54 protein-coding genes and 2 tRNA genes (1 of these 56 running past the window's edge) are annotated in these 55367 nt (G+C 68.2%); 36 read left to right on the top strand and 20 right to left on the bottom strand.

From position 1 onward, the window contains the following. From F1654_RS04635 to F1654_RS04580, 12 genes are all read left to right on the top strand, one after another. On the top strand, positions 1-516 hold the 3' portion of the coding sequence (locus tag F1654_RS04635) for a head-tail connector protein (protein ID WP_150022302.1). It extends 81 nt beyond the left edge of the window; the window shows 516 of its 597 coding nt (coding positions 82-597); its start codon lies beyond the left edge, outside the window; its stop codon occupies positions 514-516. Continuing rightward, positions 513-914, top strand: a complete 402-nt coding sequence (locus F1654_RS04630) for a DUF3168 domain-containing protein (RefSeq protein ID WP_150022301.1) — start codon at positions 513-515, stop codon at positions 912-914. Before F1654_RS04635 ends, F1654_RS04630 begins: the two co-directional genes overlap by 4 nt. 65 nt (positions 915-979) lie before the next feature. After that, positions 980-1522, top strand: coding sequence for a DUF4760 domain-containing protein (locus tag F1654_RS04625; RefSeq protein ID WP_150022300.1), 543 nt, complete (start codon positions 980-982; stop codon positions 1520-1522). Between the two features lie 80 nt (positions 1523-1602). Next, positions 1603-2019 carry a phage major tail protein, TP901-1 family gene (locus tag F1654_RS04620; RefSeq protein WP_150022299.1) on the top strand — a complete coding sequence of 139 codons (417 nt, stop codon included), beginning with the start codon at positions 1603-1605 and terminating at the stop codon, positions 2017-2019. A gap of 73 nt (positions 2020-2092) precedes the next feature. Further along, positions 2093-2635 (top strand): hypothetical protein, encoded by a 543-nt coding sequence (locus F1654_RS04615; protein ID WP_150022298.1) that lies wholly within the window; start codon positions 2093-2095, stop codon positions 2633-2635. Between the two features lie 469 nt (positions 2636-3104). Continuing rightward, positions 3105-3392, top strand: a complete 288-nt coding sequence (locus tag F1654_RS04610) for a GTA-gp10 family protein (protein ID WP_150022297.1) — start codon at positions 3105-3107, stop codon at positions 3390-3392. Between the two features lie 10 nt (positions 3393-3402). Continuing rightward, on the top strand, positions 3403-3600 hold the full coding sequence (locus tag F1654_RS04605; protein ID WP_150022296.1) for a phage tail assembly chaperone: 198 nt from the start codon (positions 3403-3405) through the stop codon (positions 3598-3600). After that, positions 3597-4127, top strand: a complete 531-nt coding sequence (locus tag F1654_RS04600; protein ID WP_150022295.1) for a phage tail tape measure C-terminal domain-containing protein — start codon at positions 3597-3599, stop codon at positions 4125-4127. The genes F1654_RS04605 and F1654_RS04600 overlap by 4 nt, the downstream gene beginning before the upstream one ends. Continuing rightward, positions 4124-4738 (top strand): DUF2460 domain-containing protein, encoded by a 615-nt coding sequence (locus F1654_RS04595; protein WP_150022294.1) that lies wholly within the window; start codon positions 4124-4126, stop codon positions 4736-4738. Before F1654_RS04600 ends, F1654_RS04595 begins: the two co-directional genes overlap by 4 nt. Positions 4739-5253: 515 nt before the next feature. Then, positions 5254-6132 (top strand): DUF2163 domain-containing protein, encoded by an 879-nt coding sequence (locus F1654_RS04590; protein ID WP_150022293.1) that lies wholly within the window; start codon positions 5254-5256, stop codon positions 6130-6132. Then, complete coding sequence (locus F1654_RS04585) at positions 6129-6545, top strand: NlpC/P60 family protein (protein WP_150022292.1); 417 nt, start codon at positions 6129-6131, stop codon at positions 6543-6545. The genes F1654_RS04590 and F1654_RS04585 overlap by 4 nt, the downstream gene beginning before the upstream one ends. A 24-nt stretch (positions 6546-6569) precedes the next feature. After that, positions 6570-10388 (top strand): baseplate multidomain protein megatron, encoded by a 3819-nt coding sequence (locus F1654_RS04580; protein ID WP_150022291.1) that lies wholly within the window; start codon positions 6570-6572, stop codon positions 10386-10388. Between the two features lie 4 nt (positions 10389-10392). On the opposite strand, the gene F1654_RS04575 is transcribed toward F1654_RS04580, so the two are convergent. Further along, the gene (locus F1654_RS04575; RefSeq protein WP_150022290.1) at positions 10393-11061 is read right to left on the bottom strand and encodes a hypothetical protein; all 669 of its coding nucleotides are present in this window, start codon (positions 11059-11061) and stop codon (positions 10393-10395) included. 144 nt (positions 11062-11205) lie between these two features. Here F1654_RS04575 and F1654_RS04570 point away from each other — a divergent pair, with 144 nt between their 5' ends. The 3 genes from F1654_RS04570 (at position 11206) to F1654_RS04560 (ending at position 12091) form a co-directional block, all read left to right on the top strand. Further along, on the top strand, positions 11206-11463 hold the full coding sequence (locus tag F1654_RS04570; RefSeq protein WP_150022289.1) for a type II toxin-antitoxin system HicB family antitoxin: 258 nt from the start codon (positions 11206-11208) through the stop codon (positions 11461-11463). A gap of 95 nt (positions 11464-11558) precedes the next feature. Continuing rightward, positions 11559-11873: a hypothetical protein gene (locus F1654_RS04565; RefSeq protein WP_150022288.1), complete on the top strand. Its 315-nt coding sequence runs from the start codon at positions 11559-11561 to the stop codon at positions 11871-11873. Next, complete coding sequence (locus F1654_RS04560) at positions 11861-12091, top strand: type II toxin-antitoxin system HicA family toxin (protein ID WP_233205126.1); 231 nt, start codon at positions 11861-11863, stop codon at positions 12089-12091. Before F1654_RS04565 ends, F1654_RS04560 begins: the two co-directional genes overlap by 13 nt. Positions 12092-12095: 4 nt before the next feature. On the opposite strand, the gene F1654_RS04555 is transcribed toward F1654_RS04560, so the two are convergent. After that, positions 12096-13523 (bottom strand): flavin monoamine oxidase family protein, encoded by a 1428-nt coding sequence (locus F1654_RS04555; RefSeq protein WP_150022287.1) that lies wholly within the window; start codon positions 13521-13523, stop codon positions 12096-12098. A gap of 138 nt (positions 13524-13661) precedes the next feature. Between F1654_RS04555 and F1654_RS04550 the strand changes: the two genes are divergently transcribed. Genes F1654_RS04550 through F1654_RS04540 form a run of 3 tightly spaced genes read left to right on the top strand, consistent with a single transcriptional unit; the run spans position 13662 to position 16551 of the window. Further along, complete coding sequence (locus F1654_RS04550; protein ID WP_150022286.1) at positions 13662-14753, top strand: TRAP transporter substrate-binding protein; 1092 nt, start codon at positions 13662-13664, stop codon at positions 14751-14753. Next, complete coding sequence (locus F1654_RS04545) at positions 14750-15289, top strand: TRAP transporter small permease (protein ID WP_150022285.1); 540 nt, start codon at positions 14750-14752, stop codon at positions 15287-15289. The genes F1654_RS04550 and F1654_RS04545 overlap by 4 nt, the downstream gene beginning before the upstream one ends. After that, positions 15289-16551, top strand: coding sequence for a TRAP transporter large permease (locus F1654_RS04540; RefSeq protein WP_150022284.1), 1263 nt, complete (start codon positions 15289-15291; stop codon positions 16549-16551). The genes F1654_RS04545 and F1654_RS04540 overlap by 1 nt, the downstream gene beginning before the upstream one ends. On the opposite strand, the gene F1654_RS04535 is transcribed toward F1654_RS04540, so the two are convergent. Further along, positions 16548-18041, bottom strand: a complete 1494-nt coding sequence (locus F1654_RS04535) for an ArnT family glycosyltransferase (protein WP_233205125.1) — start codon at positions 18039-18041, stop codon at positions 16548-16550. The genes F1654_RS04540 and F1654_RS04535 overlap by 4 nt on opposite strands. 442 nt (positions 18042-18483) lie before the next feature. On the opposite strand from F1654_RS04535, the gene F1654_RS04530 reads away from it, so the two are divergent. The 3 genes from F1654_RS04530 (at position 18484) to F1654_RS04520 (ending at position 24137) form a co-directional block, all read left to right on the top strand. Further along, a complete protein-coding gene (locus F1654_RS04530) occupies positions 18484-21756 on the top strand; it encodes a TonB-dependent receptor (RefSeq protein ID WP_150022282.1) in 3273 nt (1090 codons plus the stop codon). A gap of 126 nt (positions 21757-21882) precedes the next feature. Further along, the gene (locus tag F1654_RS04525; protein ID WP_150022281.1) at positions 21883-22908 is read left to right on the top strand and encodes an agmatine deiminase family protein; all 1026 of its coding nucleotides are present in this window, start codon (positions 21883-21885) and stop codon (positions 22906-22908) included. Then, positions 22905-24137 carry a serine hydrolase domain-containing protein gene (locus tag F1654_RS04520; protein WP_150022280.1) on the top strand — a complete coding sequence of 411 codons (1233 nt, stop codon included), beginning with the start codon at positions 22905-22907 and terminating at the stop codon, positions 24135-24137. Before F1654_RS04525 ends, F1654_RS04520 begins: the two co-directional genes overlap by 4 nt. A gap of 73 nt (positions 24138-24210) precedes the next feature. Here F1654_RS04520 and F1654_RS04515 read toward each other — a convergent pair whose 3' ends face one another. From F1654_RS04515 to F1654_RS04480, 8 genes are all read right to left on the bottom strand, one after another. Further along, on the bottom strand, positions 24211-24705 hold the full coding sequence (locus F1654_RS04515; protein WP_150022279.1) for a F0F1 ATP synthase subunit B family protein: 495 nt from the start codon (positions 24703-24705) through the stop codon (positions 24211-24213). A gap of 3 nt (positions 24706-24708) precedes the next feature. Next, a complete protein-coding gene (locus F1654_RS04510) occupies positions 24709-25248 on the bottom strand; it encodes a F0F1 ATP synthase subunit B family protein (protein ID WP_150022278.1) in 540 nt (179 codons plus the stop codon). A gap of 88 nt (positions 25249-25336) precedes the next feature. Then, positions 25337-25564, bottom strand: a complete 228-nt coding sequence (locus F1654_RS04505; protein ID WP_150022277.1) for a F0F1 ATP synthase subunit C — start codon at positions 25562-25564, stop codon at positions 25337-25339. A gap of 50 nt (positions 25565-25614) precedes the next feature. After that, positions 25615-26394, bottom strand: a complete 780-nt coding sequence (locus F1654_RS04500; RefSeq protein WP_150022276.1) for a F0F1 ATP synthase subunit A — start codon at positions 26392-26394, stop codon at positions 25615-25617. Between the two features lie 66 nt (positions 26395-26460). After that, positions 26461-26772 carry an AtpZ/AtpI family protein gene (locus F1654_RS04495; protein WP_150022275.1) on the bottom strand — a complete coding sequence of 104 codons (312 nt, stop codon included), beginning with the start codon at positions 26770-26772 and terminating at the stop codon, positions 26461-26463. Between the two features lie 121 nt (positions 26773-26893). Then, positions 26894-30331, bottom strand: a complete 3438-nt coding sequence (locus F1654_RS04490) for a chromosome segregation SMC family protein (protein WP_150022274.1) — start codon at positions 30329-30331, stop codon at positions 26894-26896. A 48-nt stretch (positions 30332-30379) separates the two neighbouring features. After that, entirely contained in the window at positions 30380-31165 is a 786-nt protein-coding gene (locus tag F1654_RS04485; protein ID WP_150022273.1) for a thioredoxin domain-containing protein, read from the bottom strand. Beyond that, positions 31165-31755 carry a DUF721 domain-containing protein gene (locus F1654_RS04480; RefSeq protein ID WP_150022272.1) on the bottom strand — a complete coding sequence of 197 codons (591 nt, stop codon included), beginning with the start codon at positions 31753-31755 and terminating at the stop codon, positions 31165-31167. The genes F1654_RS04485 and F1654_RS04480 overlap by 1 nt, the downstream gene beginning before the upstream one ends. A 92-nt stretch (positions 31756-31847) precedes the next feature. On the opposite strand from F1654_RS04480, the gene mutY reads away from it, so the two are divergent. Continuing rightward, positions 31848-32939 carry an A/G-specific adenine glycosylase gene (gene mutY / locus F1654_RS04475; RefSeq protein ID WP_150022271.1) on the top strand — a complete coding sequence of 364 codons (1092 nt, stop codon included), beginning with the start codon at positions 31848-31850 and terminating at the stop codon, positions 32937-32939. Between the two features lie 7 nt (positions 32940-32946). Here mutY and F1654_RS04470 read toward each other — a convergent pair whose 3' ends face one another. From F1654_RS04470 to F1654_RS04460, 3 genes are all read right to left on the bottom strand, one after another. Further along, a complete protein-coding gene (locus tag F1654_RS04470; RefSeq protein WP_150022561.1) occupies positions 32947-33978 on the bottom strand; it encodes a site-specific DNA-methyltransferase in 1032 nt (343 codons plus the stop codon). A 133-nt stretch (positions 33979-34111) separates the two neighbouring features. Continuing rightward, positions 34112-34741, bottom strand: coding sequence for a ribonuclease HII (locus F1654_RS04465; RefSeq protein WP_150022270.1), 630 nt, complete (start codon positions 34739-34741; stop codon positions 34112-34114). Positions 34742-34780: 39 nt separating this feature from the next. After that, on the bottom strand, positions 34781-35791 hold the full coding sequence (locus tag F1654_RS04460; protein WP_150022269.1) for a glycerophosphodiester phosphodiesterase family protein: 1011 nt from the start codon (positions 35789-35791) through the stop codon (positions 34781-34783). 137 nt (positions 35792-35928) lie between these two features. Between F1654_RS04460 and F1654_RS04455 the strand changes: the two genes are divergently transcribed. Further along, positions 35929-36324 carry a VOC family protein gene (locus F1654_RS04455; RefSeq protein WP_150022268.1) on the top strand — a complete coding sequence of 132 codons (396 nt, stop codon included), beginning with the start codon at positions 35929-35931 and terminating at the stop codon, positions 36322-36324. 17 nt (positions 36325-36341) lie between these two features. Here the strand turns inward: F1654_RS04455 and F1654_RS04450 are convergent, their stop codons facing one another. After that, on the bottom strand, positions 36342-37451 hold the full coding sequence (locus F1654_RS04450) for a PA0069 family radical SAM protein (protein ID WP_150022267.1): 1110 nt from the start codon (positions 37449-37451) through the stop codon (positions 36342-36344). A gap of 87 nt (positions 37452-37538) precedes the next feature. Between F1654_RS04450 and F1654_RS04445 the strand changes: the two genes are divergently transcribed. Together F1654_RS04445 and F1654_RS04440 are read left to right on the top strand one after the other, a co-directional pair. After that, on the top strand, positions 37539-38243 hold the full coding sequence (locus F1654_RS04445) for a TIGR04283 family arsenosugar biosynthesis glycosyltransferase (RefSeq protein ID WP_150022266.1): 705 nt from the start codon (positions 37539-37541) through the stop codon (positions 38241-38243). Next, a complete protein-coding gene (locus F1654_RS04440) occupies positions 38240-38839 on the top strand; it encodes a TIGR04282 family arsenosugar biosynthesis glycosyltransferase (protein WP_150022265.1) in 600 nt (199 codons plus the stop codon). Before F1654_RS04445 ends, F1654_RS04440 begins: the two co-directional genes overlap by 4 nt. Here F1654_RS04440 and F1654_RS04435 read toward each other — a convergent pair. Further along, the gene (locus F1654_RS04435) at positions 38808-39632 is read right to left on the bottom strand and encodes a uracil-DNA glycosylase (protein ID WP_150022264.1); all 825 of its coding nucleotides are present in this window, start codon (positions 39630-39632) and stop codon (positions 38808-38810) included. The genes F1654_RS04440 and F1654_RS04435 overlap by 32 nt on opposite strands. A gap of 168 nt (positions 39633-39800) precedes the next feature. Here F1654_RS04435 and F1654_RS04430 point away from each other — a divergent pair, with 168 nt between their 5' ends. Genes F1654_RS04430 through F1654_RS04415 form a run of 4 tightly spaced genes read left to right on the top strand, consistent with a single transcriptional unit; the run spans position 39801 to position 45062 of the window. Continuing rightward, positions 39801-41447, top strand: coding sequence for an electron transfer flavoprotein-ubiquinone oxidoreductase (locus tag F1654_RS04430; protein WP_150022560.1), 1647 nt, complete (start codon positions 39801-39803; stop codon positions 41445-41447). A 32-nt stretch (positions 41448-41479) separates the two neighbouring features. Further along, complete coding sequence (locus tag F1654_RS04425) at positions 41480-43159, top strand: tetratricopeptide repeat protein (protein ID WP_150022263.1); 1680 nt, start codon at positions 41480-41482, stop codon at positions 43157-43159. Further along, positions 43156-44046: a 4-(cytidine 5'-diphospho)-2-C-methyl-D-erythritol kinase gene (locus F1654_RS04420; protein WP_150022262.1), complete on the top strand. Its 891-nt coding sequence runs from the start codon at positions 43156-43158 to the stop codon at positions 44044-44046. Before F1654_RS04425 ends, F1654_RS04420 begins: the two co-directional genes overlap by 4 nt. Beyond that, positions 44043-45062, top strand: a complete 1020-nt coding sequence (locus F1654_RS04415; protein ID WP_150022261.1) for an MraY family glycosyltransferase — start codon at positions 44043-44045, stop codon at positions 45060-45062. Before F1654_RS04420 ends, F1654_RS04415 begins: the two co-directional genes overlap by 4 nt. Here F1654_RS04415 and F1654_RS04410 read toward each other — a convergent pair. Further along, complete coding sequence (locus tag F1654_RS04410; protein ID WP_199200448.1) at positions 45059-45706, bottom strand: peptidylprolyl isomerase; 648 nt, start codon at positions 45704-45706, stop codon at positions 45059-45061. The two genes, F1654_RS04415 and F1654_RS04410, sit on opposite strands and share 4 nt — an antisense overlap. Before the next feature lie 266 nt (positions 45707-45972). Between F1654_RS04410 and F1654_RS04405 the strand changes: the two genes are divergently transcribed. The 6 genes from F1654_RS04405 to F1654_RS04380 all read left to right on the top strand — a co-directional run bounded on the left by F1654_RS04405 (position 45973) and on the right by F1654_RS04380 (position 51565). Then, complete coding sequence (locus F1654_RS04405; RefSeq protein WP_150022259.1) at positions 45973-47139, top strand: bifunctional chorismate mutase/prephenate dehydratase; 1167 nt, start codon at positions 45973-45975, stop codon at positions 47137-47139. A gap of 13 nt (positions 47140-47152) precedes the next feature. Continuing rightward, a tRNA-Val gene (locus F1654_RS04400) sits at positions 47153-47228 on the top strand. A gap of 113 nt (positions 47229-47341) precedes the next feature. After that, positions 47342-47418 (top strand) — tRNA-Asp (locus tag F1654_RS04395). Between the two features lie 473 nt (positions 47419-47891). Further along, the gene (cysD, locus tag F1654_RS04390; RefSeq protein WP_150022258.1) at positions 47892-48866 is read left to right on the top strand and encodes a sulfate adenylyltransferase subunit CysD; all 975 of its coding nucleotides are present in this window, start codon (positions 47892-47894) and stop codon (positions 48864-48866) included. Positions 48867-48868: 2 nt separating this feature from the next. After that, entirely contained in the window at positions 48869-50773 is a 1905-nt protein-coding gene (gene cysN, locus F1654_RS04385) for a sulfate adenylyltransferase subunit CysN (RefSeq protein ID WP_269844599.1), read from the top strand. 183 nt (positions 50774-50956) lie between these two features. Continuing rightward, entirely contained in the window at positions 50957-51565 is a 609-nt protein-coding gene (locus tag F1654_RS04380) for a urate hydroxylase PuuD (protein WP_150022257.1), read from the top strand. A gap of 76 nt (positions 51566-51641) precedes the next feature. Here F1654_RS04380 and F1654_RS04375 read toward each other — a convergent pair whose 3' ends face one another. Continuing rightward, a complete protein-coding gene (locus F1654_RS04375) occupies positions 51642-52979 on the bottom strand; it encodes a serine hydrolase domain-containing protein (protein ID WP_150022256.1) in 1338 nt (445 codons plus the stop codon). Between the two features lie 83 nt (positions 52980-53062). Continuing rightward, a complete protein-coding gene (locus tag F1654_RS04370; RefSeq protein WP_150022255.1) occupies positions 53063-53662 on the bottom strand; it encodes a superoxide dismutase in 600 nt (199 codons plus the stop codon). Between the two features lie 81 nt (positions 53663-53743). On the opposite strand from F1654_RS04370, the gene F1654_RS04365 reads away from it, so the two are divergent. Then, positions 53744-54595 (top strand): squalene/phytoene synthase family protein, encoded by an 852-nt coding sequence (locus F1654_RS04365; protein ID WP_233205124.1) that lies wholly within the window; start codon positions 53744-53746, stop codon positions 54593-54595. 22 nt (positions 54596-54617) lie between these two features. Here F1654_RS04365 and aqpZ read toward each other — a convergent pair whose 3' ends face one another. Beyond that, entirely contained in the window at positions 54618-55322 is a 705-nt protein-coding gene (gene aqpZ, locus F1654_RS04360) for an aquaporin Z (protein WP_150022253.1), read from the bottom strand. Between the last annotated feature and the right edge of the window lie 45 nt (positions 55323-55367).

Here is a 55367-nt window from a genome sequence, read left to right as displayed (position 1 = left end):
GAGGACGAGGACGAACTGATCGCCGCCCTGCTGGACGCGGCCTGCGCGCGCGTCGAGCATCTCACCGGGCGGGTGCTGATCGCGCGCAGCTTTCGCGAGACGCTGGACGCCTGGCCCGCCTCGCGCGTGTCCTTTCTGTCGGGCGCGGTGCGTGTGGCCGCCGGGCCGCTGATCAGCGTGGAGGCGGTGCGCATCTATGACGCGCAGGGCGCCGCGAAAGCGTGGAGCCCGGATGAATACCGGGTGGAGACCGGGACCGATCCGGGCCGCATCATCCCGCTGGCGCCTTACGCCCTGCCGCGCCCGGGACGGCGCGCAGGCGGGATCGAGATCGATTTCACCGCCGGTTACGGCGCCGAGCCGGACGATGTGCCCGCCCCCTTGCGCGAGGCGGTGCTGCGCCTGGTTTCGGAGAGTTATGGCGGGCGCCACGCGCCCGAAGCCCGGCGCGGCGAGGCGGGCCTGCCCGAGGGCGTGGCCCATCTCATCCGCCCCTATCGGAGCATCAGGCTATGAGTGCGGAAACCGCCTTTGCCGAAGCGGTGCTGGCGCGCCTCAAGGCTGATTCAAGCGTGAGCGCGGTTCTGGGCGGGCGGGTGCATGCCATCGCCCCGGGCGGGACGGCCTATCCCTTCGCCCAGCTGGGCCGCGCCGCCAGCACGCCGGCGGGCGGGGCGGGCGCGGACCTGATCGATCACCGCCTCACCGTGCAGATCTACGCCCGGCGCGATGATGCAGACCGCCTCGCCGGCGCCCTGGCCGCCATCCGCGCCGCGCTCCACAATGCGCCCCTGGCGCTCGACCCGCCCCATCGCTGCGTCCTGTGCCAGGTCGTCTATACCGACCGCTTCGCCACCAGTGACGCCCGCATCGTGCAGGGGCTCGTGCGCCTGCGGGCGCTGTTGGAGGGGTAGGGGGTATTGATCGTTTGTGCATTTTGAGGTGGGATAATTTTGCACTTTAAGGGGGAGAAACGAACTTGGCACAAGCCGCTGGCTACGCGCCCATATTCATTGCACTTTTTTCAATGCTTACAGCTATAGCTGGCTGGGCAGCATATTTTCATGCTCGACGTAGACACGTTGTTGACACCTCTATACTTATGATTTCAAAGATGAGCTCTGATCAATATGTGGCTGATATTATTGATCAGTTCCGAGAATTGAGAGGTGAGATTGAAGCGCGCGGATTAAAAGACATGACAGTAAAAGAAATTGAAGTTTTTAGATTCATAAAAGATAGTGAGGCACATAATGCAGCCAGAACACTCAAGGCGCTATTTAATTTTTATGAGTCGCTGGCGTTGGGAATAAGAAAAAAGTGGCTTTCGGAAGAAATAATTCGAGATTATTGTTCGCAATCGTATATTGCAGATTGGTTAGATTTTCAGCATACGGTTTACGATTACAGATCAAATCTTGAAGCAGAAAATTTATTTGAAGACTTCGAGCATTTGGCTTATAAATGGGCTAGTGAAAAACAGAAGCCGAAATTCAGAATGCATAGTAGATCTGGTCAGTAGGTCGTTGGCCAGTCCCACTCCAAAAGCCGCCCCTCGCCGGGCGGCTTTTTTCTTGGCTTCACATCACAGGAGAGACCCTCATGGCCGCTCAAGCGGGACGGGACATATTGCTGAAAATCGGCGATGGCGGCGCGCCGCAAGGCTTCGCCGCCGTGGCGGGCTTGCGGGCGCGGGCGATCTCGCTCAATGCGCGCGCCATTGACGCCACCCATGGCGAGAGCCCGGGGCGCTGGCGCGAGCTGTTGGGCGGGGCCGGGGTGCGCTCGGCGGCGGTGAGCGGGGCGGGCGTGTTCGTCGACAGCGCCGCCGACGAGACGGTGCGCGCGGTGTTCTTCGCCCAGGACAGGCGCGACTGGCGCCTGATCATCCCCGGCTTCGGCGCGCTGGAGGGGCCGTTCCTGGTCACCGCGCTGGAATATTCCGGGCGCCATGATGGCGAGGCGGCCTATTCGCTCTCGCTGGCCTCGGCCGGAGAGATCAGTTTTGCGCCGGACTAATCCCCTGTTCAGGGGGCGCCGTGCACGTGCGAAGGGACTAGTCTGGCGCCATCCAGGACAGGAGGATGCATCCATGAAGCTCCAGATCATGACAGCCGCTCTGGCGGCGGCGCTGGCGGCGCCGGGCCTGAGCGGCGGGGCGCAGGCGCAGGCGCCAGGCTGGACCTATGAAGAGACACAGGGCGAATCCTGCGCCTATCAGTGGAATTCGCGTTTGGGCGGACGCAATCAGCTCACCCTGATGGTCAGCCGCCGCGGCGCCCAGCGTGATAACACGCTCGTGGTGCTCGGCGCAGGCGTGGCTGAGCTCGCCTCGGGCGCTGACGTGGTGCTGGGCCTGCCCAATGGCGACGAGCGCCCGGCCCGCATGGTCAAGAATGAGGCGGCGGGGCAGGACATGGCGTTTATCCGCGTGTCGAACCGGGAGATGGGCTTGATCAGGGCGGGTTTTGACACGCCGGGCGACTTCTCGCTGATTGATCCGTCCGGCGCCGAGCCGCGCGCGGTGTGGCGCTTCACCCATCTGCCCGCCCTGCCAGCCTCCACGCGAGGGGCTTACATGTCCTGCGTCGCCGGGATTGTGGTCGCGGCGGGCAGGGCGGCGGCCCAGCCCTAGTACGGGACGGCGCGGCTGAGGTGGTTGGATGTGGGGGGGGAGACAAGGGCGCCGGCTTCTAAAAGTGTCTTTCCATACATCCCCCCTTGGCGTTTTCCCGGCGCAAGCCGGGATCCAGACCAACGGTTATCCTGGACCCCGGCTTGCGCCGGGGAAACGCAGGTTGAGAGGCTTGGGCGAGGTGATCGCCTGCGCCCCCTCACCTTACCTCTCCCCCATGTCCATGGGGGAGAGGGGGCTTCAGGCGCAGCACTTATTCCTGTGCACCTGGCATCTGGCATTTCCGAAAGGAACACAGCTTTACGCCAACCCTGCCTTCCCGGGCGACCGGAGGGAGACCCGGGACCCATCCACCACTCACTGGCCACTGTTGAGGCGGTAGGAAACCAGGGGGGATGGATCCCGGATATGGGCTTCGCCCATTCCGGGAAGGCATGAATGACGTTCACCCCCCCCCAACGGAGCCCCCATGACGAACCCGCTGACGGGCGAGACCTTGATGGTTATCGCCGGGGCGCGCGTGCGCCTGAAATTCACCCTGGCCGCCCTGGCCGAGATCGAGGCGCTGCTGGGCGCGGACGGGCTGGAGGCGCTGGGGGCGAAGATGCGCACGCTCACCGCGCGCGAGCTGGCCGGCGTGCTGGCGGCCTTGCTCAGGGCGGGCGGCGCGGATGATCCCGACACCCTGGCCGGCCAGGCCGATCCGCGCGCGGCGGCGCAAGGTGTGGCGGCGTGTTTCCTCGCCAATCTGTCGTGAAGGACCGCTGATGAGCGCGCGCTGGCGGGCCTGGCTGCAGACGGCGGTGCTGCGCCTGGGCCTTTCTCCATCCGAGTTCTGGGCGCTGAGCCTTGCCGAATGGCGCGCGCTTCTGGCCGCCCTGGCGCCGGCATCCGGCGAGGCGCTGGACCGGGCCGGGCTGGAGGCTTTGCGCGCGGCCTATCCCGATAAAAGGAGCTCTCCATGACATCCCATTCCGAGACTCGCGCCGGGGCCGCCGAAACCGCCGCTGCGCTCAATGAAGCCGCGGACGCCGGCGAGGACGCCGCGGACCGCATCAGCGAGGCCTTCGAGACCGCCGGGCGCTCCATATCCTCCAGCCTCGAAGCCGCGGCGCGCGCGGGCGAGGTGTCGTTTGCGCGCATGAGCGAGGCGATCCTGCGCGATCTGGCGCGCCTGGCCGTGCGCGAGATCGTGGCGCCGCAAGTCGAGGGCCTGGCCGCCGGTCTGGGCCGGGTGTTTGACCATGTCATCGGCCAGCGCGCCGAAGGCGGGCCGGTCTTAAGCAGCGCGCCCTATCTGGTGGGCGAGCGGGGGCCGGAAGTGTTCACGCCGTCGGCCTCGGGCCGGATCGAGCCCATGGCCGCCCCGCCCGTGCAGGTCATCATCCACGCCGCGCCGGGCGCGGACGCCGCCGACGCCGTGCGCCGGTCGGAGCGCCAGATCGCGGCCAGCGTGGCGCGCGCCGTGCTGGCGGGACGGGGGGCGCTGTGAGCGTGTTTCATGATGTGCGCTTTCCGCTCTCCATCGGGCTTCATGCGCGCGGCGGGCCGGAGCGGCGCACCGAGATCGTCACGCTGGCCAGCGGCGCCGAGGAGCGCAACAGCCCCTGGGCCCATTCGCGCCGCCGCTGGGACGCCGCGCCCGGCGTGCGCTCGCGCGATGACCTGGCCGAACTGATCGCCTTCTTCGAAGCCCGGCGCGGGCGCCTGCACGCCTTCCGCTTCACCGACCCCATGGACCACGCCTCCTGCCTGCCCTCGGCCCAGCCCTCGGCCCTGGACCAGGCGCTGGGCGAGGGCGACGGGGAGCGCACCGCCTTCGATCTCGTCAAGCGCTACGGGACGGGGGACAGCGCCTGGCTGCGGCCTATCACAAGGCCTGTGGCCGAAAGCGTCATGGCGGCGGTGGACGGCGTGGTCACGCCGGTGACTGTGTCGGGCGGCCAGATCGTGTTCGCCGAACCGCCGCCCTCCGGCGTGCCGGTCACCGCAGGTTTCCGCTTCGACTGCCCCGCCCGCTTCGACGCCGACCGGCTGGAGCTCTCAGCCGAACACTTCGCCGCCGCCGCCCCCAGCGTGCCGCTGGTGGAGGTGAGGGAGTAGGGAGCGCGCCTCTTTCCTCCCCCGCAAGCGGGGGAGGAAAGGGGATGGCGCTGGATCTTTAGGCTTTTCTCCCCTCCATCTCCCACTCCGCGTTTTCCCGGCGCAAGCCGGGATCCAGACCCACGGTTCTCCTGGGCCCCGTCTTTCGACGGGGAAACGCGAGTTGAGAGGTTCAGGCGAGGTGATCACCCGCGCCCCCTCACCTTACCTCTCCCCCATGTCCATGGGGGAGAGGGGGCATCCACGCCGCGCTTGATCCTTTGAGTTTGGGATCAGGCATTTTCCGAATAGACCGCAGCGTCAAAGCCTCCTCTCCCCTCCCTGAGGGGAGAGGGTAGGGTGAGGGGTGGGCGCGCCTGCGTCAGATGATTTTCCCCTCCATCCCCCCCATGCGTTTTCCCGGCGAAAGCCGGGATCCAGATCAACGGTTATCCTGGGCCCCGGCTTTCGCCGGGGAAACGCTAGGGGAGGAGGCTTGGGCGAGATGATCCCCCCCCACACAGAAAGTCCCTCTCATGATCCCCATACCTGAACCGCTCCGGCTGACGCTGGAGGCGGGGGTGACGACTTTGGCCTGGTGCTGGATTGCGCAGCGGCGCGATGGCGCGGTGTTCGGGTTTACCGATCATGACCGGGCGCTCACCGTCGCGGGCGTTGCCTGCCAGCCCGGCGGCGGGTTCGAGGCCGGCGAGATGCGCGCCGGCGATGGCGCGGCGCGCGGGGCGGTGTTCGGCGTGATGCGCGCGGACGGGGTCAGCCAGGCCGATCTCGATAACGGGCTGTGGGACCAGGCGCGGGTGGAAGTCTGGCGCGTGGACTGGCGCGATCCGGCGCTGAACTGGCGCACCTTCACCGGCGAGCTGGGCGCGGTGCGGCGCGGGCCTTCGGGGTTTGAGGCCGAATTGTCGGGCCTGTCGGCGCGGCTCGACCGGCTGATCGGGCGGGTGTTTGCGCGCGCCTGCGACGCCGAGCTGGGCGATGAACGCTGCGGCGTGGATCTCGACGCGCCCGGCTGGCGCGGCGCTGGAACGGTCACGCAGGCGCTGGCGCCCGGCGCGCTGCTGGCGGGCGGGCTGGAGAGCTTTGCGCCGGGCTGGTTTGCGCGCGGGGTGATCGTCTGGACCAGCGGCGCCAATACCGGCGCGCGCCAGCGCGTCACGGCCCATCGTCATGGGCCGGACGGGGCGGCGCTGGAGCTGGACCCGGTTCCGGCCGCGCCGGTGCAGGCGGGCGACGGGTTCGAGATCACCGCCGGCTGCGACAAGCGCTTCGAGACCTGCGCGGGCCAGTTTTCCAACGCGGTCAATTTCCGCGGCTGTCCCCATATGCCGGGCAATGATCTGATCCTGCGCGCTGCGGGGTCGGAAGCCGTGCGCGACGGGGGCAAGAGATGAGGGCGCGCGCGCTGGCCGAGGCGCGGCTCTGGCTCGGCACGCCCTATCGCCATCAGGCGAGCCTGCGCGGGGCGGGGTGTGATTGCCTGGGCCTGATCCGCGGGGTGTGGCGCGCGCTCCATGGCGATGAACCGCAAAGCGTGCCGCCCTATGACCCGGGCTGGGCCGGGCGGGGCGGGGAAGACACCCTGCATGATGCGGCGCGGCGCTGGCTGGTCCCGGTGGAGACGGCCCGGCCGGGCGATGTGATCGTCTTTCGCTATGCGCCCGGCGCCCCGGCCAGCCATTGCGCCATCCTCAGCGCGCCCGGCCATATGATCCACGCCATGCAGGGACGCGCGGTGTGCGAGAGCGCGCTGGTCCCCTGGTGGCGCCGGCGCGTCTGCGGCGCCTTCGCCTTTCCTGAAAACTGATCCTGACATGAAGGAGGCCCGCCCATGGGTCAGGTGATTCTGCCCGGCGCGGCGCGTCTGGCAGCCGCCTTCATCGGCGGCGCAGCCCAGCGCGCGATTACCGGCCTGTTTGCGCGGGACCGTGAAGGACCGCGCCTCTCCGAACTGTCGGTGCAGACCTCGACGGAAGGCGCCGGGATTCCCATCGTCTATGGCCGCATGCGCGTGACCGGACAGGTGATCTGGGCGGCGCGCTTTCGCGAGAGCGCCCAGACCCGCTCGTCCGGGGGCGGCAAGGGCGGGCCGAAGACCACCGAGTACCGCTACTCGCTGAGCTTTGCGGTGGGGCTGGCCGAAGGGCCGATTGGCGGGGTCGGGCGCATCTGGGCCAATGGCGAGCCGTTCGAGCGGGCCGGCGCGCTGGTGCGCATCTATACCGGCGCTGAAGACCAGGCGCCCGATCCGCTGATCACCGCCATCGAGGGCGCCGCGCCGGCCTATCGCGGCCTGGCCTATGCGGTGTTTGAAGATCTCGATCTCACACCCTATGGCGAGCGCATTCCCAATCTGTCGTTCGAGATCATCGCGGCGGCCGAGGGAGAAGCGGGCGGGCTGGAAGAGGCGGTGCGCGGCATGTGCCTGATCCCGGCGTCTGGCGAGTTCGCCTATGCCGACCGGGCTGTGGCGCGCGAGATCCGCGAGGGCCAGGACCGCCCTGAAAACCGCCATACCGCGCGCGCGGGCAGCGATCTGGAAGCCGCGCTGGACGATCTGGCCCGCGCGCTGCCCAATTGTCAGAGCGTGGCGCTGGTCACCGCCTGGTTCGGGACCGATCTGCGCTGCGCAGAGTGCGAGATCCGCCCCGGCGTGGAGACGCGCGAGAAAGTCACCCGGCCCCTGATCTGGAGCGCCGCAGGCGAGACGCGCGCCACCGCCCATCTGGTCAGCGGCTCGGGCGAGGGGCCGGCCTATGGCGGCGCCCCCGGCGACGAGACGGTGATCATGGCCATCAAGGCGCTCAAAGCTCGCGGCTATCAGGTCACGCTCTATCCCTTCATCCTGATGGACGTGGCGCCGGGCAATGGCCTGCCCGATCCCTGGGGCGGGGCGGAGCAGGGCGCCTATCCCTGGCGCGGGCGCATCACCTGCCACCCGGCGCCGGGCCAGCCCGGCTCGCCCGACCAGAGCGCCGTGGCGGCCGATCAGGTGAGCGCGTTCCATGGCGGGGCGCTGGCCAGTCATTTCAGCGTCAGCGGCGAGACCATCGCCTATTCCGGCCCGGACGCCTGGTCCTTCTCGCGCTTCATCCTGCACCATGGGTCGCTGGCCAAGGCGGCGGGCGGGGTGGAGAGCCTGATCATCGGATCGGAAATGCGCTCTCTCACCCAGGTGCGCTCCGGCCCGGCTGATTATCCCTTCGTGTCCCACCTCAAGCATCTGGCCGGTGAGGCGCGCGCCCTGCTGGGGCCGCAGGTGAAGCTCTCCTATGCCGCCGACTGGTCGGAATATTTCGGGCATGCGCCCGGCGGCGGCGACCGGCTGTTTCATCTCGATCCGCTGTGGGCGGATGAGAACATCGATTATGTGGGCATTGACTGGTACGCCCCGCTGGCCGACTGGCGCGAGGGTGCGGCCCATCTCGACGCGCTGGCGGGCGCGGCCTCCATTTATGACCGGGACTATCTGAGCGCCAATGTGGAGGGCGGGGAGGGGTATGACTGGTTCTATGCCAGCCCAGCCGACCGGGAGGCGCAGGCGCGCACCCCCATCACCGACGGCGCCCATGACGAGCCCTGGGTGTGGCGCTACAAGGATTTGCGCCGCTGGTGGGCCAACGCCCATCACGAGCGGCTGGATGGCGTGCGCAACGCGTCGCCTACGGACTGGGTCCCGGCCATGAAGCCGGTGCGTCTGGTGGAACTGGGCTGCCCGGCGGTGGACAAGGGCGCCAACCAGCCCAACGTGTTCATTGACCCCAAAAGCTCGGAGAGTTTTGCGCCCTATTTCTCCACCGGCGCGCGCGATGATCTGATCCAGCGGCGCTATATCGAGGCGCTGTACGCCTATTGGACCGCGCCGGGCGTCAATCCGCTCTCGCCGGTCTATGGCGGGCCCATGCTGGATATGGCCATGAGCCATGTATGGACCTGGGATGCGCGGCCCTTCCCTGAGTTTCCCGCCCGTAGCGATGTCTGGGCGGACGGGCCGAACTGGCGCACCGGTCACTGGCTGACCGGGCGGGCGGGCCAGTCGCCGCTGGCGCGGCTTGTCAGCGATATTGCGGCGCGCGCAGGGCTTGCAGAGCTGGATGCGTCGCGCCTGACCGGCGTGCTGGCCGGCTTCGTCATCGAGCCCCCGGTGCGCGCGCGCGATCTGATCGACCAGCTGGGCGCAGCGTTTGGTTTTGTGCTGGCCGACCGGGCGGATGGGCCGGCCTGCATCCCCGTGACGCCGGAAGGTGCGCCGCTGGCGCTGGAGGGGCTGAATCTGGCCGTGCGCGGCGATGGCGAGCGGGTGAGCTTTTCAAGAGCGCCGGAAGAGGCCCGGCCCGAAGGCGCGCGCCTGACCTTCCTGGCCGATGACGGCGATTACCGCCCGGCCTCGGTTTACGCCCACGGGCTGGATAGCGTGCGCGAAGGGCTGATCGATCTGCGTATCCCTGCGCTGGCTGACCGCACGCTGGCGGCGGGCTGGGCGCAGACACTGCTGACCCGGGCGCGGGCCGAAGCCGAGACGGCGCGCCTGGTGCTGCCGCCGTCTTTGAGCGCGCTGGAGCCGGGCGATGCGGTGACGCTTGATGCCGGGCCTGCGGGCCGGGTCTGGCGCATCGCGGTGACCGAAGGGCTCAGCGCCCGGCGCGCGGAACTGACCGGGGCGAGCCCCGGCCCGGCCCTGATCACCGGCCCCGAACCGGGCGCGGGCGAGGCGGCGGCTCTGCCCTCCCGGCCCCTCCTGCGCGCGCTGGACCTGCCGCTGGCGCCGGGCGAGGGCGCGCGCGGCGGATTATGGGCGGCGGCGTCTGCTGATCCCTGGCCGGGCGAGCTGGTGATCTATGCCGGCGCCAGCCTGGAGACGGCCAGCGAACGCGCGCGCATCACCGCGCCGGCCTTCACCGGCGTTCTGACCGCCCCGCTGGGGCCGGGCTTTGAGGGCCGGATCGACAAGGGCAATGTGATGGAACTGCGCCTGGATAACGGGGCGCTGTCCAGCGTCACGCGCGCCGCGCTTCTGTCCGGCGCCAACCGGCTGGCGGTGGAAACGGGCGAGGGCTGGGAGGTTTTGAGCTTCGAGACGGCGGAGATGACCGGGCCGCAGGACTGGCGCCTCACCGGGCTCCTGCGTGGCATGGGCGGATCGCCCCTGTCAGGGGCGGGCGAGGGCGCGCGCGTGGTGGTGCTGGACGGGGCGGGGGCGGTGGTTCCGGTCAGCGCCGGTGAGCGCGGCGAAGCGCTGATCCTCGCCGCCGTCCCGCCGGGCGCAGCGCTCAATGATCCGTCCGCGCGGGTGATCGAGGCGGGCTATCACGGCGCGGACATCCGCCCGCTCAGCCCTGTGCATGTGCGCGCGCACGTCAGGAACGGCGCGCTGGAGGCGCGCTGGGTGCGGCGCGGGCGCTTGGACGCCGACGCCTGGGGCGCGGACATCCCGCTGGGCGAGGAGAGCGAGCGCTATGCGGTGTCGCTTCTCAATGCCGATGAAACAGTCGTTTGGCAGGGCGAGACGGCTGTTCCTGCGCTGTCGCTGGAGGCGGGCGTGATCGCTTCGGTTCTGCCCGGCGGAACAGAGGGCGCGCGCCTGCGCGTGGCGCAGATCTCGGCCGTTTATGGCCCCGGACGGGCGGGGGAGATCGCTCTGGCGCCCTGACGCGTCAGTTCCAGACCCGCTCGAAATGGTAGGCGCCCGCGCCGGGAACCTTGAAGGCGTATTCGCCGTCCTCCAGCCGGCCGGATTCCGAATACGCGATCCGGCCAAAGCTGATGGAGACGCGCGCGCTGATCCCCATGGTGCGCCCGGACTGTGCGGTGATCACGCAATCGGCCTCATCCACCGCCAGCACGGTCTCGCCGCCTTCGCGCGAGACGGGCCTGAGCTGGCAGGCTTGCGGATAGCCGATCAGATCGTCTGGGGTGAGGTCTGTGAAATCCTCCCATCCCGTGCGTCCCTCAAACGCGGCCGGGTCGCGGAAAGTGTAGAAATCCATGCCGGTGAGCGGGCTTTCATCGGGCAGGATCTCGCTGTGGAACACCCACAGGCGCTGGCGGCTCACCGGCCCGTCCGGCCCGCCCTCGCGCCATTCCAGATACACCGCGTCGCCGGGAATGTGGGGCGTGTCGATTGAGACAAAGCGCGCATGCTGCAGGTCGAGCCAGTCATAGGGGTGGCCTGCCGCGGGCGGGCGCTTGAGGCTCTCGTCCGCGGCCTCGTACTGGGCCGCATTGGACCAGACGCCGGCGAGCAGGCTCGCCATGACCTGCCCCTCCCGTTCGATCTCGCCTGCATGTCCGCCTGAAAACGCCAGCACCAGCGCCGCGATCATGGCCCGTCCCTCCGTATCGCCTGTCTACAGCGTCTCAGCCTGCCTGAAGGCGTGCGCGGGGGCAAATGGGGGAGGGTGGTGCTTTCGCGATAAATCCCCTATGAGTTGAGCTCCGGGCGCATCTGGACCGGCGGGAGGCCTCTAATGGCTGATACACATTATGAAATTCGGGTCACGCCGCTCTCCCAGGAGGATGGGGGAGGGTATATGGCCATGGTCCCCGATCTCGACGGGTGCGTGTCTGACGGGGAGACCCCGCAGGAAGCGGTCGCGAACGCGATGGACGCCATTGCCCAATGGCTTCAGGCGCGCCAGGAGATGGGCCGGGCGATTCCGGCGCCCGGATCGGCCGCGCGCCAACAGTCCCATCCCCGAAAGCCCGAAAAGCTGGCAGGCGGCTGAGCCCGCGCAGGAAATTCATGGCGTTTTGGTGCGCCCGGTCTCATATTATGGGAGCCGGTCAGCCGGATTGGCCGCAGGAAGATTTCGGGAGAGTTATGACGGCGCGTTCTGTGCTTTGCGCAGCCTATGGCCGCGAAGGTGACTGGGAGGCCATCTGCCTGGACCTTGATATCGCGGTCCAGGGCGTGAGCTATGAAGAGGTCAGGCGCGCGCTCGATCACGCCATCGCGACCTATATCGAGGATGTCCGCAAGGAGCGTCCGGAGGTGCAGGACAAGCTCCTGCACCGCAAGGCGCCCCTGTTGGCGCGGCTGCGCATCGCCTTCATGCTGATGGCGGCCAGCGTGTTTCATCAGCAAGGCCAGGGCGGGCGCCATTTTGAAGCCCACAGATTGCCTTGCCCCGCCTGAAATGCACGTTCCGGCAATTCATTGCGATCCTTGAAGCCAACGGCTTCGTGCTCCATCGCCACGATGGCACCAGCCACAGGCGCTACAGGCGCGAGCATGAGGGCGTGGTCTATTTCGTCGACGTGGCGCCCCATAATCTGAATGACCAGATCAAGACCGGCACGCTCAATTCCATGATCCGTCAGTCCGGCCTGCCCAAATCCCTGTTCCGCCGCTAACCCGTCACGCCCCCGCCGCGTCCAGAATCGCGATGGCGGCGCGTTCGCCCGATTCCATGGCCGCTTCCATGCCGGTGTGGAGATCGCCGGTGTGTTCGCCGGCCAGGTGCAGGCGTCCGGCGGGCGTGAAGCGCGCCTCGGCCCAGCGGCGGGCCTCGCCCGGGCGCCAGTGCATATAGGCGCCGCCGGCCAGCGGGTTGGAGGCGGTCCAGCGCTGCACATGGGCCAGGCGCACCCGGCCCTGGCTGGCCGGGCGGATGGCGGCCAGCGTCTCGCGCGCCAGGGTCTCCAGCGCAGCGTCATCCATGTCATCGGCCGCCAGCGCGCCGCGCCCGTCCAGCCAGGCCAGCAGCATGCCGGTGGGGTCTCCGTCGGGACTGCGCTGGGCGAAAATCCGGTTGAGGGGGGAGTCGGTCCACATCTCCGGCGCCAGCCCGTCTTCCTCCCACCAGGGCGTTTGGGCTTCGAGATGGAGCTGGACGATGGGCGTATAGGCCATGTCTGCGATGGCCTCGCGGGTCGCCGGATCGAGCGGGGCGTCCACCGACAGATGGCGCAATACCGCGAAGGGCAGGGTGGAGATGATAAAATCGGCGCGCAGCTCGCGCCCGTCCTCCAGCCGCACCGCCGCGCCGCTGTCATCGGCCTGGATCGCGCGCACGCCATGGCCCAGGCGCACCTCGCGCGCCAGCCTGGCGGCCATGGTTTCGGGCACGCGCTGGGCGCCGCCGGCCACCTGCTGGGCGCCGCCCAGCGGGCGCTCCTGCTCATAGATCGCCAGCGAGCGCCAGATATTGAGCATGGAATAGCTGGCCAGATCGCGGCCATTCAGGCTGGTGTCCATCAGCCGCAGCGCCTCGTCATTGGCGCCCTGGCTGACCAGCCATTGCGCTGCGGCGATGTCATGGGCGGCCGATCCCGGATCGCGCCAGGCATAGACGTCCTCCAGCGGATTGGCGCGCATGGCCAGCTGCATGAACAGGCGTCCGGGCGGGATGGCGCGCCAGGCTTCAGGCAGGGCGTTCTGGACCGAGCCCGCCCATTGGCGCGCCTCGATGAGCGCGCCGTTGACGCTCATCACCTCGCCGAAGCGGCTGGGCGGGAAGCCGGTGAACTCGAGCCCCGCTTCTGCGGCGCGGGCGCGGAAGCGGGCATAGGTGGCGCCGACCTGCTGGCCGCCGGCCTCGGGCGCGCCGGGCAGGTGATCGAGCGTTTTCAGCCGTCCGCCGATCCGGCGCGAGGCTTCCAGCACCATCACCTCCAGCCCGGCTTCCTCCAGCATCAGGGCGGCGTGAAGGCCGGCGAGACCTGCGCCAATGATGATCACATCGGCGTCCTTGCGCCCGCGATCGCCTTGCGGGCCGCAGCCCCCGATGGCGAAGGCGCCGGCGCCGATCAGGCCGCCAAGGGCGCTGCGCCGTGTGAGATTCATCGCTATGCTCCCCGCTTGAAACCGGGCTGGCGCGCAGTATGCGCCTTGCCTTCGGCCCCGAATTTAAATGTTATACCATTTGAAGCCGGGCTGAAGCGCAAGTCAAAAGCGCGCCCGGACCCGAGGGGAGGAGCGGCGATGCGCCGAAGAGACTTTATCGCCCTGGCCGGGGCCGCCGGGACCGCGCCCTGGATCGCGGCCTGCGGCGACCGCCGTCCGGCAGGCGAGCTCTATGGCCGGGCTGTGGCCCAGGCGCCGCCGCGCACGCCCTGGGATGCGCAATGGGCCAATTTCGAGGCCAATATCGCCGCTAACCCCACCCTCAATTTCGAGTATTTCACCAAGGCCGAGCTGGGCAGCGAGGAGCGCATGCTCCACGATCTGCGCCGGGGGCGGGCCCATATCGGCGGGATGAGCCTGCAGGGCCTGTCCTCCTCCATCCCCGAGCTGACCATCGCCATGGCGCCCTATCTGTTCGACAGCCAGGCCGAGGTGGACTTCGTCTATGACGAATACCTGTTCGACATCACCGACGAGCTGGCGCGGGCGCAGAATCTGCGCCTGCTGCAATGGGTGGAGGTGGGCTGGACCCATATCTTCGCCAACCGCCCCCTGACCCATCCCGGCATGGCGGCGGGCCTGCGCATGCGCACCAGCCCCAATGCGGCGGCGCGCTTCTTCTGCGAGGCGGCGGGCATGGATGCGATCCCGCTGGGCATCGCCGATGTGATCCCGGCGCTGCAGACCGGCCTGGTCCAGGGCGGGCTGTCCAGCGCGGTGTTCCACTTCTTCTCCACGCTGGATCTGGCCGAGCATTTCACCCTCACGCGCCATTCCTACGACACCGGCGCCATCATCCTGAACAAGCCCTGGTATGAGCGTGCGTCCGCCAGCCAGCGCGACACCATCGACAACGCCTGGGGCAGCGCGGCTTCGGCGCGCGCCGGGGTGCGGGTGCTCGACGATCTGGTGGTGGGCTGGATGCGCGCAGGCGAGCAGCGCGGACCGGATGGCCAGCTGGTGCGCGAAATCCGCACCACGGACGGCGCGCCGGTGACGATCCATGATCTCAGCGATAGCGAGCGGGCCGCATGGCGCGCGGTGACCGGAAATGTGCTGGACCGGCTGGTGCGCTCCATTGGCGGGCGCGCGCGCGAGTTCGCCGACCGGATCATGGACGGCAAGGCCGAATTTGCGCGCCTTCAGGCCGATAATGCGGGGGCGTCATGAGAGGCTTGCTCGCCTTCATCGGCCAGGCCGAGCGCTGGGCGACGATTGGCGCTTTTGCGCTGATGGCGCTGGCCCTGCTGGCCGATGTGATCGCGCGCCGGGTTTTCATGACCGGGCTTGTCGGCGCCACCGAGATCGCCGTGATCGGCATGGTGGCGGTGGCCATGTTCGGCATTGGCGTGGCCACCGATGCGGGCGCCCATCTGCGCCCGCGCCTGTTTGACGCCCTGATCCCCAAATCAGCCGAAGCTGTCATGGACCGGCTGGTCAGCGCGGTGACGGCGGTGTTCTTCGCCCTGTTCGCCGGACTCGCCGTGTGGATGGTGGGCGAGAGCGCCCTGCTGGGCGATAGGACAGAAATCCTGCGCCTGCCGGTCTGGGCTCTGCAGGTGATGATCGCGCTGGCTTTCATCAGCAATTTCATCCGCTTCGCCGCCTATGCCGCCGACCCGTCCCTGAAACCGTCCGAAGATATTGAAGAGATCAAGGAGGCGGCCGCCGGCGCCGCCGATCTGCCTGACCAGGAGCCGCGCTGATGGAAATGTGGCTGCTTGTCGGGCTGATCGTCCTGTTGATGGTGCTGCGCCAGCCGGTTCTGGTGCTGCTGGGCTGCGCGGCGCTGTTCGTCTATTCGGTATTCAATGACGGGCGGCCCGAATACGCCGTCTATGACATCTGGTTCGCGGTCAATCAGGAAGTCCTGCTGGCCATTCCGCTGTTCGTGCTGGCCGGGGCGGTGATGTCCAAGGGCAGTATCGCCGAACGCATCATTGATCTGATGCGCGAGGTGACCCGGCCTGTGCCCGGCGGGCTGGCGCTGGCCGCCGTTCTGTCGTGCGCGGGTTTTGCGGCCATTTCCGGCTCGGCGGCGGTGACGCTGCTGGCGGTGGGCGGCATCATGTACAAGGCGCTGACCGAGGCGGGCTATTCGAAAAGCTTCTCCATCGGCATGCTGTGTTCGGGCGGCGTGCTGGGCATCATCATCCCGCCCTCCATCCCGCTCATCCTCTACGGCTATATCACCCAGACCTCGATCGCCAAGCTGTTCCTGGCCGGCATCGGCCCGGCGCTGGTGATGATCGCGGTGTTTGCGGTCTACGCCTTTGTGCTGAACGTGCGCCGGCGCGAGGGCGGCTGGCGCATCACAGGCTTTGTGCGCGCGCTTGGCCGCGCCGCCTTCGCCATTCCCATCCCTGTGGTGATCCTGGGCGGCATCTATGGCGGCATTTTCACCGTCACCGAGGCCGCCGCCGTGGCGGTGATCCTGGCGGTGGCGGTGGAGGTGGTCCTGCACCGCGACCTGTCGCTGGCGGACCTGAAAGCCGTGACGGTGGAATCGGGCAAGCTGCTGGGCTCGCTCTATCCGGTGCTGGCCTTCGCCTTCTCGCTCAATGTCTTCCTCACCGCCGAGGGCGTGCCCCAGGCGCTGGTGGCCGAGCTCAACGAGATGATCTCCGGGCGCACCGAGTTCCTGTTGCTGGCCAATATCCTGCTGCTGGGCGTCGGCATGGTGATTGATGTGGGCTCGGCCACGCTGGTGCTGGCGCCGCTGCTGCAGCCGCTGGCCGAGGCGCAGGGCGTGGACCCGGTGCATTTCGGCATCATCATGATCGTCAATCTGGGCATCGGCTATCTGACCCCGCCGCTGGGGCTGAACCTGATCGTGGCCATGGCCGCCTTCAAGGAGAGTTTCTGGACGGTGACCAAGGCGGTGCTGCCCTTTATCGTCCTGATGCTGGGCGCGCTGATGGTGATCGCCTTCGTGCCGGAAATCGCGCTCTATTTTGTCAACGGCTAGGGCCCTGCCGTCTGTTCCGCCAGCGCCCGGGCGCGGGCCTCGAAGGCGGCGTCGCGCGGGACCGGATCATAGCCTTGCGCCAGAAACAGCTGGTAGCGGCGCTCGCGCGTGGGGCCCAGGGCGATGACGATCTCCCCGGCCGGTTCGAAGCGGGCGAAATCCTCTTCGATGAGGGGCGCCTCGTGGGGGCGCTGGGACACCACCAGCACCTCGCCCTCAAAGCCCGGCGCCAGCGGCCAGAGCGTGTCGGCGTAATTATGCGGGCCGGCGAAACGCCGCCACATGAACAGCTCCGCCGGGATATGCCCGCCATAGCGCTGCATCTGGTGGAAATCATTGCGATTGTCGAACACCAGGGTGGGGGCGCCATGCTCGCGCGCGGCAGCCGCCACGGCGTCGGCGGTGGCGGGCCATTCGCGCACCCGGTGGAAGGCGCTCTCTGCGCCCAGCGCGTCGGCCAGCTGCGGGGCGGTGGCCAGCGTCACGAACAACGCCCCTGCACTGGCATGCAATATGGCCGATCCCGCCAGAACCCAGCGCCGCCAGACCGGCCCGCGCAAAAGGAACGCCACGGTGAGAATCAGCCCGGCGGCATAGGCCGCCGCGGCCCAGTTGGCGTGGGCGCGGCTGATAAAGGCCTGGCCGGTCACCACAAGAAGAGGCGGCAAGGTGAAGGCGGTGAGCAGGAGCGCGGTGCTGGCCGCGTTCCAGTCCGGCGTCCAGCTGCGCAGGGCGGCGATGGCGGCGATGATCAGCATCACCATCATGAGCGGCCCGAACACGGCGAACTGATCTGCGGCGAAGCTCAGGGCCTCGCCCGGATTGAACAGGTCTGCGCCCCAGTTGGCGTTGTCTACCGTATGGCCCAGCGTGGCGAAATCATTGACCGCGTTCCAGGCCAGATTGCCGCCGGCGGGCAAGGCGAAGACGATCAGCGCCAGGCCCCCGCGCGCGCTGACCAGCGCCCGGCGCAGGGGCGCGTCCACCAGCACGGCCAGGCCTGCGCCAGCGAACACGTAAATGGCGGCGTATTTGGCCAGGAAGGCGAAGGCGAGGGCGAGGCCGAGCGCGGCCGCCCAGATCCATCCGCCCCCCTCGCGCAGACGCACCAGCGTATAAAGAGACGCGGAAATCCCGGTCATCAGCGCCGCATCGGTGCTCATGATCGCGCTCGACAGCCAGACGGCCGGCATCACCAGCCACATCACCGCCGCCGCCACGCCTGCGCGCGGCCCATAGAGACGCGCCGCGGTCAGCCCCAGAAAGCCTGCGGTCAGCGTATTGAGCACCGGCGCCAGCAGGCGCACCGCCCAGTCCGAATCACCGAATACGGCCGTGCTCAGCGCGATCAGCCAGGCGATCATGGGCGGTTTGGAATAATAGCCCCAGTCCAGCTCGCGCGACCACAGCCAGTATTGCGTCTCGTCGGCGTAGAGGCTGCCGGGATCGAAGAACAGCACGCTGATGCGCACCGCCAGCAGCACAAGCATGACACCCCCCGCCAGAAAGAGGGCTGGGCGGGTCTGGTCAGGCAGACAGGACAGCGGATCGGGCATGCGCATGGATGCTTCATGAGCGGGCCGGGCGCGCTTGTCAAAGCACAGCTCAGCCCGGGCGCGGACAGGCGTTGTCAAAAAGACACGCCCGGCCGGTCATGTGATGCAAGGCCCAGGGGGTGGCGCGCGCGATGCCCACAGGCTTTCCTGACCGGTCATGCTGCGGCGCAACAACCGATTCCCCTGTGGGCCAAAAGGGATAGGGCGTCTGCAAGGCGGGACATCCATCCGTATGCCAATCAACAGGCGCCGGGCGCTGTTATAAAAGCTTCACAATTTTGTCGTTGATCCGTTAGCGCCACCTTATAGAGCCCCCCGTGAAGCGTCGGCGTAGTGTCGGCGTCAGGACCCGGTCGATTAGGGGGACCAAATCAAAATGGCGATTATGAAGAAGCTCACTCTCGGAGCCTCGGCTGTCGCGCTGGCGGCCATGGCGCCGATGGCGGCGGTTCATGCCCAGCAGACCTCTTCGGAGCTGCGCGGCGCTGTCGTGGACGTGAACGGCCAGCCTGTGGCCGGCGCGCGCGTCACCATCATCCACACGCCCACCGGCTCGGCGAACGTCGCCACCACCGGCTCTTCGGGCGCGTTCCTTCAGACCGGCCTGCGCGTCGGCGGCCCGTACAATGTGCTGATCAGCGCGCCGGGCTTTGAAGGCGACGCCATCGAGGGCCTGAACCTGGCCCCGGGCGCGGGCGCTCCCGTGCGCATCGTGCTGGCCCCTGCCGCCGCTGACGTCATCACCGTGACCGGCCAGGCCATCAGCCGCGTCGACCTGAACGCGGGCGTCGGCTCCAACTTCACCGCCCGCGACGTGGCCAACCAGCCCTCCCTGTCGCGCGACGTGATCTCCACCCTGAACCGCGATCCCCTGGCCATCTCCGGCGGCCCGAACAACCTGTCGGTCGCGGGCGTCAACCCGCGCTTCAACGGCGTGACCATTGACGGTGCGCGCCAGCAGGACAATTTCGGCCTGGGCTCCAACACCTTCGCCACGGCCCGTTCGCCGATCAATATCGACATCATCGAGTCGGTCTCGCTGGTGGCTTCTGACTACTCGGTCACCTCGTCGGGCTTCACCGGCGGCCTGGTCAACGTGACCACCCGCGGCGGCACCAACGAGTTCGACGGCGCGGCGTTCTACTACTATCGCGACCAGGACTGGGTCGGCTCGACCACGTTCGGCGGTGAAGGCAGCTTCAGCCCGGGTGAATTCGAGGAAAAAGAATACGGCATCTCCGTCCGCGGCCCGATCATCCGCGACCGCCTGTTCTTCTCCTTCTCCTATGACCGCTTCGAAACCGCCCGCCAGGTGGACTTCGCAGCTACGGACGTGTCGAACGGCATTGATCCGCGCCTGTTCACGGAACTGAACACGCTTGTCCAGAATGTCTACGGCATCGACATGCTGGGCCGTCCCCAGCAAGCGGCTGTGCCCGAAGAGACCGAGCGCTGGTTCCTGCGCCTGGACTGGAACATCAATGATGACCACCGCCTGCAGGTGAACTATCAGCAGACCGAAGACAGCGGCGTCAGCAATATCGGCGCGCTTAACTTCCAGTCGGCCTGGTACGACACCCCGACCACGCTGAAGAACTACACCGCCCAGCTGTTCTCGGACTGGACGCCGGAGCTCTCCACCGAATTCCGCGTCAGCTATATCGATTATGTCCGCGGCCAGAACTGCCGTGCGGCGGATGGCGTGGGTCTGCTGCGGTTCAACCTGAACGCCGCCAGCGTGGCGGGCACGCCGCTCGAGGGCCTGATCGGCCCCAACGCCCGCACCATTAACGGTGGTTGCGACGAATTCCGTCACGCCAACGAGTATGAAGACACCCGTCTCCAGATCTTCGGCAAGGCCGACTACACTTGGAACGACTTCATCTTCACCGTGGGCGGCGAGTACGAAACCCTCGACCTCTACAACATGTTCGTGAACCGCTCGCGGGGCAATTTCGACTTCACGGGCGCTCAGAACATCATCGACCAGATTGCGGTGGTTGATTATCGCAACGTGCCGTCCAACGTCGCCCGCGACGGTGCGGCCGAGTGGGGCTATTCACGCACCAGCCTGTTCGGTCAGGCCCGCTGGCAGGCCCTGCCGAACCTGGAGCTGACCGGTGGCCTGCGCTACGAGCGTATTTCCACTGACGACACCCCGACCTTCGATCCGAGTTTTGAGCCGGCGGTTGGCTTCGACAACCTGACCACCACGGACGGTCTGGACCTGTTGATGCCGCGCTTCAGCTTCCGCTGGGATGCTCTGGACCGCACCACCGTGACCGGCGGCTTCGGCCTGTTTGCGGGTGGTGATCCGGGCGTGTGGACGTCCAATGCCTTCCAGGTTCCGGCTGTTCGCGCGTTTGGCACCTTCACCGGCGTGACGGGCAATTCCGTCCCGCAGACTCTGCTGGACGCGGTCGCCAATGGAACGCCGACGGCGATCGACGCCATTGACCCGAACTTCTCGATCCCGTCGGACTGGAAGTACTCGCTGCGCGTCGAGCAGGAGTTCGACCTGAACTTCGGCGGCATCAATCTGGGCAGCAACTATATTGCAACCGCCCAAGTGCTGCACTCGCGCAGCAAGGATGGCTTCCTGTGGCGTGAAGCGGCCCAGACCAACCAGCAGCCCTTCGCCCAGACGGGCGTTGCGCCGGATGGCCGTCCGATCTACGCCAACCTCGAGGCCCTGAATGTGCCCAACCGCACGATCCTGACCAACCAGGGCGGCGATGAAAGCACGACCATCACATTCTCGCTGGCCAACGAGTTCGAAAACGGCTTCGGCTTCTTCGCCTCCTACGCCAACCAGGACATCCAGATGGTGTCCGAGGGCTCATCTTCGCGCGGCATCTCGTCCTTCCGTGGTCAGGTGTCTCCGGACATGAACAATCTGAGCCCGCGCACCTCGATCTACCAGGTGGAGCATGCCTTCAAGCTGGGCTTCTCCTTCGAGCGTGACTTCTTCCAGGACCTGACCACGCGCTTTGACCTGTTCGGTCAGATCAACTCCGGTTCGCCCTTCACCTACACCTTCACCAACGACGACCGTGCTTTCCAAGGCTTTGCCTTGTTTGGCAGCCCGGGCGGCGGTGAGCGGCCGTTCAACAACAGCCCGCTCTACATCCCCACCACCAATGACACGCGGGTGGTGTACGGTTCGGGCTTTGACCTGAACGCCTTCAACAGCTTCGTTGATCGCCAGGGCTTGGCTCGCGGTGAAATCCACGACGTCAACTCTGCGCGTGCGCCTTGGCAACAGCGCTGGGACCTGCGGGTCCAGCAGGACCTGCCGGGCATTCCGGGCATGGATCGCCTGGTGGGCGATAACCGGGTCAAGCTGGTGCTCGATATCGAGAACGTGCTGAACCTGCTCAATGACAGCTGGGGCACCCGGGTGAATGCGCCGAATAACGGTCAGCGCCCGATTGCACGTGCGGACCTGGTTCGCGCGACCGATGTGACGAACATGGGTGTCGATGGCGCTCCGGCCCTGACGGGCGATCTGCCTCGCACCGAATGCCAGGTCGCTTCGGACTGCCTCTACCGGTTCACCCGGTTTGACAACAACGCGGCTGTGACCGGCTTCCGGTCCAACCCGGGCTCGACCTGGTACGCCCGCATCGGCATCCGTTACGAGTTCTAAGCGAACCTGTAACCGCCGATTGGCGACTGACTATCGGGGGCGGCTCGCAAGAGCCGCCCCTTTTCTTTTAACCCTTGCGTGCTAGGCGTGATGGGATCCTTCTCGCCAGCCTTACCGGAGACCGCCATGACGGCCTTGCGCGTGCCGCACGAGTTCGAACCCCAGCGCGCCATTCACACGCTGTGGCCGGCGGCTGAAGATTTGTGGGAGGACGATCTCGAGCCTGCGCGCGCCGAGTTCGCCCGGTTTCTGACATTGGCCGCTGCGCCCGGCGCGGACGGCGCTGCGCCTGACATCATCATCTACGCCGCCACGCCTGACGCCGCCGCTGACGTCCGGGCGCGCATGCCGTCTGCGCGCATCATCGAGGCCGCCTATGGCGATGTGTGGGCGCGCGATACCGGGCCGGTCTTCGTGACGGGCCCAGGCGGGCTCCAGGCCGTGCGCATGACGTTCAATGGCTGGGGCGGCAAGTACGACCTGCCCGGCGACGCCAGCATCGGCGCGGACATCGCCCGCACGGCGGGCGCGCGCGAAGTGACGAGCCGCCTGGTCTGCGAGGGCGGGGCGCTGGAGTTTGACGGGGCGGGCAGCGTCATCACCACCCGCCAGTGCGTGCTCAATTCCAATCGCAATCCCGGCTGGACCGAAGCCCAGGTGGAGGCCGAGCTCGCCCGCCTGTTCGGCGTCACCAATGTGATCTGGATCGATGAAGGGCTGGCCGGGGACCATACCGACGGTCATGTGGACAATATCGCCCGCTTCCTGCGCCCCGGCGTGGTGGCGTGCCAGGCGCCCACAGGCGGCGATGATCCCAATACAGACGTGCTCGACGCCATCGCCCGCCAGCTGGACAGCGCGCGCGACGCGGGCGGGCGCCCGCTGAAAGTCGTGCGCATCCCCTCGCCGGGCTTTGTCGAGCATATAGAGGGCGGGCCGGCGGCGGCTTCGCACATGAACTGGATCGCCGGGCCGCGCCAGCTGGTGGTCCCGGTCTATAATGAGCACGGCGCCGCCGCGGTGCGCGCGCTTCAGGCCGCCTGTCCCGAGCGCGCCATTGCCGCCAGCGCGTCCAATGCTATCTTGACGGGCGGAGGGTCTTTTCACTGCGTCACCTGTAACGAACCCTGGCTGAGGGAAACGGTGTCATGAGCGCATATCTGGCGATGGCCCTGGGCGCTGCGCTGATGCTGGGCGCTGATGATCCCGGCGTGCAGGGCGATGCGGGCTCGGCCATGCCTGAGCTGGCCGGCGCCGCCAGCGCCGCCAGCGCCGCAGCCGCGCCGGACATCGACCTGCCGGCCCTGGACTATTTCGAGCCGCTGATGACGCGCCTGGAACAGGCGGCGGGCTTCACCCGCACGGTGGGCATGGCGATCGCCGTGATCGAGAACGGCGAGCCGGTGCTGATCTACACCTCGGGCGAAACCTCGGCCGGGTCGGGCGAGCCGGTCACGGCGGACACCCAGTTTCGCGCCGCCTCGCTGAGCAAGGGCTTTACCGGCGTGATGCTGGCCCTGCTGGAGCATGAGGGCCGGGCTGATCTCAACCGCACGGTTCCCTCACGCCTGCTGCGTCTGAAATCGCCGCGCCAGCCCACCTGGCTGGAGATCGTCACCCACCGCACCGGCCTGCCGCGCAACGCCTATGACACGCTGATCCAGGACGGACGCAGCGGCGCGCATGCGCGCGCCCAGCTGGCCGATGTGGATCTGGTGTGCGCTGTGGGCTCTTGCTACACCTATCAGAACGTCGCCTTCTCCGCGCTGGAGCATCTGATCGAGGAGGCCACGGGGCTGAGCTATGAGGCGGCCCTGCGGCAGATGATTTTCGAGCCCTATGGCCTGCCCGATGCGGGCGTCGGGGTGGCCGGCCTGACCGCTGCGCCCAGCTGGGCGGCGCCTCATCGCGGCTGGTCGCGCATCATCGATGCGCCCGGCAATCCCCGGTCCAATTATGACGCCGTGCCCAGCGCCGCCTCGGTGACGGTCAGCCTCAATCACCTGATCGCCTGGGTTCAGGCCCATCTGCGTGCCGAGGAGGAGGGCGGTCTGCCCGAGGCGGTCAAGGCGCGGGTCTTCACGCCCTTCACGCCCACCTTGCGCGAGACGCGCGGGCTGGGCGGCGTGGCCGAGCGCATCAGCGAGACCCATTACGGCATGGGCTGGCGCATCTATCACTGGGGCGACCGGCGCCTGATCGCCCATGCGGGCTATCTTTCAGGCTATGGCGCCCAGATCGTGATGGAGCCCGAGACCGGCTTCGCCTTCATCGGGCTGTGGAATTCCGACGGGCGCGCGCCCTGGCGGCTGTGGCCCACCGTGATGGATCTGCGCACCGGCGACGGGCCGGGCGACTGGATCGACCAGATCCGCAACTGATCCCTGACGTCAGACACGAAAAAGCCCGCCGGCGTCAGCGCGGCGGGCTTTGATTGCGTGGCTTCGGGCGTGATCAGTTCAGGCGCTCTTTCGCGTCCTCGATCCCGGCCTTGAGCAGCTTGGTGCGCTGGGGTTTGGTCAGCCCGCCAGACAACAGCTCGCGCGCGGCGTCCACGGCCAGATCGGCGGCCAGGGTTTTGACTTCCTTGGCGGCCTGGGCCTGGGCCTGGGCGATGCGCTGCTCGGCCAGGGCGGTGCGCCGCTCGATGCGCTCGGCGATCTCGGCCTGGGCCTGCTCGCGCAGATATTCGGCCTCGGAGCGGGCCTTCTTGATGATCTGCTCGGCCTCTTCGGCGGCCTCGGCATGCTTGCGCTCGTAGGAGGCCAGCATTTCCTGGGCTTCCTCGCGCAGGCGGCGGGCCTCGTCCAGCTCGCCGCGGATTTTCTCGGCCCGGTCGTCCAGCGCCTTTCCGACCGCCTTGTGGGCACCCATGTAGAAGACGATGGCGAAGAAGCCGATCAGGCCGATAAGGGCCCAGAAACTGGTGTCACCGAGAAGATAGCTCATGGCTTACCCCTTGCGGGCCGCGTCGACGGCCTTTTCGGCGTCGGCCTGGGCCACGTCCAGCCCGGCCAGCCGGGTGGTGATGTCCGCTGCGGCGCCCGCAGCGATCTTGCGCACTTCTTTCAGGGCCTTGTCGCGGGCCGCGCGGATGCGCGCCTCGGATTCGGCTTGCTGGGCGTCCAGGCGCGCATCGGCCTCGCGCACGGCTTCGGCGATGTCCGCATCGGCTTCCGCCTTGGCCGAGGCCGCCACGGACTGGGCGCGCGCGCGCGCGTCCGCCAGCGACTTTTCATAGGCCTTCACCGTCTCGTCGGCCTGGTCGCGCATCTGGGATGCAGCGTCCAGATCGTCCGCGATGCGGTCGCGGCGCTCCTCGATGGCCCCGCCAATGCGCGGCAGGATGAAACGCGAGAGCAGGAAATACAGGACGGCGAAACTGATCGCCAGCCAGAACAGCTGGGAGGCGAAATAGGTCGGGTCCAGCGGCGGGAATGCATCGCCGCCTGCATAGGCGTCCGTTTCGATAGCGGTGTCTTGCGCCAGCACGGGGCGTCTCCCTTGACCGACAGGGGTCACGCGGCGGACCGGAAGGCGCGATGCGCCTCCCGGCCGGAGCGTTCAGTCAGTGCGCGGCCTAGACCGCGAACAGCAGCAGCAGGGCGATCAGCAGCGAGAAGATGCCCATGGCTTCGGTCACGGCGAAGCCGAAGATCAGGTTGCCGAACTGGCCCTGGGCTGCGCCCGGGTTGCGAATGGCGGCCTGCAGATAGGACCCGAAGATATTGCCCACGCCAACGGCCGCGCCGAGCATGCCCAGGCAGGCCAGGCCCGCGCCGATGTATTTTGCGGCTTCCGCTTCCATGTCTTACGCTCCTTGAAGATTACGATGCGGTTGAGGATGAGATCGCGACGCTAGTGATGCCCCGGATGGAGCGCGTCGCTGAGATAGATGCAAGTGAGAACGGCGAACACATAGGCCTGAAGGAAGGCCACCAGCAGTTCCAGCGCGGTCAGCGCCACCACCATGAACAGCGGCAGCACGCCCACCACGGCCCAGCCCGCGCCCGCGGCGCCGAGCATGACGATGAAGCCGGCGAACACTTTCAGCAGGATATGGCCCGCCAGCATATTGGCGAACAGACGCACCGACAGGCTGACCGGACGCGACAGGAAGGAGATGATCTCGATCGGCGTCACGATCAGATAGAGCGGCGCAGGCACGCCCGAAGGCACGAACAGCTTGAGGAATTTGAACCCGTTCTTCCAAATCCCGTAGCCCACCACGATGGTCATCACCGTCATGGCCAGACCCACCGTGACGATGAGATGGCTGGTGAAGGTGAAGCCGTGGAAGTCCGGCGCGGGGAAAAAGGGCATCATGCCCAGCATGTTGCCCATCAGGATGAAGGCGAACAGGGTGAACACGAAGGGGAAGAATTTCAGCCCGTCATCGCCCGCCGTGGAGCGGATCATGCCGGCCACGAACTCATAGAGCAGCTCGGCCACTGATTGCGCGCGGCCCGGCACCAGGGCGCGCTTGGACATGGCCAGCGACAACAGCCCGGTGATCATGATCACCGAGACCACCATGAAATAGCTGGAATTGGTGAAGGACAGATTCAGTCCGCCCACCGTCAGTTCGGCGATGGGATGGATTTCGAATTGCTTGATCGGGTTAGTCGCGTCGGCCACGCCCCGCCCTTTCCGTCCCGGACGCGCGCAGCGCCCCTTGCTTCACTTGCAAACCGGCCGGGCGCCTCAGGCGCCGTCTTTCCGGTTCATCTCACGCACGGCGCGCACCATATTCAAAGTGCCCGCCGCGAAACCCAGCATCATTCCGGTCACAAGCCCCCAAGGCGACCATCCCGCCAGCCAGTCGACGATAAAGCCGAGCGCTGCGCCGGTGATCACCCCGCCCAGAAACTCCGATCCGTAGCGCAAGCCCTGGCTCCAGCCGGAGGCTTCCTTCTTGACGTCTCTGGCGCGCCGTTCCTCGATCTTGGCGTTCAGCCGTCGGTCGAAATCGTCGCGGTCAGCGTGGTGCGGAATCGGATTGTCTTGGCGGGACATCAGTGACCATGGGCCCGCCGGAGACCTCCCCGTCAGGCGCGCGCACCCTATAAGCGGGCCTATACCCTGTCAAGCAAGGCGAGCGCATTGCTTTCATATTGAAAAACAAGTAGTTTTTGGCCTACTCGGCCGCCAGCATCGCTTCGGCCGTGCGCAGGTTCACCGAGACCAGCTGCGAGACGCCGCGTTCGCCCATGGTCACCCCGAACAGGCGGTCCATCCGGCTCATGGTCACCGGATTGTGGGTGATCACCAGGAAACGGGTGTCGGTCATGGAGCGCATTTCTTCGAGCATGGTGCAGAAGCGGTCCACATTGGCGTCGTCCAGCGGCGCATCGACCTCGTCGAGCACGCACACAGGGGCGGGATTGACCAGGAACACCGCGAAGATCAGCGCCGTGGCGGTCAGCGCCTGTTCGCCGCCGCTCATCAGGCTCATGGTCTCCATCTTCTTGCCCGGCGGGCAGGCGTAGATTTCCAGCCCCGCTTCCAGCGGATCGTCGTTTTCGGTCAGCGCCAGCTCGGCGCGCCCGCCCCCGAACAGGGTGGCGAACAGGGTCTGGAAGTGGCGGTCGACCACTTCGAAGGCCTCCAGCAGGCGCGCGCGGCCTTCGCGCGACAGGGCGTCCACCGCCTTGCGCAGGCGCGCCACCGCTTCCACCAGATCATCGTGCTCGGCGGCCAGGCGCGCGCGCTCGGCTTCCAGCTCGCCCGCCTCCTCGTCGGCGCGCAGATTGACCGCGCCCAGCCGCTCGCGGGCCAGGCGCGCTTCATCCAGGCGCCGCTCCAGCTCCTGGCTGGACAGGGCGTTGAACTCGCTCTCCGCGGTCTGGGCGGCCAGATCTGCAGGCGCAGCGCCGGTGGCGTCGGCCAGCCGCGCCGCGGCGTCGTCCAGGCGTTCGCGCGCGCCGGCCAGGCGGGCGTCCGCCCCGGCGCGGGCCTCGCGCGCGGCGGCGGAGGCGGCTTCAGCCTGACGCAGCGCCGAATCGGCTTCGCGCTGGGCGCCTTCGGCTTGCGCCACCTGATCGCGCGCCGCCCGCGCGGCGGTTTCGGCTTCAGACAGGGCGTCAAGAAGGGCGGGACGCCGCGCCTCCAGCTCATCAGGGCGGGTGCGGGCGGATTCCAGGGCGGTTTGCGTCTCTTCGATCTGGGTGTTGAGCGCTGCGCGCCTTGCGCCGGCATCGGCCTCGCGCCGCGCCCAGTCAGCGGTTTCACGCTCCAGCGAGGCGAGGCGGTGACGCCGGCCTTGCGCCTCGCGCTTGACGGTTTCCAGCGCCGCGCGCGCGTCCGCAGCGGCGCCGCGCGCGCGCTCGGCTTTCGCGCGCGCCGCCTCCAGCGCTTCCAGTCCGTCATCCTCGTCCAGCGCGGCCGCTTCGGCGGCTTGCGCAGCGGTAGCGTCAGCCTGGGCCGCTTCCAGGCGCGCTTCGGCGCTGGCCAGGGTTTCGGCCAGTCCGGCCCGGCGCGCCTCGGCGCGCGCGGCTTCGGTGCGCGCCGATGACAGCGCCTGTTCGGCCTGGCGCAGGGCGGTTTCGGCCTCGCTGGCGCCAGCGCGCGCGCGCGCCGCGCCGCGTTCGGCGTCCGCGACCGCTTCGCGCGCCGCGCCCGCCTCAGCTTCCAGCGCCGAGGCGTGCGCGCGCGCCGCCTCGGCCTGGGGCCCAAGGGCGGCGAGACGATTGAGGGTTTCCAGACGCACCGCGGCAGGCGAGGGCGCCCCGGCATTGGCCGCATAGCCATCCCAGCGGCGCAGGGCGCCGGTTTGGGTGACAAGCCGCTGGCCGGGCTGAAGCCCGGCGGCCAGCCGGTCCAGATCGGCCTCCTCCACCACCCCAATCGCGGCCAGGCGCCGGGCCAGCGCGTCCGGCGCGCGCACATGATCGATCAGCGGCCTGGCGCCTTCGGGCAGGGCGGCGGCGTTCACGCCATCCCCGGTCCAGCGCCGGGCCGCGCCGGCTTCCAGTCCCGCATCGAGATCCTCGCCCAGCGCCGCGGCCAGCGCCTGTTCAAAGCCCGCGTCCGCGCTGACCTGATCGAGGGCGCGCGCAGCCGTGTCGCCGCCCGCCAGCAGGCGCTCCAGGCTGGCCTGTTCGCGTTGCAGGGCGGCGGCCTCGGCGCGCGCCTCGCCTGCGGCGTCGCGCGCTTCGCCGGCCTGGGCGCGCAGCTGCGCCACGCCCGCCTCCGCCGTCTCCAGCGCGGTGCGCGCAGCGTCGAGCGTTTCGGACAGGCCCCGCGTGGACGCTTCCAGCGCCTCGATATCCGGTCCGCCATCGGCGCCCGCCGCCTCCAGCGCTGCGCGGGCGGACTGGGCTTCGCGGTCCAGCTTCAGCGCACGTTCGCGAGCCTGTTCGGCGTCCCGGCGGGCGCCCTGGCGGCGCGCGCGCGCCTCGGCGCAGGCGGTTGACGCCTTGTCCAGCTCGGCTTCGGCCCTGGAGCGGGTGGCGTCGGCATCGCTCAGCGCGGCTTCGGCGCGCGCCTGGGCCGGGCCGTCCGCGCCCGCCTGCTCGCGCAGGCCCGACATCTGGCTTTTCAGCCGCCCCAGCGCGGTGCGCGCTTCCTCATGCAGCTCGGCTTCGCGCGCCTCGCTGGCGCGCAGCTCGTCAAGCCGGGCGGTCAGGCGGGTGATGTCCTGGCGCGCCGCCTCCACATCCCGGTCCAGCTGGTCGCGCGTGCGTTCGGCCAGACGCAAGGCCGCGGCGGCTTCGGTTTCGCTTTCACGCAGGGGCTGGACGCGCGCTGCAGCGGTTTCAGCGGCGACGGAGGCTTGCGATGCGGTGCGGATGGCGGCGTCGGCGGACACCGCTGCTTCGGCCAAAGCCGCTTCAGCAGCGGCGACGGCCTCGCTCGCCTCGCTCCAGCGGCGCAGCCATAACAGGCTCTCATACTGGCGGATGGTGACCGACAGCTCGCGATAGCGTCCGGCCTGGCGGGCCTGACGCTGCAGGCTGGCGTGCCGCCCGGCGAGATCGTCGACGATCTCCTGCAGCCGGGCGAGATTGGCCTCGGCGGCGGTCAGGCGCAGCTGCGCCTCGCGCCGGCGCGCGCGCAGGCCGGCCACGCCCGCAGCTTCCTCCAGCACCCGGCGGCGGTTTTCCGGCTTGGCGCTGATCAGCTCGCTGATCTGGCCCTGGCGCACCAGGGCGGGCGAGTTGGCGCCCGTGCCCGCATCGGCGAACAGGAGCTGCACGTCCTTGGCGCGCACCTCCTCGCCATTGATGGAATAGTCCGAGCCCTTGCCGCGGGTGATGCGGCGCACGACCTGCAGGATGTCGGCGTCATTGAAGCGGGCCGGCGCGGTGCGCGCGCTATTGTCCACGGTCAGGGTGACGTCGGCCCGGTCGCGGGCCGGGCGCGAGTCGGTCCCGGCGAAGATCACGTCTTCCATGCCGCCGCCGCGCAGCGACTTGGCCGAGGTGGCGCCCATCACCCAGCGCAGGGCTTCCAGCAGGTTGGATTTGCCGCAGCCATTGGGCCCGATGATCCCGGTCAGGCCGGGATCAATGCGCAGCTCTGCCGCGTCGACGAACGACTTGAAGCCGGCCAGGCGCAACTGGGTGAACTTCACCACACCCTCCGATCACGCCGCCGCCCGCCCTTGACGGGCTTTAAGGGTCTAACCGGCGTCCCCATCCGCAGGCTCAGGCGTGTCTGCTTGAGCCTCCACACCTTCGCGAGCCAGAAAGTAGGCGATGATTCGCTGCGTCGTGTCAGCGTCGAAATCCTGATCAATAATGCCCTGATCATCGCTGATGGGCCGGCCATTGATGGCGAACACCTGAACCGGGTGACGGGCGGAGGTCAGGCGTCCGTCGGGCGAGTCGATCGCTTCCAGCGTCACGCCATTGATGATGAAGGTCGGCGTGCCGCGAATGCCTTCGCGGCTGGCGCGGTTATTGGCGTCCGTCACGGCCTGGAAGATCTCGTCATTATTCATGCAGGCCTGGAACTCGGCGTCAGACAGCCCCGCCGTGCGCGCGATGATGCGAAATTGCTGCTGGCCGCGGCCCTGCTGGATGGCGGCGACCAGGGTCTGTTGCTGGGAAAACAGCAGGTCCAGCACGTCGAAATAGCGCTCTTCCGGCGCGCAGCGCGCCAGCATGAAGCCAGGCGTGGCCAGCGCAGGCAGGCCGGTGATGAATTCGCGGAACACGTAGCGCACTGTGCCGTCGGCCACATACCGGTCGATGACCGGCTTGCCCTCGGCGTGGAAATAGGCGCACGCCGGACAGGCGGTGGAGGCGTATTCGATGAAGGTGAGCGGCGCGTCCGGACGGCCCTTGGCGAAATCGCCCTCGCGCTCGAATGCGGACCGGCCGTCGGACGACCCGTTTCCGCAGCCTGTCAGCACCAGTCCGGCGGCGAGCGCCGCAGTGGCGAACATGCGTGATATCACACCCATCACTCATCTCCCTTCGGGCGCGGCGCCGGGGCGGGTCCGATGCGGACGCCCTCGCGTTCCTCCACCGCGCGCTGGAATTCAGCCATGATCCTATCAAGGCTTTGGGCCTCAGTGTCCAGACCTGACGGCGCCGCAGGGCGTTGGCTCTGCCGGGGCGCGGCGGGCGCCAGCCCCGCCAGCGGCCCTTGCACGATGCGCAAACGCTTTGGCGCGCGCCCGGCATAGCGCGCCACGCGCTCCAGAATGCGCGCCGATTGCGCCTCCACCAGCGCCGCGGCGGGGCCGCGCGCGCGCACCACCAGGGTCAGCCCGCCCGCGCCGGCCTGCATCTTCTCCGGGCGCGAATGGGCGGCCAGCGGTGCGCCGACAATCTCCGCCCAGTGCTCGGCCAGCTCGCTCACGCCCGGCCCGTGATGGACCGCCAGGGGTTTGAGCACTTTGGCCAGCGCGCGCGATACTGCAGGCGGCGGGGCGATGGCCGGGCGCCCGCGATGGCGCTGGGCCCAGGCCCACGCCTCGGCCTCCGCCTGCCCGTCGCCGGGGCGGATCAGGCGGCGCGCGCCGCTTGACGGAGGGGGCGGACGTTTCATGTTGGTCAGGATCGCTCCCGTCCGGCGCGCTGGCAAGCGTGCGCCTGCGCGCGCTGGAGATTTGTAATGAGGCCGCCTCTCGTGAACCCGTCATGACCCCGGCCCTGCGCGGTGACGCGCCCGCCCTGCGCGCAGCGCTCCTCGAGTGGTATGACCGCCAGGGCCGGACCCTGCCCTGGCGGGTGCGGCCTGAAGACCGGGCGCGCGGCGTGGCGCCCGACCCGTACGCCGTCTGGCTGTCGGAAATCATGCTGCAACAGACCACCGTGCCTCATGCCGCGCCCTACTGGGCGCGCTTCCTGCAGCTCTGGCCGCGCATCGAAGACCTGGCTGACGCCCCGCGCGAGGATGTGATGCGGGAGTGGGCGGGGCTGGGCTATTACGCCCGGGCGCGCAATCTGCACGCCTGCGCGCAGATGGTGGCGTCCCAGCTGGGCGGGCGTTTCCCCAGCGATCTTGACGGCTTGCGCGCCCTTCCCGGGATTGGCGAGTACACCGCCAATGCGATCCGCGCCGCCGCCTTTGACCTGCCCGCCAGCGTGGTGGACGGCAATGTGGAGCGGGTGATCACCCGCCTGTTCGCCATGGAGGCGCCGCTGTCCTCCGCCAAGCCGGCCATCCGAAAAGAAGCGTCCCGGCTCGCCGATCCGGACCGCCCGGGCGATTATGCGCAAGCCATCATGGACCTGGGCGCGACCGTGTGCACGCCCAAGAACCCGTCCTGCGGGACATGTCCCTGGGCCCGGGCCTGCGCGGCGCGGGCGCAAGGCGATCCTTTGCGCTATCCGGTCAAGCCGGTCAGGAAACCCAAGCCCGTGCGCCATGGGCTGGCCTTCGTCATCCTGCGCGGCGGCGCAGGCCGTCGTGAGGTGTATGTGCGGCCCCGGCCTGACAAGGGTTTGCTGGGCGGCATGCTGGAAACGCCGGGCAGTGAGTGGCTGGAGGATGTGGGGGCGCTGCCCTCACGGGACGCCGCAGCGCCCGCAGCGCTGAACTGGCGCAAGGCCAGCGGGGTGTCCCACGTCTTCACCCATTTTGCGCTGGAGCTGACGGTTTATGCCGCGCGCGCCCCGAAAGGCTGGCGCGGGCCGGACGCGCACGGGCGCTGGGTTCCCGCCGAGCCGCTCTCGGCGTCCGGTCTGCCCAGTGTGATGAAAAAAGCTGTGCGCGCCGCGCTGGGGTGAGGCCTGCTCAGACGCCTTCCATCTCGGCGCGGATGCGCGCGCGCAGCACGTCGATGGGGGCGAGTTGCCCCGACTGGCGCACATGCCAGAAGGTCCAGCCATTGCAGGCCGGCGCGCCCTGGACATGGGCGCCCATCTGGTGGATCGAGCCGGTCTCGCCGCCTGCGGCCACCGTGCCGTCAGGACGCACCCGCGCCGTGCGCCGGCCTTGGGCGCAATAGAGCGTATCGCCGGGCTTCAGGAGCCCTGCCTCCACCACCGCCCCGAACGGGATGCGCGGCAAGGCGCGCTTGGACTGGGTGACTTTCAGGTCCGCGTCCGCCGCCGGGCTGATCGCCGCGATGCGCCGGCGGGCGATGTCGGCGTATCCCGCATCGGCCTCGATGCCGATAAAGCGCCGGCCAAGCTTGCGCGCCACCGCGCCGGTGGTGCCCGTGCCGAAGAACGGGTCCAGGATGATGTCGCCGGGATTGGAGGTGGCCAGCAGCACGCGGTGCAACAGCGCCTCGGGCTTCTGGGTGGGATGGGCCTTGCGGCCATCGCCGGTTTTCAGCCGCTCGCCCCCGGCGCAGATCGCCAGCGTCCAGTCGGAGCGCATCTGCACCCCGTCATTGAGCGCCTTCATGGCGGCATAGTTGAAGGTGACGCGCGAAGCCTTGGTCTTGCCCGCCCAGATCAGCGTCTCATGGGCGTTGGTGAAGCGCGTGCCCTTGAAATTGGGCATCGGGTTGGACTTGCGCCAGATCACGTCATTATGGATCCAGAAGCCCATGTCCTGAAGAAACGCGCCGACGCGGAAAATATTGTGATAGCTGCCGATGGTCCACAGCGCGCCATCGGGCTTGAGCACGCGGCGGGCCTGTTCCAGCCAGGCGCAGGAGAACAGGTCGTAATCGTCGAAATCGCCGATCTGGTCCCAGTCGTCATCGACGGCGTCGACGCGCGAATTGTCCGGCCGGTGCAGATCGCCGCCCAGCTGGAGATTATAGGGCGGATCGGCGAAGACGAGATCGACGCTCTCGTCAGGCAGGTCCGCCATCACCTCCACGCAATCGCCGACCAGAACCTGGTCAGCCGGGAGATTGTTTTTGTCTGCGCCTGACACCGGTTTCGCCCCGCATTGAAAAATTCATCACGCGCACAGGGATGAATCAGTCCGGCTTACCCGTTGGTTAAGCGCGATTCATCGCATGCTGCGCAAAGCCGCGCGCCTGGAGCGCGCCCTGCACAGGGCCATAGCTTAGCCGATGGATGGGGCAGGGGCCTAACGCTTCAAGGGCGGCGCGGTGCGCGGCGCTGGGATAGCCCTTGTGGCCGGCGAAGCCGTATCCGGGAAACCGCAAGTCCGCATCCGCCATCAGCGCGTCGCGGGTGGTCTTGGCGATGATGCTGGCTGCAGCGATGGCCGGCTCGCTGGCGTCGCCGCCGACAATCGCGCGGGCGGGCGCGGCCAGGCCCGGCGGCAGCTGATTGCCGTCAATGAGGATCATGTCCGGCTTTTGCGACAGGCCCGCCACGGCGCGCGCCATGGCCGCGAGGCTGGCGTGGAGCACGTTGAGCCGGTCGATCTCGGCCGGCTCGGCCAGGGCGACTGACACAATGGCTTCGGCCCGGATCACCGCCGCCAGCGCCGCGCGCCGCTTTGCTGTGAGCTTTTTGGAATCGTCGAGTGCATCCAGTGCGGAGAAGCCCTCCGGCAGGATCACGGCGGCGGCGGCCACCGGCCCGGCCAGCGGCCCGCGCCCGGCCTCGTCCACGCCGGCGATGAGGGGGCCGGCGATGAGGGGGAGGGAAGACGTCATGGCGGGCTTGATAGCGCCGCCGGAGCGGGGCTGCAAAGATCAATCCGCGCGCGCGTCTGCAGGCGGGTTGTCCGGCCATCGTTCGCGTACAGCCGGTCCGATCAGCTCGATCCTGTCCGTGATAATGCCGCCACGAAAATTGCGCCGCAGGGCGCCGAGGCTTGCGGGATCGTCAAGGCCGACATTCTGAGGCCGGGTGATGTCTGTTTCTCCGCCGATGAAGACCGGGGTGTTGACCGCCTCCATCCGGGCGATGAAACGGTTCGGCCATCCCCAGAGCATCCACGTCATATTGACGGGCGCGCCCGCAAAGCCGTCATGGCAGGCGCGCGGCACATACCCGCTCCAGCCCAGCAGCATATAGCGCCTCATGCAGGTCATGACCTGTTGTTTGGAGAACGCGGTCATGTCCGGCCGCAGCGCATTGAGACGCTCGGCGGCGCGCGGCCCGGCGATCACCATCAGGCGGTCCGGATTGGCGCCGGGATGCGCTTCGAGCCAGGCGTGCAGGCGGTCAGCCTCGCTGGCCTGATTGCTCTTGATGTCGACCAGGAAGCGGCGCTCGGGAAATGTCTCCAGCACCTCGCCCAGTGTTGGCATCAGCCCGTAGCCTGAGCCTCTGAGCGGAAAGGTTTCGCCGCCGTCGAACGTGTATCCGTAAGCGATATCAAGCTGTTTGAGCTTATCAACGCTATGGTCGCGCGTGCGCCCGCTTCCATTGGTGCGGCACTCCAGCGTCCAGTCATGAAAGACGATGAAATCGCCATCACTGGTCGCGTGAATGTCGAACTCGACGATATCGGCGCCGTATTCAAAGGCGGCGGCCATCGAGGCCAGCGTGTTCTCGAGATAGCTGTGGCCCGAAGGCAGGGACTGGGCGGCGGTGCAGGTCTCGTTGGTCAGGCCTTCACGGCTGAACTGCTGATAGACGCCCCGGTGCGCCATTAACTCCAGCCTGTCAGGCGCAGGCGCCAGCCAGGACGCGTTGTTGAGATAGACGCCGCCGGCGGCGAGGATGACGGCGCCAATAATCGCGTGGTGAATCTTCATCTATCGCTCCCCGGTGATTTGACCGGTGAGTTTGCCGGGGTTTGCGCCCGTAATGAGGCGCGCTCCGCTGCAAGGGCAATGATCGCCGGAACGCGTTTTATGTGGCAGGCTGGACGGGTGAACACAGGGAGGCGATGATGGCGGGGCAGGGCCGGGTGATGGGCGTGGGCGGGGTGTTCGTGAAATCGGCCGATCCCGAGGCGACGCGCCGCTGGTATGCCCAGGCGCTGGGGCTGGAGCGCAACGAGTATGGCGAGTTCGACTTCCGCCATACCGCCAGCGCCGAGGCCTGGCGGGACGGCGCGCGCACCATCTTCGCCCGCTTCAATGCCGACACCACCTATTTCGACCCTTCACCCCACCCGGTCATGATCAATCTCATGGTCGATGATCTCGACGCGGTCATGGCCCGGCTCGCCAGCCACGGCGTGGCGCTCATCGGGGAGCCGGAAGACTATCCCTATGGCCGCTTCGCCTGGGTGATGGACCCGGACGGGGTCAAGATCGAGCTCTGGCAGCCCGTCCACGCCTGAGGGGCGGGGCGGAGCCCTCAAAACAAACTCATCTGCGCGCTGTCCTCGGGTGGAACGCGGAACAGATCGGTGCGAAGGGCGAGGCGCGGGGTGTCCAGGCCATGGCGGCGGATGGCGGCGCGGAAGCGCGTGGCGATCAGGGCGGCGACCGGGCCTTCGCCCACGCCGCGCACATGCCAGCGCGCATCGTAATCCTTGCCGCCGCGGGTCTGGCGGATGAGGCTCATGATCTTGGCGGCCGCATTGGGGCGGTGGATGTCGAGCCAGTCCCTGAACAGATCGCGCACCTCCAGCGGCAGGCGCAGCAGCACATAGCCGGCCTGGCGCGCCCCGGCCCCGGCGGCGGCCTCGATCAGCGCCTCGATCTCATGGTCATTGAGCCCGGGAATGATGGGCGCGGTCATCACCGTCACCGGCACGCCGGCGCCGGTCAGCGCGCGTATGGCGTCCAGCCGGCGCCGGGGCGTGGCGGCGCGCGGCTCCAGGGTGCGGGCGAGTTCCGCGTCCAGCGTGGTCAGCGAGACCGCCGCTTTGGCCAGGCCCTGTGCGGCCAGGTCGCCCAGTATGTCGAGATCGCGCACGATCCCGGCCGATTTGGTGATGACGCTGACCGGGTGGCGGAACTCAAGGCAGGTTTCCAGCAGCCGCCGGGTCAGGCGCAGCTGGCGCTCCACGGGCTGGTAGGCGTCGGTATTGGCGCCGATGAGGATGGGTTCGGGCCGGTAGCCGGGCTTGCGGAAGGCGGCGGCCAGCAGGTCCGGCGCGCCGGGCTTGAAGAATATCCGGCTTTCGAAATCGATCCCCGCCGAATAGCCCCAATAGGCGTGGCTGGGGCGGGCGAAGCAGTAGACGCAGCCATGCTCGCAGCCGCGATAGGGATTGACCGAGTGGTCGAAGCTGATGTCCGGGCTGTCATTGCGGGTGATGATGGAGCGCGCATTGTCGCGGATCAGCGTGGTGCGCAGCTTCGGCGCGGCCGCTTCGGCGCCGGTCCAGCCATCATCCACCGGCGCGCGCGTTTCGCGCTCATAGCGTCCGGCATCGTTGGACGCCGCCCCGCGCCCGCGTGGTCGCAAGGGCTCGGGCAGGGGCGCAGAGGCGCGGGCGGGGGTGAAGCGGGCGTTCATGGGCTCAAGCCTGCCGCACGCACTGGAACAGATCAAGAACAAAATCGGGTTGACAGAGGGGCGCCGGCGCGGTTCAAGCTGGCGGTCATGTCCCGTCTGGCGGTCGTCATTCCCACCCTGAACGCCGCTGCGGGCCTGCCTGCGGCGCTGGCCAGCCTGTCGCCGGCGCAGCGCCTGGGATATCTCGGGCCGGTGATCGTGTCCGATGGCGGATCGAGCGACGCAACGCTGGATATCGCGCGCAAGGCCGGCTGCGCCATCGTCACGGGCGCGCAGGGCCGGGGCGCGCAGCTGGCGGCGGGGGCTGGAGCGGCGCGCGGGCAGATCACAGCCGATGACTGGCTCATGTTCGTGCATGCCGACACGGTGATGCAGCCGGGCTGGGCGCGCGAGGCCAAGGCCTTCATGGCGCGCCATGCCGGGCGCGACCGGGCGGGCTATTTCCGCTTTGCGCTCGATGACATGAGCCCCGCCGCGCGCCGTCTGGAAGCGGCGGTGCGCCTGCGCTGCCAGCTGTTCGCGCTGCCCTATGGCGATCAGGCGCTGGTGATCAATGCCGGGTTCTATGACCGGCTGGGTGGCTACAAGCCCATGCCCCTGTTTGAGGATGTGGACCTCGTCCGGCGCATCACGCGCGCACGCCTTGAGCCGCTGCACAGCGCGGCGGTGACCAGTGCGGCGAAATTCCGCGCTGAAGGCTATGGCCGCCGCTCGCGGCGCAATCTGGTGCTGCTGGCGCGTTATTTCATGGGCGCGGATCCGGGCCGGCTCGCCGCTGCCTATCGCCGATGACCCGGCCGGTTCTGGTGATCTTCGCCAAGGCGCCCGTGATCGGCGGCGCCAAGACGCGCCTGGCGCGCGGCATCGGCAAGGTCAGCGCCTGGCGCCTCTACCGCGCCATGACCGCGCGCCTGATGCGCCGCCTGGCTGACCGGCGCTGGGACACGGTGCTGGCTGTGGCGCCGGACGCAGCCTTGAAACGATGTTTCCCGGGTGTCTGGCCGCCGGGCGTGAAGCGCCGCGCCCAAGGGCCTGGCGATCTGGGCGCGCGGCAGGCGCGTGTTTTTTCAGGGCGCGGGCCGGTCTGCGTGATCGGGTCAGATGCGCCGGACGTGACGCGCGCCGATATCGCCAGCGCCTTCAAGGCGCTCAAACGCCATGACGCGGTGACCGGCCCGGCGCTGGATGGCGGCTACTGGCTCCTCGCCCTCAACGCCCCGGCGCCGCGCGGGCTTTTTGAGGGCGTGCGCTGGTCGCATGCGCAAACGCTCAGCGATCTGGAAGCGCGCCTGGCGGCTCATGGCCTCAGCGTTGCGCGCCTGCGCGCGCTGGCCGATGTGGATGAGGCGGGCGATCTCAGGCGTCAGAACCGTCCAGCTTCGCCTTGAGGCTCAGCAGGTCTTCCCAGGCGCGCGCCTTTTCCTGCGGGCGGCGCAGGAGGAAGGCGGGGTGGTAGATGGGCAGGGCCGGGACCGGCGCGCCGCCTTCGGGCGCAAATTCGCTCCAGCGCCCGCGCAGGGCGGTGATGCCGGCGCTGGCGCGCAGGAAGGTCTGGGCGGCGATGCCGCCGGCGAACACCACCACATCCGGCGCGGCCAGGGCGATATGGCGCTCGGCGAAGGGGCGGCAGGCCTCGATCTCCACATCGGTGGGCTTGCGATTGCCCGGCGGGCGCCAGAACACGGCGTTGGAGATGTAATAGTCCTCCGGCCCCAGCCCGATGGCGCCCAGCATGCGGTCCAGAAGCTGGCCCGAGCGCCCGACAAAGGGCTGGCCCTCCATATCCTCCTCGCGCCCGGGCGCCTCGCCCACGATCATCAGGCGCGCGCCCGGATTGCCGCGGGCGAAGACCAGCCGGGTGGCGGTGGCTTTCAGCGGGCAGCCCTCATAGGCCTCCAGCGCGGCCCTGAGCGCCTCGAGGCTATCGGCGCCCGCCGCCAGCTTGCGCGCGTCCTCGCCGGGCGGCGGGGCTCCGAATCCGGCTGCGCGCGCCGCGGCGGGCGTGGCGCGCGGCGCGGGCTCTTCGCGCGCCCGGCGCGGGGCGGGTTCGCTGGCGGGCTCCTGTCGCCGGGCGGGGCGGGTGCCGGGCGGCGGGCCCAGCACGTCCACGCCCGCCTGCTCCCACCATTGTGTGAGGCTCTTGAGCACACGGATGTCTTCAGGGCTCAGCGCGGCGGTCATGGGACGGGCTCTGCAGGCGAAGTGGCGCAAGGGCGGGGTTCGCCCTAGCTCACAGGGAAACCCTAGGCTAAGACGGGTTAGGGGCGCGCGCCAGCGATTGCGCTGCGCCCCCGGCATGAACAGCAGCGGGAGGCGAGTGTGGCCGAACAGACCATCGAGCGCGAATCCATGGAATACGACGTCGTCATCGTGGGCGCCGGCCCGGCGGGCCTGGCCGCAGCGATCCGGCTGAAACAGGCCGCTGAAGCGAGCGGTCAGGACGTCTCGGTGGCGGTGATTGAAAAAGGCTCCGAGGTCGGCGCCCATATCCTGTCGGGCGTGGTGTTCGATCCCAAGGCCCTCGACGAGCTGATCCCCGACTGGCGCGACGATCCGTCCCAGCCCTTCGACACGGAAGTGACCGAGGACAAGTTCATCCTGCTGGGCGAAGCCGGTTCGGCCACCATTCCAAGCTTTTCCATGCCGGCCTTCATGCACAATCACGGCTGCTATGTGGGCTCGCTGGCCAATGTGTGCCGCTGGCTGGGCGACAAGGCCGAAGCGCTGGGCGTGGAGATCTATCCCGGCTTCCCGGCGGCGTCTTTCATCGAGGAAGACGGCGTGGTCAAAGGCGTGATCACCGGCGATATGGGCGTGGGGCGCGACGGCCAGCCCAAGGACGCCTATCAGCCCGGCATGGAGCTGCGCGCCCGCTACACCCTGATCGGGGAGGGCGCGCGCGGCAGCCTGTCCAAAGAGCTGATCAAGCTCTACGGCCTGGACGCCAACAGCGAGCCGCAGAAATACGGGCTGGGCATGAAGGAGCTCTGGCGCGTCAAGCCGGAGAACCACCACAAGGGCCGTGTCCAGCACACCATGGGCTGGCCGCTGGATAACGAGACCGGCGGCGGTTCCTTCCTCTATCATTTCGGCGACAATCTGGTCGCGGTCGGGTTTGTGGTGCACCTCAATTACAAGAACCCGCACCTGTTCCCCTTCGGCGAGTTCCAGCGCTTCAAGACCCATCCCGACATCGCCCCCATCTTCGAGGGCGCCGAGCGCCTGTCCTATGGCGCGCGCGCCATCACCGAGGGCGGGTTCCAGTCCGTGCCCAAGCTCGCCTTCCCTGGCGGCGCGCTGATCGGCTGTTCGGCGGGCTTTGTGAACGTGCCGCGAATCAAGGGCAGCCATAACGCCATGAAGACCGGCATGATGGCCGCTGAGGCTGTGGCCGGGGCGCTCAAGGAAGGCCGCGCCCACGACACGCTGGAGGCCTATGAAAGCGCCTATGAAAAGAGCTGGGTGCGCGCCGAGCTGAAAAAGGTGCGCAACGTCAAGCCGCTCTGGTCGAAATTCGGCACGGTGATCGGCGTGGCGCTGGGCGGGATTGAGATGTGGACCACCCACATGTTTGGCGGCTTCTCCTTCTTTGGCACGCTCAAGCATGGCGGGCCGGACCATGCGGCCACCAAACCGGCCGCCGATTGCAAGCCGATCGAGTATCCCAAACCGGATGGCGTGCTGACCTTCGACCGCCTGTCCTCGGTGTTCATCTCCAACACCAATCATGAAGAGGACCAGCCCATTCACCTCCGGCTTGCCGATGCGGATCTGCAAAAAGCCAGCGAGCTGGATGTGTATGGCGGCCCCTCGGCGCGCTATTGCCCGGCGGCGGTGTATGAGTGGGTGGCCGATGAAAAGAGCGGCGAGCCGCGCTTCGTGATCAACGCCCAGAACTGCGTCCACTGCAAGACGTGCGATATCAAGGACCCGAACCAGAACATCAACTGGACCACGCCTGAAGGCGCGGGCGGCCCCAATTACCCCAATATGTGAGGCGTGGAGCGTTCAAGCGTTCCGCGGGCGCGATGCGCGCACTGATCGTGATCCTGGCCATGGCCCTGCCCGCCGCCGCTTGCGCGGGCGGGCCGCGCTTTCTGCCGCCTGATGATGATGAGGCTCCGCCATCGGCCTATGGCGCGTTTCTGTCGGCGCGCTATGCCGCGCAGATGCGCGATATCGAGGCCTCTGCGGCCTATTATGACGCTGCGCTGGACCAGGCGCCCGGCCTGGATCTGATCGCCGACCGCGCCTTTTCCAGCGCCCTGCTGGCGGGTGATTTCGCCCGCGCCGACCGCCTGGCGCCCGGTACGGTGCGCGATGGCGCGCCGGGGGGCGTGGCCAGTCTCTATCTGATGTCTGCAGCGCTGGCCGGGTCGCGCGTCCCGGCCCTTCCCCAGGAAAGCTATGGCCCGTTCGGCGAGATGATCGCGGCCATGCTGGAGGACTGGCGCCTGGCCGCGCGCGGGCGCGCCAGCGCCGCGGCGGCCGCGGCCGGGAGCCATGACCTGATGATGGGCGCGGCCGGCCATCTGCTGGTCCATCAGGCCCTGATCCTGGAAGCCGCGGGTGAGTATGACCGGGCTGAAGCGGCCTATCGTGCGGCGGATCAGACCCTGTCCATGCGCAATTTCACCACCGTTTTGCTGGGCGCCTTTCTGGAGCGGCGCGGGCGCCGGTCCGAGGCCGGGCGGATCTATGAACGCCAGCTCGCCCGGTCAGGCCAGGATGGCGATCCTGAAGTCGCCGCCGCGCTGGAGCGGGTGCGGGCGGGCGGGCGGGCGCCGCGCTTTCCTGCTGCGCCGCAAGCGGCGGCGCGCGCGGTGCACGGCCCGGCCCAGCTGTTGATGTCTCATGCCCCGGTGGAGGTTCCCGTCCTCTATATGCGCATGGCCCAGCGGCTCGATCCGGATTTTGACCGCAATACCCTGGCTGTGGCTGACGCGCTGCGGGCCCTGGGGATCGATGACGCCGCGCGCACGGCTTACGCCTCGGTGCGCGAGGGGCCTTTCGCCGAGCGCGCCGCCGCGTCGGCGGCCTGGATCGATTTCGATACCGGCGCGCGCCAGGAGGCTGTCGACCGCGCCCGCGCCATGGCCGGGCGCACCCGCACCCCTGCGGCGCGCGAACTGCTGGCCAATCTTCTGCAGGCCTCGCGCGAGTGCGAGGCGGCTGAAGCGCTCTATCTGTCCCTGGTCGAGGAGGCCGAAGCTGCGGGCGATGAGCCAGACTGGCGCCATTTCTATCTGGCCGGCAGCTGCCGGCTGTCGCGCGCGGGCTGGAGCGAGGCCGAGCCCTTGATGATGCGCGCGCTGGAACTGGCGCCCGATGAGGCGTCGGTGCTCAATGATGTGGGCTATTCCCTGATCGTCGAGGGCCAGGTCGAGGAAGGCCTGGCCATGGTCGAGCGCGCCGTGGCCCAGGAGCCGGACAACGCCGCCTTGCTCGATTCCATGGGCTGGGGCCTGTTCCGCGCCGGCGAACCCGAGGCGGCGGTGGACTGGCTGGAGCGCGCCAGCGAGCGCGCGCCGGACAATCCGGTGATCAACTGGCATCTGGGCGACGCCTATGCGGCGACGGGCCGGGTGCTGGAGGCGGGCTTCCAGTGGCGGCGCGCCCTGGAGCTGGGCCCCGATGCCGATCTGGCCGCCTTGCTCGCCCGGCGCCTGGAGCTGGGCCTGGAGGCCGGTCCGGTGGAGGCGTCATGAGCCTGTCCATGCGTGAGGGCGTGGAAGCGTTCGCGCCGGCCAAGGTCAATCTGACCCTGCGCGCCGGCGCAGCGCGCGCAGACGGCTATCACCCGCTGGACTCGCTGGTGGTGTTCGCTGACTGGGGCGACACCGTCATCGCCGAACCGGGCGAGGGACTCTCTCTTTCCATTGAGGGCGAAGGGGCGTCCGCTCTGGCGGGCGAGACCCAGAACCTGGTTCTCAAGGCCGCCTGGGCGCTGCGCGCTGCGGCGGGGCAGCGCGAGCTGGGCGCCAGGCTGACCCTGGTCAAACGCCTGCCCGTGGCGGCGGGGCTGGGGGGCGGATCCTCCGACGCGGCGGCGGCCCTGAGGGCGCTGGCCTTGCTGTGGGAGCTGGATTTCTCCCTGCGTCAGCTGGCCGAAATCGGCTCGGTGGTGGGCGCGGACGTGCCGGTCTGCGTCCATGCCCGCGCATCGCGCATGAGCGGCATTGGCGAACAGGTCGCGCCGCTGGCCGCCTGGCCGTCCCTGCCCGCCCTGATCCTGCATCCCGGCGCGGCGCTGTCCACCAGGGACGTGTTCACCGCCTTTGATGCGGACAACCCCGCCGCTCTGGCGCCGGGCGGCCTGCCCGCTGCAGGCGGGCTGGAGGGGGCGCTGCGCGTGCTGGAGACCTCGGGCAATGATCTGGAAGCGCCGGCGCTGAGGCTGCGCCCCGTGATCGGAGAAGCGCTGGCGCTGCTGAGGGAGATGCCCGGCGCGCGCCTGGCGCGCATGTCCGGCTCGGGCGCCAGCTGTTTCGCCATTTTCGAGACGCTGGATGCGGCGCAACACTGCGCCGGCCTGATCCAGCGCGCCCGTCCGGACTGGACGGCGGCGCCGGTGACTTTCGGGGGCGCGGCGTGATCGCGGTGATCCTCTCAATCCTGGCCGCCAGCCTCATCGCCAGTGCGGGCGTGACGGCGCTGGCCTGGCGCGCAGGCGTGCTCGACATGCCCAATGCGCGCTCCAGTCATGGCGCGCCGACGCCGCGCGCCGGCGGGCTGGGCGTGATGGCCGGGCTGGGCGCCGGGGCGCTGGCGGCCAGCGCGTTTGCGCTGTCAGGCGGGCCGCTGGCGGGATTGCTCATCCTGGCGGCGGCGTTTGCGGTGATGGGGTTCGCCGATGATCTGATCACGCTGGGCGAGGCCGGCAAATTCCTCGCCAGCGTCTTCCTGTGCATCGCCGTGGCCGCTATGGCCGGGCCGGTGACCCATATTCCGCTGGACGGCGATATCGCCCTGGGCCTGCCGCTCTGGCTCGGATGGGCGGGCTCGGCCCTGTTCGTGTTCGTGGCGGTCAATGCGGTCAATTTCATGGACGGCTCGGACGGGATGTTTCCCGCCGTGATGATCCCGGCCAGCCTGGGGCTGGCGGTGGCGGGTCTGGTCACGGGCGTCAACGCCAGCGTGATCATCGGTTTCGCGCTGGCCGCAGGTCTTGCAGGCTTCGCCGCGTTCAACTGGCCCCCGGCAAAAGTGTTTGCGGGCGATGTGGGCGCGCTGGGCGCCGGGGCGGCGTATGCGGGCGGCGCGCTGGCGCTGGCCGGGCAGGGCGTGCCCGGATCGATGTGGCTGGCGCCGCTCTTCATCCTGGTGTTTCTCGCCGACGTGCTTCTGACCCTGTTGCGCCGGGCGCGTTATGGCCGCTTCTCGCTCATGGCCCATCGCGAGCACGCCTATCAGCGCCTCATTGATGCAGGCTGGAGCCACAGGCGCGTTGCGCTGGCCTATGGCGGGCTGAGCGTGCTGATCGTGGTCTCGGGGCTCGCCGCCGCGCAAGGGCCCGACATCGCGCCCTTCCTTGTGTTCTGGGGCTGGACCGCGATCCTCACCGTCCTGCACATGCTGGCCGGACGGCTGGCGCTCGGATCACAGAGCTAGCGCACGCGCCGGATCGAACGGATGGTCACAGGCTCTGTCAGGAATTGATGGGCGAAGCCTTCGGGCGCGCCCTCATGGCCGCCGGCGGCGCCATTCATGATCGCCTCGGCGATCTCGATCCCCTCCACCACCTGACCGAACACGGCATAGCCCGCCTCGTCGCCGGGATTGCGCCCGTCCGGGCCGGCGTCGAGCCCGGGCGTGTCATTGAGCATGATGAAGAACTCGGTGGTCGCCGTGCCCACATCATAGCGCCCCATGGAAACCGCGCCGCGCACATGGGACAGGCCGGTCATGTCCGTGCTCTCATGGGCGATGCCTTGCGCTTCGGGCAGGCCCTCAAACCCCCAGCCGCCCTGGATGAGATTCATCGGGTTCTCGATATCGGGCCGGTCATTGTCATCGCGCACCACCCGGTAGAACGACCCGCCTTCAAACGTGCCCGCCTCCACATGGGCCAGGAAATTGGCCACGCTCACCGGCGCCTTGCCGGCGTGCAGCACGATGCGGATCTCGCCCATATCCGTTTCGATCACGGCTTTGGGCAGGGTCTCTTCGGTCACGCCGGCGCCGCCTTCGTCAGCAGGGTTCTGGCAGGCGGCGAGCACAGCGATCAGCGGCAGGGCGAGAAGGCGCAAGGTCATGAGCAGGTCTCCCGGCAGGGCGTCAGCGCCCGCCAGGGATTCGGAGGGCGCCTGTGCGCGCGTGTCAACGCCGGTCCGAATTGGCGCTTGACCGGACAATCGCGCCTGCGCCATGCTGCAGCGCATGATGACGCGCACGGCTTTCTATCGGCTTTTCAGCTATTTTGGCGGTCCCGGGGGGACTGGCTGAGCTCGTCTGCGCACAGATGAAGACCAGTCCGCCCCCGCCCGCCCGGCGGGGGTTTTGCTTTTCAAGGAGACCGCCCATGACGCCGCCCGAGACCCGAAACGAACGCGCCGCCCTGCGCGCGGCCATCGACCGGGCTGATGGAGAGCTGATCAAGCTGCTCGCCGAGCGCCGGCGTCTGGGCGAGGCGCTGGGCGCCCTCAAGGCGGGCGAGCAGACCCCGGTGCGTGATGTGGAGCGCGAGCAGGATGTGATCACGCGCGCCGTGGCGGCGGGGACCGAGCTGGGTCTGGACGCCAGCTTCGTGGAGACGCTGTTCCAGGCGATCATTGATGATTCCCTGCGCCGCCAGCGCGCCGGGCTGGATGCGCGCGCGGGCGACCGGCTGCTGACCGAGGCGCGCGTGGCCTATCTGGGCGGGCCGGGCAGCTATTCCCATTTCGGGGTCTACAGCCATTATTCCGGGCGCTATTCAGGCGTGGCGCCGGTGATCAAACGCGACTATGCGGCCGTGTTTGCGGCGGTGGAGGCGGGCGAGGCCGAATACGGCTTCCTGCCCATCGAGAACACCGCCACGGGCGGCATCGTGGAGGTCTATGACCTGTTGCGCGAGACCCGGCTGAAAATCGCCGGCGAGCATCACCAGCGCATCGTTCACGCCCTGATGGGCAAATCCAGCGATGTGGGCGTGGTGCGCACGGTCTATGGCCACCCCCAGGCGCTGCGCCAGGCCCAGCGCTGGCTCAACGCGCGCCATGACCTCAAGAAGGTTCCGGTCTCCTCCACCACCCGCGCGCTGGAGCGGGCGCTGGACGAGGGCCCGTCGGCAGCCGCCGTCGGCAGCCCGGACGCTGCGCGCCTGTTCGGGCTCAATGTGATCGAGCCCAATATCTCCGACTTCGCCGGCAACGAGACCCGCTTTGTCTCTCTGGCGCTTGATCCGGCGCCGGCCTCGCCGCTCCTGCCGTGCAAGACCTCGCTGGTGGTGATCACCAGCGACGAGGCCGGCTCGCTGATCAGCGCGCTGGAGGGCTTCCGCACCGAAGGGGTGAGCCTGACCAAGCTGGAAAGCCGGCCCGTGCCCGGCGCGCCGTGGGAGCAGCTTTTCTTCATCGATCTGGAAGGCCATGAGAGCGACGCCGCCGTCTCGCGCGCGCTCGACCACCTGGCCCGCCACGCCAGCACCGTGCGCCGGCTGGGCTCTTACGGATCAGACCGGTTGAAGCCAGCCAGCCGGGCAGGCTAAAGGAGTAAGGCAAGGGCGGTTAGCTCAGCTGGCAGAGCATCTCGTTTACACCGAGAGGGTCGGCGGTTCGATCCCGTCACCGCCCACCATGCCCGCCATGACTTCAAGATGCGTCCCGTCTGCAGATCACGCGCAAACGCGCTTGACCGGGGGCGGGAGCAAAAGTAGGAAAGCGCTCCCCGGCCACGCGCCGGCCACCCACGCGGGTGTAGCTCAGTTGGTTAGAGCGCCGGCCTGTCACGCCGGAGGTCGCGGGTTCGAGCCCCGTCACTCGCGCCATTTTCTCAATCACTCGGTAAATCGCGTTGCCCCTGTTCCCGCAGGGCGTTCGCGGCTGTTCGCGCTTATGGGCCGGCATCGCGCAAGAGCCCGTGAGCTGAGCCCTTGCGGCCCCTCACACAGATGGCCGAATGGTTTCAAGGTTTCGGGGGCGGTCTATTGATTGTGCGCCGGTGCTTTCGGGCAGTCTCTGATATCGGCCAGATGGCGCTGGGCGCGTTCGGCGCCGGCTTGGCGTGGTGATGGCGCGCCAAAGCCCTGGCGTCGATTTGCGGGTCAAAACCGTGTGCTGGCCGGATGAAGCTGCCGCCAGGCGCAGGAGGATGCCGGCGAACGGCTTCGCAAGGGCGGGACGCCACCTTGACACGCGCCCCCACGCTGCCCGGCTGGGCAAAAACCCTTTGCGATGGCTTTCATTTTACGGTGGGCAAGGATAACAACGCCCGAGCGAAGGCACGCGTAGGGGCAAGCGGATGAGCGACATCGCCAGCCAGATCAGCGCCTATGCGGCGCGCTTCACGGGCGTCGCTCCGGCGGGGCGCGCCCGGGCGCTGTCGCCGCATCTGGCCGCGCTGGAGGCCGAAAGCATCCACATCATGCGCGAGGTGGCAGCCGAGTTTGCCAACCCTGTCATGCTCTACTCCATCGGCAAGGATTCAGCGGTGATGCTGCATCTGGCGCTGAAGGCTTTCTACCCCTCGCGCCCGCCTTTCCCGTTGCAGCACGTGGATACGACGTGGAAATTCCGCGACATGATCGCCTATCGCGACGCGCTGGCCGAGGCGCTGGGCCTGGAAATGCGCGTGGAGATCAATGAAGAGGGCTTGAAGCGGGGCATCGGCCCGTTTGCCTCGGGCTCCAGCCTGCACACCCAGGTGATGAAGACCGAGGCGCTGCGCGCAGCCATGACCCGGCACGGCTATGACGCGGCCTTTGGCGGGGCGCGCCGGGACGAGGAGAAAAGCCGCGCCAAGGAGCGCATCTTCTCCTTCCGCGACGCCCATCACGGCTGGGACCCGCGCAATCAGCGCCCGGAGCTCTGGCGCACCTACAACACCCGCATCCGCAAGGGCGAATCCATCCGGGTCTTCCCGCTGTCCAACTGGACCGAGCTGGATATCTGGCAATACATCCTGGAAGAGGACATCCCCATCGTGCCGCTCTATCTGGCCGCCGAGCGCCCGGTGGTGGAGCGTGATGGCCAGATCCTGATGGCCGATGATGATCGCTTCGTGTTTGAGCCGGGCGAGACGCCGCAGATGCGCCGCATCCGCTTTCGCACTTTGGGCTGCTATCCGCTGACCGCCGCCATCGAGTCCGATGCCGACAGCGTGGAGGCGATTGTCATGGAAATGCTCACCGCGCGCACCTCGGAGCGCTCGGGCCGGCTGATCGATCATGACGAGGCCGGGTCCATGGAGAAGAAAAAGCGCGAGGGGTATTTCTGATCATGAATATCATGACCCCCGAACGCGCCGCCCTGCTCGACCGCCTGACCCGGGCGGGCGGGCGCGGCGTGTTGCGCTTCATCACCTGCGGCTCGGTGGATGACGGCAAGTCGACCCTGATCGGCCGCCTGCTCTATGATTCCAAGCTGTTGTTCGAGGACCAGATCGCCACGCTGGAGCGCGATTCGAAAAAGCACGGCACGGCGGGCGAGAACGAGATCGATTTCGCGCTGCTGCTGGATGGGCTTGAGGCCGAGCGCGAGCAGGGCATCACCATTGATGTGGCCTACCGCTTTTTCAGCACCGAAAAGCGCAAATTCATCGTCGCCGACACGCCCGGCCATGAGCAGTACACGCGCAATATGGCCACCGGCGCCTCGACGGCCGATCTGGCCATCATCCTGGTGGATGCGCGCAAGGGCGTGCTGACCCAGACCCGGCGCCACACCTGGATCGCCGACATGATGGGCATCCGCCACGCTGTGCTGGCGGTCAACAAGATGGATCTGGCCGGCCATTTGCGCGCGCGCTTCCACGAGATCGTGTCAGATTATCTGCGCGTGGCCGAGGCGCTGGGTTTCGACACCATCACGCCGATCCCGATTTCGGCGCGCTATGGCGACAATATCTTCCAGCGCTCGGACAACATGGCCTGGCATGACGGGCCGACCCTGATGGAACATCTGGAAAGCGTCGACACCGACGCCGCCGAGGCGCTCGATCATCCTTTCCGCATGCCGGTGCAATGGGTTAACCGGCCCGACGCCGATTTCCGCGGATTTTCCGGCTCCATCGCCGGAGGGCGCATCGCGCCGGGCGACGAGATCGCCGCAGCCCAGAGCGGCAAGACCGCGAAAATCGCGCGCATCGTCACGGCGGACGGCGATCTCGACAGCGCCGGCGCGGGCCAGGCGGTCACCCTGGTGCTGGACCGCGAGATCGATATCGCCCGCGGCGACATGCTGGCTGACGCCAAGGCGCGCCCCGCCGTCTCCGGCCAGTTCGCCGCCGAAATCCTGTGGATGGCCGAGGAGGAGATGCTGCCCGGGCGGACCTATCTTCTCAAAGCCGGCGGCCAGGTGACGCCGGTCTCCGTCACCACGCTCAAGCACAAGCTCAACGTCAACACGTTCGAGCGCGAGCCGGGCGTGAGCCTGCAGCTCAACGAGATCGGGGTGTGCAATTTGTCCACCGCGCGCGCCATCGCGTTTGATCCCTATGCCGAGCTGCGCGAGACCGGCGCCTTCATCCTGATCGACCGCTTCACCCACCAGACCGTGGCCGCAGGCATGATCGCCTTCTCCCTGCGCAGGGCGAGCAATGTCCACGCCCAGGCCATGGACGTCACCAAGGCGCGCCGCTCCGAGCTGAAGGGCCAGAAGCCGGCCATTCTCTGGTTCACCGGCCTGTCGGGCGCAGGCAAGTCCACCATCGCCAATCTGGTCGAGCAGAAGCTGGCGGCCATCGGCCGGCACACCTATTCGCTGGACGGCGACAATGTGCGCCACGGGCTGAACCGGGATCTGGGCTTCACCGATGTGGACCGGGTGGAGAATATCCGGCGCATCGGCGAGGTGGCCAAACTGTTCGTGGATGCCGGCCTGATCGTGACCTGCTCCTTCATCTCGCCCTTCCGGGCCGAGCGCATGATGGTGCGCGAGATGGCCGAGCCGGGCGAGTTCATCGAGGTGTTCGTGGACGCGCCTCTGGAAGCCTGCATGGCGCGCGACCCCAAGGGGCTCTACCGCAAGGCGAAAGCCGGCGAGATCAAGAATTTCACCGGCTTCGACAGCCCCTATGAGGCGCCCGAAGCGCCCGACCTGCACCTGAAAACCGCCGACATCACCGCCGAGGCCGCCGCCGAAGAGGTGATCGAACAGCTGATCAAGCGCGGTGTGATCGGGTAGGGGGCGTCTGTCACCAGTGTGACATGGCGAAGGGGCCATGCCCGTCTTGCGCCGGCGGAAGACCGCGTCCTGTCGCGCCGGAGGCCGCCGGTTCGCGCCCCGTCACTCGCCTCCCTCTGGCGCGGGTGCGGCATTCTGCCCTATGCTGGCGCCATGATTCGCAACAACTGACAGGGGCTTACCATGGCGAACCTCCTGACCAATCTGCGCCTGACCGTGCTGGTCTCCACCGTGCTGGCTCTGGCGTTTTTCTTCATCTACATCCTGGCCGGGCAGGGCATCGGGCTGGGCGAACCGCAAGTGCTGGAGTCGCTTCTGCGCTGGACCCATGTGGTGGCCGGCATCATGTGGATCGGGCTGTTGTGGTATTTCAACTTCGTCCAGATCCCCACCATGCCCTCCATCCCCGACGAGCTGAAGCCGGCGGTGGGCAAGCATATCGCGCCCGCCGCCCTGTTCTGGTTCCGCTGGGGCGCGGCCTTCACCGTGCTCACCGGCGTGCTGCTGGCGCTGCAGAAGAATTATCTTCTGGAGACATTGAGCCTGGGCGCCATGAGCGGGTTTGCGCCGGGCCATATCTTCATGGGCATCGGCATGTGGCTGGCCCTGATCATGGCGTTCAATGTCTGGTTCGTGATCTGGCCGAACCAGAAAATCGCCCTGGGCATCGTGGATGCGGACGCCGACGCCAAGCCCAAGGCGGCGCGCACGGCCATGCTGTTCTCGCGCACCAATACCCTGCTCTCCCTGCCCATGCTGGTGGCGATGGCGAGCTTCCAGACGCTGGGCTGACCGGGTTCAGCCCTTGAAACGCACACGGCCCCCGGATGCGATCCGGGGGCCGTTTTGCTTGGCCGCTCTGGCGTGATCAGCTCTCGGGCGTCACCAGATCGCCGATCAGGCGGGTGAAGGCGGCCCCGGCGCTGGTGGTGTCCGGCGTGCCGGGTCCGGGCTCTTCCTGGGCCATCATCACGGCGACCAGGCCCGTGGACGGGCTGACGGCGAAAATGGTGTCGAAATAACCGCCCCAGCCGTAATCGCCGGGCAGGCGCCCGCCATCGCCATTGACATAGACCCCCAGCGAATAGCCGAAGGCCAGGCCGATGCGCTGCTGCTCCTCGCCCATGCGGTCCAGGCCCACATGGGGCGTGGTCATGGCCGCCACGCTGTCGGCGGACAGAACGCGCACGCCGTCCAGCTCCCCGCCATTGGCCAGCATCTGGGCGAAGCGGATATAGTCATTGGCCGTGGAGAACAGCCCCGCGCCGCCCGCCTCCACCTGCGCCAGCACGGCCAGATCGCGGGTGCGCTCCACGCGCACGAGCGCGCCGTCCTCGTCATGGGTGTAGAGCGCCGCCAGGCGCTCGCTCAAGGCCTCATCGGGGAAGAAGCTGGTGTCGGCCATGCCCAGCGGCGCAAAGATGCGCGCCTGCATGAAGGCTTCCACGCTCATGCCCGATGCGGCCGCGATCACCTGGCCCAGAATGTCATTGGAGTAGGAATAGAACCAGCGCTCGCCCGGCTGGAAATAGAGCGGCAGGCCGGCCAGCACGTCGATGCGCTCGGCCAGGCTTCGGCCATCGGCGCGGTAGATGTCGCGGTCGATATAGAGCGCGCCCAGATGGGTGCGGTAATCAAACAGATAGCCCACGCCCGAGGTGTGGGTGAGCAGATCCTCGATGGTGATGGGCCGCGCCAGCGCTTCGGTCGGGATGTCATAGCGCTCGTCATGCATGAGCGAGCTGGCCACCCGCGCGCCGGCGAAAGACGGGATGAAGCGCGCGACCGGGTCATCCAGCGACACAGCGCCGTCCTCGGCCAGCATCATGATGGCGGCGGCCGTCACCGGCTTGGTCATGGAGGCGATGCGCACCACCGTGTCGGCGGTCATGGGCCGGCCCGCTTCGATATCGGCGTAACCGGCCGCGCTGACATGGCGCACCACGCCGTCACGCGCGATGACGGCCACAAAGCCGGCCCGGTCCTGGCTGGCGGCCAGCTCGGCCAAAGCTGCGTCCAGAGCCGCCACACCGGCCGCGTCCAGGCCGCGCGCCGCATCAGCCGGTTCCGGGGCAGGCGCGGGCGCAGGGGGTGGCGCCTCGGGCGCGGGCGTCTCGCGTTCGCCGCAGGCGGCCAGCACAAGCAGGGCCGATGAAGCGAAAGCAGCAAGCAAGGCGCGCCAGGGCGCGGCGTCAGACCGGAACATATTATCCCCTTTTGAAATGAAAGCAGCCGCAACGAGCCTCGCTGCGGCTGCCGGTCACGTCAATCAGCAATTGGCGCGAGGGATCAGGCTTTGGCGAAATTGTCCGCCGCGAAGTCCCAGTTCACCAGATGCTCCAGGAAGGCGGTGATATAGTCCGGGCGCCGGTTCTGGAAGTCGAGATAATAGGCGTGCTCCCACACATCCATGGTCAGGAGGGGGGTGACGCCGTCCTCGGTCAGCGGGGTTTCGGCATTGCCGGTCTTGCGCACGTCCAGCTTGCCGTTTTTGACCACCAGCCAGGCCCAGCCCGACCCGAACTGGCCCGCGCCCGCCGCCTTGAAGGCGTCGGCGAATTTTTCAAACGAGCCGAAATCCCGGCCGATGGCCTCGGCCAGCTTGCCCGTAGGGCGTCCGCCGCCGCCGGGTTTCATGGAGCGCCAGTAGAAGCTGTGGTTCCAGATCTGGGCGGCGTTGTTGAACAGGGCGGCGTTCTTGTCGGTCCAGGCGGCGCGAATGATGGTTTCCAGCGCCTCGCTGTCCAGCGGCGTGCCTTTGACCAGCTCATTGGCCTTGTCCACATATGTCCTGTGGTGCTTGCCATGGTGGAAATCCAGCGTCTCAGCGCTGATATGAGGCGCCAGCGCGTCGCGGGCATAGGGCAGGTCGGGGAGGGTGATGGCCATTCTCGGGCTCCTTGCTTGGGGCTGTGCTCTCAAGGGCCATATGGGCGTGATCGCGCCCGGGTCCACCGCAGGAGAGGTGATTTGACTGAAGCCGGCTTTGCAGATGCGCTGAAGCGTGACGATCCGGACCGGTGGATGGCCGCGCAGTTTGCGCCGGCTGACGTGCGCGCGCGGCTGGTCACGCTCTACGCCTTCTATCACGAGATCGCCCGCGTGCCCGACGCGGTCAGCGAGCCGGTGATTGGCGAGATGCGCCTGAACTGGGCGCGCGAGGCGGTGCGCGATCTCTACGCCACGCCCCCCAAAGTGCGCCGCCATGACGTGTATGAGGCCTTGGCGGACCTGAAAGCCGCGCCCGGCGCGCCCGATAGCGCCCTTCTGGACCAGATGGTCGAGGCGCGCGCCGCCGATCTGGGGCAGGGGCCTTTTCCCACCCGCCAGGACCGCCTGGACTATGTGGACCGCACGGCCGGTCTTCTGATGCGCGCAGCTTTTCGCCTGTGCGCGCCGGACATGACGCTGGAGGGGCGGGCGGCGGACGCCGTTCAGGCGGCGGGGCGGTTTTGGGGGCTGACGGGGCTGGTGCGCGCGTTTGCGCCGCTATGCGCCGCCGGGCGTCCGCCCCTGGCCGCGGACGAGGCGGCGGGCGCGGGCCTGACCGAGAGCGACTGGCTGTCCGGGCGCAAGCCCGATGCTGCGCGCGCTGCGCTCGCCGGCCTGATGAACGAAGCAAACGAAGCCGGAGAGGCGCTGGCGGCCAGCCGCGCCGCCCTGCCGGCGCAAGCCTTTGCTGCGGTGGGCTATGCCCGGCTGGCGCGCGGCTATCTGCGCGCGGCGGGCGCCATCGCCGATCCGTTCCGCGAGCGTCCCGAACCGGCGCTTCTGACCCGCCAGCTGGCGCTGAGCTGGGCCTCGCTGACGGGCAGGATATAGCCCGTCAGCCAGACCCGGCTGGTCAGTCCGCCTTGAACACGGCCCGGTAGACGAAGCCGGCGATCACCGCGCCCGCCAGCGGCGCCAGCCAGAACAGCCAGAGCTGGCCCGCAGCCCCGCCATCGCCTAGCGCCAGCCATTCCAGCACCGCCGGTCCGGTGCTGCGCGCCGGGTTCACCGAGGTGTTGGTGACAGGAATGCTGATCAGGTGGATGAGCGTCAGGCACAGCCCGATGGCGATGGGCGCAAAGCCCGCCGGCGCGCGCTTGTCCGTCGCGCCAATGATCACCAGCAGGAATCCCAGGGTCAAAATCAGCTCGATGGAGAAGCCGGAGACCAGCGAATACCCGCCCGGCGAGCGCTCGCCAAACCCGTTGGAGGCCAGACCCGTCACCTCGCCCGGCCCGCCCTGAGCGATGAGCCAAAGTGCGGCGGCGGCGGCCAGGGCGCCCAGCAGCTGGGCGATGATATAGGCGGGAATATCGCGCGCCTCGAAGCGCCCGCCCGCCCACAAGCCCAGCGTCACCGCCGGGTTGAGATGGCATCCCGAAATATGCCCGATGGCGTAGGCCATGGTCAGAACCGTCAGGCCGAACGCCAGCGAGACGCCCAGAAGCCCGATGCCGATATCACCGAACGCCGCCGCATACATGGCGCTGCCGCACCCGCCGAAGACCAGCCAGAATGTACCGATAAACTCTGCTGTTGCACGTTTCGCTATGGGCATGAGAATCGCCCCCTTTGTTATTGTCCCTGAAAATATCATGCCTGC

It is taken from the genome of Alkalicaulis satelles, assembly GCF_008630495.1.
GTDB classification, from domain to species: domain Bacteria; phylum Pseudomonadota; class Alphaproteobacteria; order Caulobacterales; family Maricaulaceae; genus Oceanicaulis; species Oceanicaulis satelles.
The sequence above is the reverse complement of the archived record's forward strand: the minus strand, read 5'-3'. Positions and strand labels throughout refer to the sequence as shown.

Coding starts and splice junctions, on each gene's coding strand:
- F1654_RS04630 (WP_150022301.1), top strand. CDS start 513: ATGAGTGCGGAAACCGCCTTTGCCGAAGCGGTGCTGGCGCGCCTCAAG.
- F1654_RS04620 (WP_150022299.1), top strand. CDS start 1,603: ATGGCCGCTCAAGCGGGACGGGACATATTGCTGAAAATCGGCGATGGC.
- F1654_RS04615 (WP_150022298.1), top strand. CDS start 2,093: ATGAAGCTCCAGATCATGACAGCCGCTCTGGCGGCGGCGCTGGCGGCG.
- F1654_RS04610 (WP_150022297.1), top strand. CDS start 3,105: ATGACGAACCCGCTGACGGGCGAGACCTTGATGGTTATCGCCGGGGCG.
- F1654_RS04605 (WP_150022296.1), top strand. CDS start 3,403: ATGAGCGCGCGCTGGCGGGCCTGGCTGCAGACGGCGGTGCTGCGCCTG.
- F1654_RS04600 (WP_150022295.1), top strand. CDS start 3,597: ATGACATCCCATTCCGAGACTCGCGCCGGGGCCGCCGAAACCGCCGCT.
- F1654_RS04590 (WP_150022293.1), top strand. CDS start 5,254: ATGATCCCCATACCTGAACCGCTCCGGCTGACGCTGGAGGCGGGGGTG.
- F1654_RS04585 (WP_150022292.1), top strand. CDS start 6,129: ATGAGGGCGCGCGCGCTGGCCGAGGCGCGGCTCTGGCTCGGCACGCCC.
- F1654_RS04580 (WP_150022291.1), top strand. CDS start 6,570: ATGGGTCAGGTGATTCTGCCCGGCGCGGCGCGTCTGGCAGCCGCCTTC.
- F1654_RS04575 (WP_150022290.1), bottom strand. CDS start 11,061: ATGATCGCGGCGCTGGTGCTGGCGTTTTCAGGCGGACATGCAGGCGAG.
- F1654_RS04570 (WP_150022289.1), top strand. CDS start 11,206: ATGGCTGATACACATTATGAAATTCGGGTCACGCCGCTCTCCCAGGAG.
- F1654_RS04565 (WP_150022288.1), top strand. CDS start 11,559: ATGACGGCGCGTTCTGTGCTTTGCGCAGCCTATGGCCGCGAAGGTGAC.
- F1654_RS04555 (WP_150022287.1), bottom strand. CDS start 13,523: ATGAATCTCACACGGCGCAGCGCCCTTGGCGGCCTGATCGGCGCCGGC.
- F1654_RS04550 (WP_150022286.1), top strand. CDS start 13,662: ATGCGCCGAAGAGACTTTATCGCCCTGGCCGGGGCCGCCGGGACCGCG.
- F1654_RS04545 (WP_150022285.1), top strand. CDS start 14,750: ATGAGAGGCTTGCTCGCCTTCATCGGCCAGGCCGAGCGCTGGGCGACG.
- F1654_RS04540 (WP_150022284.1), top strand. CDS start 15,289: ATGGAAATGTGGCTGCTTGTCGGGCTGATCGTCCTGTTGATGGTGCTG.
- F1654_RS04535 (WP_233205125.1), bottom strand. CDS start 18,041: ATGCTTGTGCTGCTGGCGGTGCGCATCAGCGTGCTGTTCTTCGATCCC.
- F1654_RS04530 (WP_150022282.1), top strand. CDS start 18,484: ATGGCGATTATGAAGAAGCTCACTCTCGGAGCCTCGGCTGTCGCGCTG.
- F1654_RS04525 (WP_150022281.1), top strand. CDS start 21,883: ATGACGGCCTTGCGCGTGCCGCACGAGTTCGAACCCCAGCGCGCCATT.
- F1654_RS04520 (WP_150022280.1), top strand. CDS start 22,905: ATGAGCGCATATCTGGCGATGGCCCTGGGCGCTGCGCTGATGCTGGGC.
- F1654_RS04515 (WP_150022279.1), bottom strand. CDS start 24,705: ATGAGCTATCTTCTCGGTGACACCAGTTTCTGGGCCCTTATCGGCCTG.
- F1654_RS04505 (WP_150022277.1), bottom strand. CDS start 25,564: ATGGAAGCGGAAGCCGCAAAATACATCGGCGCGGGCCTGGCCTGCCTG.
- F1654_RS04495 (WP_150022275.1), bottom strand. CDS start 26,772: ATGTCCCGCCAAGACAATCCGATTCCGCACCACGCTGACCGCGACGAT.
- F1654_RS04485 (WP_150022273.1), bottom strand. CDS start 31,165: ATGGGTGTGATATCACGCATGTTCGCCACTGCGGCGCTCGCCGCCGGA.
- F1654_RS04480 (WP_150022272.1), bottom strand. CDS start 31,755: ATGAAACGTCCGCCCCCTCCGTCAAGCGGCGCGCGCCGCCTGATCCGC.
- mutY (WP_150022271.1), top strand. CDS start 31,848: ATGACCCCGGCCCTGCGCGGTGACGCGCCCGCCCTGCGCGCAGCGCTC.
- F1654_RS04470 (WP_150022561.1), bottom strand. CDS start 33,978: ATGGCGGACCTGCCTGACGAGAGCGTCGATCTCGTCTTCGCCGATCCG.
- F1654_RS04465 (WP_150022270.1), bottom strand. CDS start 34,741: ATGACGTCTTCCCTCCCCCTCATCGCCGGCCCCCTCATCGCCGGCGTG.
- F1654_RS04460 (WP_150022269.1), bottom strand. CDS start 35,791: ATGAAGATTCACCACGCGATTATTGGCGCCGTCATCCTCGCCGCCGGC.
- F1654_RS04455 (WP_150022268.1), top strand. CDS start 35,929: ATGGCGGGGCAGGGCCGGGTGATGGGCGTGGGCGGGGTGTTCGTGAAA.
- F1654_RS04450 (WP_150022267.1), bottom strand. CDS start 37,451: ATGAACGCCCGCTTCACCCCCGCCCGCGCCTCTGCGCCCCTGCCCGAG.
- F1654_RS04445 (WP_150022266.1), top strand. CDS start 37,539: ATGTCCCGTCTGGCGGTCGTCATTCCCACCCTGAACGCCGCTGCGGGC.
- F1654_RS04440 (WP_150022265.1), top strand. CDS start 38,240: ATGACCCGGCCGGTTCTGGTGATCTTCGCCAAGGCGCCCGTGATCGGC.
- F1654_RS04435 (WP_150022264.1), bottom strand. CDS start 39,632: ATGACCGCCGCGCTGAGCCCTGAAGACATCCGTGTGCTCAAGAGCCTC.
- F1654_RS04430 (WP_150022560.1), top strand. CDS start 39,801: ATGGAATACGACGTCGTCATCGTGGGCGCCGGCCCGGCGGGCCTGGCC.
- F1654_RS04425 (WP_150022263.1), top strand. CDS start 41,480: ATGCGCGCACTGATCGTGATCCTGGCCATGGCCCTGCCCGCCGCCGCT.
- F1654_RS04420 (WP_150022262.1), top strand. CDS start 43,156: ATGAGCCTGTCCATGCGTGAGGGCGTGGAAGCGTTCGCGCCGGCCAAG.
- F1654_RS04410 (WP_199200448.1), bottom strand. CDS start 45,706: ATGACCTTGCGCCTTCTCGCCCTGCCGCTGATCGCTGTGCTCGCCGCC.
- F1654_RS04405 (WP_150022259.1), top strand. CDS start 45,973: ATGACGCCGCCCGAGACCCGAAACGAACGCGCCGCCCTGCGCGCGGCC.
- cysD (WP_150022258.1), top strand. CDS start 47,892: ATGAGCGACATCGCCAGCCAGATCAGCGCCTATGCGGCGCGCTTCACG.
- cysN (WP_269844599.1), top strand. CDS start 48,869: ATGAATATCATGACCCCCGAACGCGCCGCCCTGCTCGACCGCCTGACC.
- F1654_RS04380 (WP_150022257.1), top strand. CDS start 50,957: ATGGCGAACCTCCTGACCAATCTGCGCCTGACCGTGCTGGTCTCCACC.
- F1654_RS04375 (WP_150022256.1), bottom strand. CDS start 52,979: ATGTTCCGGTCTGACGCCGCGCCCTGGCGCGCCTTGCTTGCTGCTTTC.
- F1654_RS04370 (WP_150022255.1), bottom strand. CDS start 53,662: ATGGCCATCACCCTCCCCGACCTGCCCTATGCCCGCGACGCGCTGGCG.
- aqpZ (WP_150022253.1), bottom strand. CDS start 55,322: ATGCCCATAGCGAAACGTGCAACAGCAGAGTTTATCGGTACATTCTGG.